Here is a 57,671-nt window from a genome sequence, read left to right on the forward strand (position 1 = left end):
GGGATGGCCCATCGCGGCGACCCGCGGAGCAATGCCGGAGTGAGGGCACACCGAGCCCAGGCGAGGTGCCGAGTGGTGGGGCAGAAAGCGTTTGGTTACTTTGCGCTGTTCAAAGTGACCCGCCGTAAGGGCGGAACCATAAGCAGCCATTACCGCAGCAATGGATATGTACACAAAGCAAGATCAAAAGATCTCAGCCTCGTTTCACTCGACAGCTCCTACAGAGCGCATATGGAAAAACGAGCCCAGAGGGGGCAAATGTGCCGCGCGGCTGGCCTGACTGCTCAAGAAGGCCTAGAATTCCCGCATCTGTTTAATTCCCAAGGTAGCCCTTTAATGTCCTTCGCTGAGCAACTAACCCGCCTGCAAGTCTTCCTCGACGCCGATGAACTGCATGACGAGGCGCTGGACTACGTGGCCGCCCACGGCTACCTCACGGCCCTGTCGATATGCTCCGAAACCGTACCGGACCGTGAATGGATCGATGCCCTGTTCGCCGAAGAGCCGCATTACGCCGACGACACCGAGCGTGAGGCCATCGAATCCACCCTGCTGGCACTCAAAGCCCACATCGCTCGCCAGCTGGCTTCCGATGAAGAATTCGAGCTGCCTTGCGAACTCGATCTTGGCGAAGACCCGGATGATTCCGACCTGCGCGGCTGGTGCATCGGCTTCATGGAAGGCGTGTTCCTGCGTGAAGCCGCCTGGTTTGAGACCGCTGAAGACGAAGTCAGCGAAATGCTGCTGCCGATCATGGTCGGTTCGGGCCTGTTCGACGAGCAACCGGAATTCTCCGATATCGCCGCCGATGCCAACCTGATGGACGACATGATCGTGCAGATCCCGGAAGCCCTGACCGCGCTGTACCTGCTGTGCAACGCGCCTGACGAAAAACCGGCCATCCTCAAGCCTCGTCACCACTAAGGTTCTGCCTATGGACAATCCCATAGGCAACCGCTCCCTGATGTTGCGCTACGGGCTGCTGGCCATCGGCTGGCTCAGCGTAGCGTTGGGGGTGATCGGGATCTTCCTGCCGGTATTGCCCACGACCCCCTTCCTGTTGCTGGCCGCTGCCTGTTTTGCCCGCAGTTCACCGCGCTTTTACCATTGGCTGGTGGAGCATCCGCGCCTTGGGCCGTGGATCCGCGGTTACCTTGACGGTGAGGGCATTCCGCTCAAGGGCAAGGTCTACGCCATCGGGCTGATGTGGTTGAGCATCGGGTTTTCCTGCTATCTGGTGCCGATGCCGTGGGCGCGGGGCTTCATGTTGACCAGTGCGGTGCTGGTGACTATTTACATCCTCAGACAGAAAACCCTGCGCAAGCCCTGATCGCCTCGTCACAGCATCCCTGTGACTCACTGCAACTGCATTGCCAACCGACGATCTGCCCTCTTCCCCTGCAAACACCGCCTAGACTCCATCCATCTGCACCCCGAGCAGCCCGACATGCCCCGTCGCCGGCGTAGTCCAGGATGGTCAACGCTCCGACTTCGGTTCGGCGGATGGCTGCTGCTGGCATTTTGGCTGATGCCGGGCCTCGGTGCGGTGTTCGCCAGCTGGGATTATGCGCAGGTCTTGCAGAACGCCCAGGCCCGATACGGCGCGCAGGGTCCCGCGCAAAGACGGATAGAGGCCTGGAGCCAATTGCTGCAAGGTCAACAGGATCAGCCCGAGCGCGAGCAACTCAATGCGGTCAATCGCTTCTTCAACCAGCAACTGACTTTCCAGGACGATACGCGCATCTGGCGCCAGATCGATTACTGGGCCACCCCCGTCGAATCCCTGGTCAAGGGCGCGGGCGACTGCGAGGACTACGCCCTGGCCAAGTATTTCAGCCTGCGCCATCTCGGCATTCCCAGCGACAAATTGCGCATCACCTACGTCAAAGCCCTGACCCAGAACCAGGCGCACATGGTACTGACCTTCTACAGCAGCCCCACGGCCGATCCGCTGGTGCTGGACAACCTGGTGGGCGAGATCTCCCCCGCTTCACGGCGCAAGGACCTGCTACCGGTCTACGCATTCAATGCCGAGGGGCTGTACCTGCCGGGGGCTAACGGGGGCAAGCGTTCCAGCGACTCGAAAAAGTTGTCGCGCTGGCAGGATGTGTTGAAAAAAATGCAGGTTGAAGGTTTCGCCGTGGGCGACGGCTAGTCGTCCTCGCAAGGTCTCGCAAGGAGCGTCTTATGTCACTGCGCAAACAATTGTTTCTCGCCATTTGCCTGTTCCTGCTGGTGGCGTTCAGCGGCAGCTTTTTTGTCAGCCTGGAAAGCTCCCGCGACCAGATGCTCGGCCAGTTGCGCTCGCACGCCCAGGACGCGGCGACGGCGCTGGGGTTGTCATTGACCGCGCAAGTAGACGATCCGGCAATGATGGAGTTGATGGTCAGCTCGATTTTCGACAGTGGCTACTTCACCAGCATCCGCGTGGTGAGCATTGCCGATGAGCAGGTGTTAGTGGAGCGCAGCGCCCAGGCCCGCGGCGAACGTGTGCCCGGCTGGTTCACCAGGCTGGTCGACCTGCGTCCCCAGGCAGGCGAAGCGTTGATCATGCGCGGCTGGGAGCAATTCGCCCGGATCGAAGTATTGAGCAACCCGCGATTTGCCCTGGCCAAGCTCTGGGACAGTACATTGGGCAGCCTGATCTGGTTGCTCATCTGCGGGCTGCTCAGCGCGGTGTTCGGCGGCTGGCTGCTGCGCCGGCAATTGCGCCCGCTGGACAAGATGGTCAAACAGGCCGAAGCCATCAGCAAGCGCGAATTTCGCAGCCTGACGAAATTGCCCCGCACCCCGGAATTGAAACGCGTGGTGCTGGCGATGAATCAGATGGTCGAAAAGCTCAAGGCGCTGTTCGCCGAAGAAGCCGCTCGCAGCGAAAAACTGCGCGCCGAATCCTACCTCGACGGCCTCACCGGGCTGGCCAACCGGCGGTTACTGGACGAGCAACTGGCGGATCATTTGCTGATGGCCGAGCAGAGCAGTGAGGGCCATTTGCTGATGCTGCGGATCAATGACCTGGCGGGGCTCAATCAGCGCATGGGCGGACAGCGCACTGATGCGTTGATTAGCGCAGTCGCCGAATTGCTCAAGCGTCTTTGCGGATTACCCGAGCGCCGTACCTGGCTGGCTGCGCGTAATCGTGGCGGAGAGTTCAGCTTGCTGACACCTGGATTGGGCCAGGCGGACGCCGCCCGCCTGGTCGCGGAAGTCAGTGCCACCCTGGAAAACCTGCGCCTGACCGGCGCCAGTGACAGCATGCCAGTGGCGCACCTGGGCATCGTCCCCTATCGCCCGGGAGAATCCGCCAATGCGGTGCTGCTGCGCCTGGATCAAGCCCTGACTCAGGCCCGGCAACACCCCGAGCGGCCGTGGACATACCTGGACGACGGTGACTGCGCGCCGAACCAGTCCCAGCACGACTGGCGAACCTGGATCGACGAAGCCCTGACGCAGGGGAGCATGCAGCTGTACTTTCAGCCGGTGGTGCAATGCGCCGACACCAGCCAGGTGCTTCACCACAAAGTGCTGGCACGCTTGCTCGACCCCAGCGGCGAGGCGATCGCCGCCGGACATTTCCTGCCCTGGATAGAGCGTCTGGGCTGGTCGGCGCGCATGGACCTGGCGATGCTCGAAGCGACCCTGGATTACCTTGTCGTCAATCGCTGGCCGCTGGCATTGAGCCTGTCTGGCAGCACCCTGCGCGATCCGGCGCAGTTGGCGAAGATACTCGACATGCTCGAATCGTTACCCGATCTGGCGCCGCTGCTGACGCTGGAAATCGACGAACGCCAACTGCCGCCCCCGCTGGAGTTGCAACGCTTGTGTCATAGCCTGCTCGACACCGGCTATCGCGTCGGGCTGCAGCATTTTGGCGGCAGCTTCAGCCAGATCGGCAACCTGACACAGCTGGGGTTGGCTTACTTGAAGATTGATGGTGCGTATATCCGGGGTATAGATCGCCAGGGCGACAAGCGCCTGTTCATTGATGCGATCTTCCGGGCAACCAACAGTATTGATTTGCCGTTGATTGCGGAGATGGTCGAGACCCAGGGAGAGTTTGCGACGATCAGGGAATTAGGGGTGTATGGGGTCATGGGCAGGTTCATCGGGCCGCCTGAGCCAATGTGACGGGGTAGCTGCCCTCCACGGTGGAAGCAAGACTTGCCCGCGATAGCGTCTTCAAGATCGCTATCGCGGGCAAGCCTTGCTCCTACAGGAGATCAGCCTCGCTCCTTCACCCTTCAGATCAAACCGTATCCACCTTCAACGAGTGATCATTCAACATCCCGTTGATGATGGTCGCCGTGTCATGCCCCCCGGCCACCACACCACCCGCCCCCGGCGTGACGCCGTAGTGGCTGGCGAGGTTGACACCGGCAAGGTCAATGGTCTGGTTCGGCGTGGCGCCGGCCATGGCGCTGACGTCGATACTGGTCAGGACCGAAGCGCCGCTGCCGACAACCTTGAAGTGCAGGTAATCATCCAGCGAAGCCGCCGTGCCGTTTTCACCTTGCAGCAGTTGCGACAGGTCGAGCTTGTCGGTGCCTGGGGTGAAATCGGTGACCAGGTCATGCCCGGAGTTGCCTTTGAGCCACTGGAAGGTATCCGCGCCAGCGCCGCCGGTGAGGGTGTTGTTGCCCAGGCCGCCGATGAGGAAGTCATCGCCGCCACCGCCGTTGAGGACGTCGTTGCCCAGGCCGCCAGTGATGATGTTGCTGTTGTTGTCGCCCATCAGGCTGTCATTGAAGTTGGAGCCGGTGAGGTTCTCGAGCCCGGTGAGGGTATCAGTGCCGGCGCCTCCGGTGTTTTGCGCAGTGAGCAGGCCCAGGTCGACGGTGACACCGCTGGTGGCATGGGCGTAGCTGACAGTATCGATACCAGCGCCGCCGTCCAGCAGATCGTTGCCTGCCCCGCTGAACAGCAGGTCGTTGCCGGCCCCCCCGTGCAGTTCGTTGTTACCGGTACCCGCCGTCAACACGTCGTTGCCATCGCCGGCGTTGAGCACGTTGTTGCCGGTGCCGGCCACCAGAACGTCGTCACCCGCGGTACCCGTGAGGGTGTGGCCGTCCTGGTAGCTGATGGTCACATTCGCCGTGTCGCTGCCACCATGGGTGTCGTTGGCGCTGTAGGCGCCGTTGAAGTCCGGGGTGACGTCATGGGCACCGGCGTAGTTGACCGTCATGGTCAGCTCGTAGTTTTCGGCATTGTTGGCACCGACGCCGCCGCCGGAATTGGTGATGTTGGTGACATGGATCTTGTACGTGCCATCGGCATCGGCCGTGATGGTAGCGCCATCGGCAAGGGTCATGAACGCACCGCCATTGAGCGAGTACTCCATGGCAATCCGACCGCCCGCCAGGTTGTGATCCAGATTAAGGGTCTCACCCTCCTTGAGTTTCACCGTGATGAGGTCTTCATCATTGGCATTGGAAGTGGTGACAGAGCCCAGATAACCGCTGATCACCAGCACCGCTGTCATCGCTGCGGTATTGGCCGCGAAGGACCCGCGCACATCCGCCAGGTTCTGGTTCGCTGCGGTGTTGTTGCTGCCCTTGAAGTTGATCGCGCCGGTGCCGACAAAGTCCGCGCCCCTGGCCACCCAGCCGGTGTTGAAAGTAGTCGGCGCTGCGGTGAGGGTATCGCCTTCGGGATCAGTGTCGTTGGCCAGCAACAATTCGCCAGGTACCACCACGCTGCCGGACAGCACGTTGGTGATGATGTGGTCGTCGACGGCCACGGGCGCGGCGTTCGGCACGACCTTGACCACCAGGGTCGAGCTCGCCAGGTCGCCGTCGTTGTCGCTGACGGTGAAGCCGATATTTTCGGTGATCACCACGTTCGTGGCTTTCTGCGAGGTGTAGTTGTACTCACCGCTGTCGAGGTTGATGACCAGCGTACCGCCGTTATTGGTGGCGATGCTAAGGGAGTTGTTTACCGTGTTGAAAGTGCCGTGGTTGTCCCCGCCGCTGGAAATCAGCGAACCCTGGTTGTTCAACGCTTTAGGGTCGTAAGTGTAGGTGGTGCCATCGACGACGATGGACTTGATGAAACCGCCATCGGCACCAAAGTTTCCGCCCTCCAGCAAGGCGCCCGTGACCGGGGCCCCCTGCACGGTGCCCGAGAGTACCGAGTTGAGCTGGTTGAGATCGGTCACCACCACAGCATTGGTGTTGGTGTGGGTGCTGCCGTCATAGGCCACCGGGTCGAGGTAGGCATTGCTGACGCCATTGCCCAGGCCGATTGCGTAGTTCTTGATGTTGTTAGCGTCGAGGAAGGCTTTGAGCGAAGCCTCGTCGGCCGCGTTGATGTCACCTTCGTTGGGTTTGCCGTCCGAGAAGAAATAGCCGACATTCTGCGCGCCGGTCAGTTTGCCGGCCGTGTTGAACGCGGTCTTCATGGTTGCCACGGCGGCATCGTAGTTGGTCCCGCCGCCCGCCGTCAGGCCGGAAATGATCGACTTGGCCGTTGCCACGTCAACCCAGATCGCGGTCTTGTCGGTGGCGTTGCTGCTGAAAGTGACGATCTGCACCTTCACGTCGCCAAGGTCGTCGTACTTGTCGAGCAAGGCACTGATCGCCTGCTTGGCCAGGGCCAGGCGCGACAGGCCAGGCACGCCGGACGCATCGGCCATACTGCCGGACACGTCGATCACCAACAGCAGGTTGGAATCGATTTCCACCGCCGCCACCGAACGCTCGGAAGCGACGGCCTTGGGTACGTCATCGACGATGTTCACCACGATGGTGCTGGTGGTGGTGTTGCCCAGGGCATCGGTGGCCTTGTAGGTGAAGCTTTCGCTCAGGCTGTTGGGCCCGTCGTTGGCGTTCGGCGAGGTTTTCGGCGCCGAGGTCAATGTGTAGGTGTAGGTGCCGTTGGGGTTGAGGAGCATTTGCCCGTAGGCCCCGGTGCCACTGCTGACCAGGGTGTAGGTGATTGCGCCGGTAGCCCCGGTGACCGAACCGACCAGTGTTCCCGTGGAAGTTTCGCCGGTATTGCCCGGATCGCTGCCGACCACGGTGCCGGCCGCGAGGTCGAGGCCATCCTTGCTCAGGTCGAGGGCTTTTTCGTAGACCGTCACGTCGGTGTCGGACACGGCCTTGATGCTACTGTTGGACACGTCGATGGTGAGGGTGGTGGTGCTTTCATCGCCATCGGCATCGCGCACGGTGTAGGTGAACACGTCAGTGGCGCCCGCTACGCCCACCGAGTCCGGCCGGCTGTGGTAGGTCGCGTTGCCGTTGGCATCCAGGGTCAGGTAACCGTAGGTGCCATTGATATTGGTGTTGAGGCCACCGCTGGCCGAGGTCGAGGTGTCGCTGCCGGCACGCACGCCGACCACTGCACCCGTAGCCGCCGGGCCATCGGAGCCGCCGATGTCATTGACCAGGACGTTGGTGCCGACCGTCCCGCCCTCTTGCACCTGCTTGAAGTCGGGATTGGCGCTCGGCAAATCATCGATGATGTTGACGTTGATCTGGCCCGACGCAGTACTGCCGTCGTTGTCGTGCGCCACCACGTCGAAATTCTCGACGATGGCGTTGGCGCCGTCAGCCGTTGGATGCGTTTCACTGCCCACCAGGGTGTAGCTGTAGTTGAGCACGCCCGTGACGGGATCAAAGCCGTTGATCGTCAGGAAGTTACCCAGCGGCGTCACCACGGTGTGCGGCAAGCCGACCACCTCGCCGTTGGCGACCACCGCGAAGCCACCCACGACCAGGGAGTTCAGGCCGTCGAGTGCCGTGACGGTGAAGGTCCCGGATTGGGTCAGCGCCGGCGCGTCCGGGTTGGTGCCCCAGTCGAGGTTCTTCTCGTAGACGGTGAGTTCGCCGCCGTTGACGTCCAGGCCGCCGATGATCACCGGGTCATCGTTGTTATGGATCTGCAGCACCAGGTTGGCGGTGCTGGTATCGCCGTCGGCATCGGTGATGGTGTAGGCGAACGTCTCAGTGCCTTTGCCGCGACCTTCCAGGGCCTTGAAGTCCGCGTCGTTGGTGTCCAGCGTATAGGTGTACGTGCCGTTGGCGTTCAGCACCAGGGTGCCGTAAGTGCCGGTAAATGTACCCGGCGTGACTGGGCCGGTGTTCGGGCCGGTCGCGACAAGGTCCGCGCCTTGCACGTCATTGGTCAGGACATTGCCGTCGAGGGTCAGGCGGGTTTCCGATGCATTGTCGGCGTTGCTGTCGTCCACAGCCTTTGGCACGTCATCGACTATGTTCACCACGATGGTGCTGGTGGTGATGTTGCCCAGGGAATCGGTGGCCTGGTAGGTGAAGGTTTCGCTCAGGGTATTGGGGCCATCGTTGGCGTGCGGGGTGGTGCTGGCCGGCGAAGTCAGGGTGTAGGTGTAGGTGCCGTCGGTATTGAGCTGAATCTGCCCATGGCTGCCCGTGGCGCTGCCGACCAGGGCGTAGGTGATCGCACCCACGGCGCCAGTGACCGAGCCCACCAGCGTGCCGGAAGCGGTTTCCCCGGTATTGCCCGGATCGCTGCCTGCGACTGTGCCTGCCGCCAGGTCCTGACCGTCCTTGCTCAGATCGAGGGCTTTTTCGTAGACCGTTACGTCGGTATCGGACACTGCCTTGAGGCAGCTGTTGTAGACGTCGATGGTGAGCGTGGTGGTGCTCTCATCGCCATCGGCATCGCGCACGGTGTAGGTGAATACATCGATCGCACCGGGCCCGCTGACGCTGTTCGGGTTGCTGTGATAGATGGCGTTGCCGTTGGCGTCCAGGGTCAGGTAACCGTAGGCGCCATTGATATTGGTGTTGAGGCCACCGCTGGCCGAGGTCGAGGTGTCGCTGCCGGCACGCACGCCGACCACTGCACCTGTAGCCGCCGGGCCGTCGGAGCCGCCGATGTCATTGACCAGGACGTTGGTGCCGACCGTCCCGCCCTCTTGCACATGCTTGAAGTCCGGATTGGCGCTCGGCAAATCATCGATGATGTTGACGTTGATCTGGCCCGACGCAGTACTGCCGTCGTTGTCGTGCGCCACCACGTCGAAATTCTCGACGATGGCGTTGGCGCCGTCGGCCGCTGGATGCGTTTCGCTGCCCACCAGGGTGTAGCTGTAGCTGAGCACGCCCGTGACGGGATCAAAGCCGTTGATCGTCAGGAAGTTACCCAACGGCGTTACCACGGTGTGCGGCAAGCCGACCACCTCGCCGTTGGCGACTACCGCGAAGCCACCCACGACCAGGGAGTTCAGGCCGTCGAGTGCCGTGACGGTGAAGGTACCGGACTGGGTCAGCGCCGGCGCGTCGGGGTTGGTGCCCCAGTCGAGGTTCTTCTCGTAGACGGTGAGTTCGCCGCCGTTGACGTCCAGGCCGCCGATGATCACCGGGTCATCGTTGTTATGGATCTGCAGCACCAGATTGGCGGTGCTGGTATCGCCGTCGGCGTCGGTGATGGTGTAGGCGAAGGTTTCAGTGCCTTTGCCGCGACCTTCAAGGGCCTTGAAGTCCGCGTCGTTGGTGTCCAGCGTGTAGGTGTAAGTGCCATTGGCGTTCAGCACCAGGGTGCCGTAGGTGCCTACGAATGTGCCTGAGGTGATCGGCCCGGCGCTTGGCCCGGTCGGTACCCGGTCAGCGCCCTGCACGTCATTGGTCAGCACGTTGCCGTTAAGGGTCAGCTGGCTTTCCGAGGCGGTGCCGGCATTGCTGTCATCCACCGCCCTGGGCAGGTCGTCGACGATGTTGACGTCGAGGCTGGCATTGGCGGTGGTGCCGTTGTCATCGACCACGGTCACTGCAAACTGCTCGGACAGGTTGTTCGCGCCGCCGGCGTTCGCATGGGCTTCGTTATCGGCCAGGGTGTAGCTGTAGCTGACAACGCCGGTTGCGCTGTCAAAGCCGGTGATGGTCAGGGTGCTGCCCAGCGGAGTGACGATCGACTGCGGGAAGCCGGCGCTCACACCACCGACCACCACGTTCAGGCCGCCGACACTGAGGGTCTGCACGCCGTCGAGCGCGGTGATGGTGAAGGTGCCGGTCTGGGTCAGCGCAGGGGCATCCGGAGCACTGCCGTCGCCGAGGTTTTTCTCGTAGACCGTCAGCTCGCCACCGTTGACGTTCAAACCGTCGATGGTCACTGGATCATCGTTGTTATGGATCTGCAGCACCAGGTTCGCGGTGCTGGTATCGCCGTCGGAATCGGTGATGGTGTAGGCGAAGGTTTCAGTGCCGTTACCACCGCCGTGCAGCGCCTTGAAGTCCGCGTCGCTGGTGTTCAGCGTGTAGGTGTAAGTGCCATTGGCGTTCAGCACCAGGGTGCCATAGACCCCAGTGAAGGTGCCGGGCGTGATCGGGCCGGCGTTCTCCCCGGTGGGTACCCGGTCAGCGCCTTGCACGTCGTTGGTCAGCACATTGCCATTGAGGGTCAGCAGGGTTTCCGAGGCGGTATTGGCGTTGCTGTCATCCACGGCTTTGGGCAGGTCGTCGACGATGTTGACGTCGAGACTGGCATTGGCGGTTGTGCCGTTGTCATCGACCACGGTGACTGCAAACTGCTCGGACAGGTTGTTCGCGCCGCCGGCGTTCGCATGGGCTTCGTTATCGGCCAGGGTGTAGCTGTAGCTGACAACGCCGGTTGCGCTGTCAAAGCCGGTGATGGTCAGGGTGCTGCCCAGCGGAGTGACGATCGACTGCGGGAAGCCGGCGCTCACACCACCGACCACCACGTTCAGGCCGCCGATGCTGAGGGTCTGCACGCCGTCGAGCGCGGTGATGGTGAAGGTGCCGGTCTGGGTCAGCGCAGGGGCATCCGGAGCGCTGCCGTCGCCGAGGTTTTTCTCGTAGACCGTCAGCTCGCCACCGTTGACGTTCAAACCGTCGATGGTCACTGGATCATCGTTGTTATGGATCTGCAGCACCAGGTTCGCGGTGCTGGTATCGCCGTCGGCATCGGTGATGGTGTAGGCGAAGGTTTCAGTGCCGTTGCCACCGCCGTGCAGCGCCTTGAAGTCCGCGTCGCTGGTGTTCAGCGTGTAGGTGTAAGTGCCATTGGCGTTCAGCACCAGGGTGCCATAGACCCCAGTGAAGGTGCCGGGCGTGATCGGGCCGGCGTTTTCCCCGGTGGGTACCCGGTCAGCGCCTTGCACGTCGTTGGTCAGCACATTGCCATTGAGGGTCAGCAGGGTTTCCGAGGCGGTATTGGCGTTGCTGTCATCCACGGCTTTGGGCAGGTCGTCGACGATGTTGACGTCGAGACTAGCATTGGCGGTTGTGCCGTTGTCATCGACCACGGTGACTGCAAACTGCTCCGACAGATTATTCGCACCATCGGCATTGGCATGGGTTTCGTTGTCGGCCAGGGTGTAGCTGTAGCTGACCACGCCGGTTGCGCTGTCGTAACCGGTGATGGTGAGCGTACTGCCCAGCGGGGTGGTAATTGATTGCGGCAAACCTGCGCTGACGCCACCGCTCACCACGCTGATCCCGCCAATGCTAAGGCTCTGCACACCGTCGAGGGCGGTGATGGTAAAGGTGCCGCTTTGGGTCAGTGCGCCAGCATCCGGCGCGCTGCCGTCGCCCAGGTTTTTCTCGTAGACGGACAGCTCGCCGCCTGACACGCCGAGCCCGCCGATATCGATCGGGTCATCGTTGTTGTGAATGTTCAGCACCAGCGTTGCGGTGCTGGTATCACCATCCGAATCGGTGAGGGTGTAGACGAAGCTTTCCGTGCCGCTGCCACCACCGTGCAGGGCTTTGAAGTCGGCGTCATTAGGGTTCAGCGTGTAGGTGTAAGTGCCGTTCGGATTGAGCACCAGGGTGCCGTAGGTGCCGGTGAACGTACCACCGATTACCGGTCCGCTATTAGGGCCGGTGGGAATGCGGTCAGCACCCTGGATATCGTTGGGCAGCACGCTACCGGTCAGGGTCAACAGGGTTTCCGAAGCGGTATTGGCGTTGCTGTCGTCGATCGCTGTTGGCGCATCGTCGGTGATGTTGATGTCCAGGGAACCGGTGGCCGTGTCGCCATTGGTGTCGCCCGCCACCACGGTGAATTGTTCGCTGAGGGAGTTCGCGCCATCACCCGCCGAATGGGTGTCGTTGCCATTGAGGGTGTAGCTGTAGCTCACCACGCCAGTGGCCGGGTCATAGCCGGTGATCGTCAGCGTGTTACCCAGCTGCGTGGTGATCGATTGCGGGAAGCCTGCCGCCACGCCACCGCTGAACACGCTGATCCCGCCCACGTTGAGGTTGAGCAGGCCATCGGCCGCAGTCACGGTGAAGGTGCCGTTCTGGGTCAGGGCCGAGGGGTTACTGGCCGTGCCGTCGGGAAGATTGGCCTCGTTGAGGGTCAGCTCGCCGCCCGAGGTATTCAGGCCGCCAAGGATGACGGGGTTGTTCACGACCAACGGTGGGACGACGACGGGGGGTGTGACGTTGTCCAGGTTATCGAGGCTGTTGTCGGGATCGTTAAAGATGCGCTCCAGGGGAAACTCTGGAATGCCGTTGAATCCTGCCGTCGGGAAACCCACAGTCGGATCGACCCGGCCTGCCACTTCTTCGAGCTGGACAAAACTGTGGCCGCCGCCCAGGGCTCCGGCAGCGGTGCTGCCCGTTGGCCCGGCCGCAGTGGCTTCACCGGTTTGCGTCGGGTCTTCGCCAGCGGCGATGGCTTTCTGCAGGCGTTCGACGTCGGTCAGCTGCGCCTCGCTGGGCGCCACGGCTTCCGGCGTCTGCACATGGGGCGCCTGGTGCGCGAGCAGTTGCGAGGTCATTTGCAGGCTGCTGCCACGTCCAAGCGTCAGTTCCTGGCCGTTCTGCAGCTTCACCGCCACCGCCCCTTCGGCCCCGGTGACCAATTGATCGCCGGCAAACAGCCGATCGCCCTCGACCAGCGCGCGTCGGGTGCCGTCACCCGCTACAGCAACCACCTGACCAATGACTTTAGTGACGATACCGATGAGCGTAGCCATGTGCATTTCCTCCGCTGCCAACCGTTGCCGGCAGCCTGTTTTTTGCGAAGATCGTGCTCATGGAAAAAAGCCAGTTACCGGGTGAATCGTCTACCGGGCTACGAGTTTTTTCCCGGATAATTCCGGGTCAACCGTGGCCCTGGCGACTTTCTCGCCAAGCCTGTCGCGTATGGGCAATCAGCGCCTGATTCAAATAAACCCAATACATTCAATGGCTTTGGGCTACTAATCGGCAAAAATGATCACCTGCCAGCGATGCGTTACAGTTCTGAACCGACCAAGTGACAAAAAAATGTCACCCAAAAACTGCCCCGCCTCCTTCCCCTCCAGCACTCCATCGTCCGTTATCGATAAATGGATGGAACTTTCGATTTGCCCTTGCAAGCTCCCTAGAGCTCGTAATACAAGGGTTCCACGAGTGAACAATGTGCTGGATTTTTCAGAGCGCATAAGTTTTTTTTGGCATAAGACTTATGAGAAAAATTTCTTAGCTTTGCTCTAGAATGTTCTTAGCTCTGTTGTTACAAGCTTGAAACGGTTTTCACTATAAATGCCGTCAAATATTTGGCGACTGATAAGCATCATTAGGAATCAGGGAGATACACCCATGCGCGTTTTAACCCCCCTCTGCAGCGCGATTTTGCTGGCCATGGCCTGCACTTCACAGGCCCAGGCCATGTCCTTGACCGAGGCCATCCAAAGCACTATTGCAACTCACCCGGAACTTGCCTCACGCGTGGACGCGCGGCTGTCCGCGGACGAAGAAGTCAAAATCGCCAAAGGGGGCTTCTATCCATCTGTCGATCTGAACGCTGCTTACGGCCGCGGCTACAGCGATAACACCAACACCCGTGCACAGGGCAATCACAACACGGAGGTCCTGACTTACACCCAGTCGGAACTGCGCCTGCGGCAGATGCTGTTTGACGGTTTCAACACCGCCAACGAAGTCGAACGCACCAAGGGTGTGGTCAATTCCCGGGCCTATTACGCCCAGGGCACTGCCCAGGACCTGGCCCTGCGGACCATCGAGGTCTACCTCGAAGTGCTCAAGCGTCGCGAACTGGTGACCCTGGCCAAGAACAACCTGCAAGCTCACCTGCGCGTCAACGACCAGATCGGCCTGCGCACCGAGCGCGGTATCGGCAGCACCGCCGACGCCGACCAGTCCACCGCTCGTCGGGCACTGGCGCAAAACAACCTGGACACCGCCGAAGTCGACCTGGCCGACGCCGAATCGAACTTCTACGCCGTGGTAGGTCGCCTGCCGGATGAACTGGAAACCCTGCCTTCGACCCGCGGTGAATTGCCCGCTACCCTGCAGGAAGCCCAGCAGAGCATGGTGGAGAACAACCCGTACCTGAAATCCGCCCAGGCAGACGTGCAGTCCGCCGAGAGCCAGTACGAAGTTGCCAAGTCGCCGTTCTTCCCACGCTTCGACGCTGAAGCGGCAGTGGGCGCGAACAACAACGTGCAGGGCGATGAAGGTCACGACAACGAGTGGCGGGTCGGTGTGGTGATGAACTACAACCTGTTCCGCGGCGGCAGCGACAAGGCCCGCCTGCAGTCCAACGCGCACCAGATCAACCAGGCCATGGACATCCGCAACAACGCCCTGCGCCAGCTCAACGAAAATATCCACCTGGCCTGGAACGCCATGCTCAACGCGAAGAAGCAGACGCCGACCGCGCGCGAGTACGCCGAAACGACCAAACGCGTACGTGCGGCCTACCAGGATCAGTTCGGCCTCGGCCAGCGCACCCTGCTGGACGTGCTCGACAGTGAGAACGAGCTCTACAACGCCAACCGTCGCTACACCGAAGTTCGCTACACCGAGGAATACTCGATGTACCGCATCCTCTCGAACATGGGCCTGTTGCTGAGCAAACAACGTGTGGTGCTGCCTGCCGATGCGATCGCCAAGACCGAAGTGAAGAATGAAGCCCGCTTGCCTGAACTGAGGTAAGTGCCGGTGTAGGAGCTGCCCCAGGCTCCTACACAGTATGTTGTGTTGATGTGGCAGCCCGTTCACCTGGAGCGATCAATTTGACCAGCATGGAAACCGGCAACACTGGTGTCGATCCGCGTCTTGGCTTCGACGACCCGCTTCTTGACGGGCTGTTGATCCTCTGCAAACTCCACGGCGCGACGGTCAGTCGCGCCAGCCTGAGTGCCGGGCTGCCCCTGAACAAACAACGCCTGAGCCTGGACCTGCTGCCCCGCGCAGCAGCCCGGGCCGGTTTGCAGGCGCGCGTGCTGCGCCGGGAACTGGCGGATATTTCCCCTCTCAACCTGCCCGTGATGCTGATACTCGGCAACGGCCGCACGGCCGTTCTGCGACGTCTGGGAGACGATGGCCGCCTGCTCATCCTGCCCAGCGAAGCCGACGGTGGCGAACAATGGGTCAGCCGTGAAGAGCTGACTGAAAATTACAGCGGCCAGGCATTGTTTGCCCGGCCACGCCATGAACTTGAAGACCTGCGCTCGCCCCTGGTACCCCGGGTGGAAGCCTGGTTTCGCGACACACTGAAACTGTCCAAATGGCTGTACAGCGACGCCATCCTGGCAAGCTTCCTGATCAACCTCCTGGGCCTGATGGTGCCGCTGTTCGTCATGCAGACCTACGACCGGGTCGTGCCGAACCAGGCCACATCGACCCTGTGGGTGCTGTCCATCGGCTTGCTGATCGGCACCGGTTTTGAACTGGTGCTGCGCGTGGTGCGCGCGCACTTGCTGGACACCGCCGGGAAGAAAACCGACGTGATTCTCTCGGCCACTCTGTTCGAGCGCATCACTGGCATGTCGATGAAGGCACGGCCGGCCACCATCGGCGGGTTTGCCCAGAGCATCCATGACTTCCAGGGCCTGCGTGAGTTTCTCACCGCCGTGACCCTCACCAGCCTGATCGACCTGCCATTCGCCGTGCTCATGCTGGTGGTGATCGGTCTGCTGGGCGGCTGGCTGGTGGTGATCCCGCTGCTGGCATTTCCGATCACCATCATCTTCGCGATGATCATCCAGGCACGCCTGCGCGACACCGTGCAAAAAAGCCTGACCCTGGGTGCGGAACGCCAGGCCCTGCTGATTGAAACCCTGGGCGGCCTGGAAACCCTCAAGGCCTGCAGCGCCGAAAGCGAGCGCCAGCACAAATGGGAAACCACCCACGGCGCCCTGACCCGCCTCGACAGCCACGCCCGCAATCTCTCGGCCCTGGCCACCAACGGCACCCTGTTCATCCAGCAATTTTCCGGCATGGCGACCATCGTCGCCGGGGTCTACAGCATCATTGCCGGCAACCTCAGCGTTGGTGCGCTGGTGGCGACCTACATGCTTGGCAGCCGGGTGCTGGCACCGCTCGGGCAGATTGCCGGCCTGATCACGCGTTACCAGCAAGCGCAGTTGACCATGAAAAGTACCGATGCGCTGATGGGGCTGCCCCAGGAGCGCGACGCCCGGCAACGGCCGCTGGAGCGCACGCAACTGCAAGGCGCCCTCGACGTCAGTGGCGTGACCTTTCACTACAACGGCCAGAGTGCCCCGGCGCTGCACAACGTCAGTTTCAGCATGAAACCCGGTGAGCGCATCGGCATTATCGGCCGCAGCGGCTCGGGCAAAAGCACCCTCGCCCGCCTGGTGATGGGTTTCTACACCCCGGAAGAAGGCCAGTTGCTACTCGACGGCCTGGACCTGCGGCAACTGGACGTCGCCGACTTGCGCCAGCAGATCGGCTACGTTGCCCATGACTTGCCGCTGCTGGCCGGCAGCCTGCGCGATAACCTGACCCTGGGCGCCCGCTATGTCAGTGATTCGCGAATGCTCGAAGTGGCAGAACTCACCGGCGTCACAGAGCTCGCCCGCCAACACCCGCAAGGCTTCGACCGGCCGGTAGGTGAACGCGGCCAGTTGCTGTCCGGCGGCCAGCGCCAGGCCGTGCTGCTGGCCCGGGCCTTGTTGCTCGACCCACCGATCATGCTGCTCGACGAGCCCACCAGCGCCATGGACAACAGCAGCGAAGACGTCCTGCGCCAGAAACTCCACGGCTGGGTCCAGGGCAAGACCCTGCTGCTGGTCACCCACCGGACCTCGATGCTCAGCCTGGTGGATCGGCTGGTGGTGCTGGACAACGGACGGATCGTCGCCGACGGTCCGAAAGAAGCGGTCATCGATGCACTGCGCAAGGGCCGCGTCGGCTCTGCAGCGGTCTAGGAGTTGCCCATGGCCCGATCATCATCCGACTCGCCCGACGCAAAGCCGCGCGGTTATTTCGGCAGTTTCAGGAAAAGCGCCGAGAGCGAGTTCATGCCGGAGACCGCCGGCGCGACGCTGCAGGATTCCCCGCGCTGGTCGCGGATCACCGTGTGGCTGGCGGCGGGGCTGATCGTCAGCGCCGTGGTCTGGGCCAAATTCGCCGTGCTCCAGGAAGTCACCATGGGCGAAGGCAAGGCGATTCCGTCAAGCAAGGTCCAGGTGATTCAGAACCTGGAAGGCGGCATCGTCACCGAGATCTTTGTCCGCGAGGGGCAGATGGTGAACAAGGGCGATACCTTGCTGCGCCTGGATGACACCCGCTTTCTATCGAACAAGGGTGAAAGCGAGGCCGATCGATATGCCTTGACCGCCCAGGTTGAACGCCTGTCCGCCGAGGCCGAAGGGCGGCCCTTCAAGTTGTCGGCCGAGGTGATCGCCAAGGCGCCGCAGGTGGCCGAGGACGAGCGCTCGCTCTACGAGCAACGGCAGCGTCGACTGGCCAGTGAACAGCGCACGCTCAGCGAACAGCTGCGGCAAAAAACCCAGGAACTGGCGGAGTTTCGCTCGAAACAAGGGCAATTCAGTTCGAGCCTGGCCCTACTGCAGCAAGAGATGAACATGTCAGCACCGCTGGTCGGCACCGGTGCCGTGTCCCCCGTAGAAATCCTGCGACTCAAGCGCAGCGCGGTGGAAATTCGCGGCTCGTTGAACGCCACGACCCTGGCCATTCCTCGGGCGGAATCGGCGATCGCTGAAATCAAGAGCAAGATTGACGAGTCCGAACAATCTTTCCGTTCGGACGCTGCCAAGGAGCTCAACGAGAAACGCACCGACCTTTCAAAAATTACCGCTTCGAGCATCGCCATCGATGACCGCGTCACCCGCACCACGGTGGTCTCGCCGGTTCACGGGATCATCAAGGTGCTGAAGGTCAACACCATCGGCGGCGTGGTCCAGCCCGGCAGCGACATGGTGGAAATCGTACCGTTGGAAGACAACCTGCTGATCGAGGCCAAGGTCCGTCCGCAGGACGTGGCGTTTCTGCATCCGGGGCAGCGGGCGATGGTCAAGTTCAGCGCCTACGACTACACCATTTATGGCGGCTTGAGCGCCAAGCTGGAGTTGATTGGCGCAGATACTATTACCGATGACAAGGGCAACAGCTTTTATCTGATCCAGGTGCGCACCGACAAGAACCACTTGGGTGGGGATGCGAAGCCGTTACTGATCATCCCGGGGATGGTGGCGACGGTGGACATCATCACCGGTGAGAAGAGTGTGCTGGACTACCTGCTCAAGCCGGTGCTGAAGGCGCGGACCGAGGCGATGCGCGAGCGGTAGGTTCTGGCCTGGAGTTGTGGTGATAGCTCTACCGTCTTCGCGGGCAAGCCCGCGAAGAGGCCGGCACGAGCAACGCCTAATTCGGCCCATGATTACGCAAAAAAACCTCCTCCCCCATCGCCGCGATCTGCCCCTCGATCAACGCCTCGAACGGCTTCAGCAATGGCTCAAAGGACATCGGCGCTTCCAGCACCTGCAACGCCTGCGCGATGGCCTCCACCGTCGATAAAGCCCCCGGCCCCGGCGCCTTGCGCAATCGATACCGCGACACTCCGCCCTGCGCCAGCGTCACCCGTGGCAATGTCGCCAGCAGCGGATTGAGGTGCAGCAGCTTGCGCGCCTTGCGCCAGGTACCGTCCGGCACCACCAGCAACAGCGGCTGATCATCTGCGCCATAGCCCTGCAGCGTCTGCGTATCCTCGCCCGGAAACAGCAGCCGCGCCTGGTACCCCGGTTGATTCAACAACGCCGGCAGATCCGCGAACACTTCGCCCACGATCAGCTCGGCATTGGTCAAGCCAAGCGCGGCCAAACGTGCGGTATTCAGCGCGTGGTTTACTTCACTCGGATGCTGCAGCACCAGCACCCGGGTACGGCTGTCGAGGCTCGGGATCAATAGGCACAGGCAATGGGCTTCTGGGCGCAGGCAGCGCGGGCAATGGATTCTGGACATTATTTCAAGCCTGATTGAGTTGCGCTTTGAGCAGATCGCGGAAGGTCTGGATCAGCGGTTCGCGGCTGCGGCCACGGCGCACGATCATGGAAAATGGCGCCTGATAACCAAAAGTCGCCGGCAGCAACACCCGCAAATCGCCCTTATCGGCCCAGGCCTGGGCGTAGTGTTCGGGCAAGTAACCGATGTAGGCGCCAGACAGCACCAGGATCAACTGCGCCTCCATGCTCTCCACGGTGGCGGCGCTGTGTTTGAAGCCGTGGCGCGCCAGTTCCGCCTGGCTCCAGTACCCCCGGCCGACCATGCGCTGCTGGGTAATGACCTGCTCGGGGATACGTCGTTCGGTGAACAGCGGGTGCCGGCTGCTGCAGTACAACCAGTGCTGCTCGCGGTACAGCGGCATGTACACCAGCCCGCTCATGCGCGTGGAAAATGCACCGATGGCCAGGTCCAGGCGATTGTCCTGCACGCCGAGTTGCAGCTCGTAGGGGCTCATGACCGACAAGTGCAGATGCACGGCCGGGTGCTCCTGGCTGTAGGCGCCGATGGCTTCGGCGAACGGCAGGGCCTTGTCGCTGACGGTGGAGTCGATAACCCCCAGGTTCAGCGTGCCGCGCAACTCGCCCTTGAGTGCGGCGGCATATTGCTCGAATCCTTCGAGCTCGGCCAGCAACCGCAAGGTTTCCTGGTGGAACAGCTCACCCTTGCTGGTCAGGCTGAAACCGCCACGCCCGCGATGGCAGAGCACCAGGCCGAGGGCGGCTTCGAGCTGACTCATGTAAGTGCTGATAGCCGAAGTCGAGAGGTTGAGCTCCTGCTGGGCAGTGGCAAACCCCTGATGGCGAACCACACTGACAAAAATGCGCAGCAGTTTCAGGTCGGGTAAAGCGTTGGCCATGGGAACTCCGGATTCGCGGCAGCTCCTGCCATCAGCCGTTAAATTTACCGCCGCCATTTTCCATTAGTTTAGAAAAATCTGAACTAAGTATTTGTGCGTAGCGATTCTTCCCCGCCACTACATTTCGCAGAATCGGCGCCTAATACAAAAAAATGATGAGGCCTGAACCCGTGGACAAGATTCTTCACCAACCACTGGGCGGCAACGAAATGCCGCGCTTCGGCGGCATCGCCACCATGATGCGACTTCCCCATGTGCCGACCGCTGCCGGTCTGGACGCTGCCTTCGTTGGCGTGCCCCTGGACATCGGTACCTCCCTGCGCCCTGGTACCCGTTTCGGGCCTCGGGAAATCCGCGCCGAATCGGTCATGATTCGCCCTTACAACATGGCGACCGGCGCCGCTCCGTTCGATTCGCTGTCGGTGGCGGACATCGGCGACGTGGCGATCAACACCTTCAACCTGCTCGATGCCGTACGGATCATCGAAGAATCCTACGACAACATCCTCGAACACGACGTGATCCCGCTGACCCTGGGCGGCGACCACACCATCACCCTGCCGATCCTGCGTGCCATCCATAAAAAGCACGGCAAAGTCGGCCTGGTGCACATCGACGCCCATGCCGATGTCAACGATCACATGTTCGGCGAAAAAATCGCCCACGGCACCACGTTCCGTCGCGCAGTCGAAGAAGGCCTGCTGGATCCGGACCGCGTAGTACAAATCGGCCTGCGCGCCCAGGGCTACACCGCCGACGACTTCAACTGGAGCCGCAACCAGGGCTTTCGCGTCGTGCAGGCCGAAGAGTGCTGGCACAAATCTCTTGCGCCGCTGATGGCTGAAGTGCGCGAGAAAGTGGGTGGCGGCCCGGTGTACCTGAGTTTTGACATCGACGGCATCGATCCGGCCTGGGCGCCAGGCACCGGCACCCCGGAAATTGGCGGACTGACGACCATTCAGGCGATCGAGATCGTGCGCGGCTGCCAAGGCCTCGACCTGGTCGGCTGCGATCTGGTAGAAGTCTCGCCCGCTTATGACACCACCGGTAATACCTCTCTGCTGGCCGCCAACCTGCTGTACGAAATGCTTTGCGTGCTGCCTGGCGTGGTTCATCGCTGAGGACGGGTCATGAACGAACGCGATCAAGTATTGCAAGCCGCCGCCGATCTGGTGTCGGCCTTTGCCGGTAACGATCGCGAAGCCTATTTCGGCGCCTTCAGCGCCGATGCCAGCTTCGTCTTCTACACCCTCGAACAGCCCCTGCTGTCGCGCGATGCCTATCAGGCGTTGTGGGACACCTGGCGCCGCGAGGATGGCTTCGAGGTGCTTTCGTGCACTTCAAGCAACGCTTTCGTCAGCCTGCAGGGTGACGTGGCGATTTTCATCCATGACGTGGCCACCGAGCTGCGCATGCAAGGGAAGCAACACTTCAGCCAGGAGCGCGAGACGATTGTTTTCAGAAAACACTCGTCTGGCCAAGAACAACAAGGCCATTGGCTGGCCTGCCACGAACATTTATCCGCGATGCCGGAAGGGCTGCCACCTCCTTAGCCAAACAGGTGACGCTCACACACGATGAGCGCGCCTTTATGATCGGAGCAGATCATGAATAACAACAACAACGAAAAAAGCCTTAGCAGCATCGAAACAAACGGGGTCGAACAGATCCCGGATCACGAACGCGATGCCCGTCCCGGCGATTTGTTTCGCCTGATCTTCGGCGGCGCCAACACTTTTGCGACCGCCGTGCTCGGCAGCTTTCCGGTGTTGTTTGGCCTGTCCTTCCAGGCCGGTGTATGGGCGATCGTGCTGGGCGTCGTGCTTGGCGCGCTGATCCTTGCACCCATGGGCCTGTTCGGCCCGATCAACGGCACCAACAACGCCGTGTCTTCCGGTGCGCACTTCGGCGTGCACGGGCGGATCGTCGGTTCGTTCCTGTCGTTGCTGACCGCCATCGCCTTCTTCTCACTGTCGGTGTGGAGCTCGGGTGATGCGCTGATCGGTGGCGCCAAACGCCTGATCGGCCTGCCGGAAACCGACCTGAGTCTGGGCCTGGCCTACGGATTGTTCGCCATCCTGGTGCTGACCGTGTGCATCTACGGTTTCCGCTTCATGCTGTGGGTCAATCGCATTGCGGTATGGGCGGCCAGCGCGCTGTTCCTGCTCGGCATCTTCGCGTTTGCCCCGACCTTCGACAGCCAGTTCGCCGGAACCGTGGCCCTGGGTCAGGCCGGCTTCTGGGCAGCCTTTATCGGCGCAGCGCTGGTGGCCATGAGCAACCCGATATCCTTCGGCGCGTTTCTCGGTGACTGGTCGCGGTACATCCCACGCGAAACCCCGAAAGGCCGGATCATGTTTGCAGTGATCGCGGCACAGCTTGCCACCCTGATCCCGTTCCTGTTCGGCCTGGCCACTGCCACCATCGTGGCGATCAAGGCGCCGGACTACATCGCGGCCAATAACTATGTAGGCGGTCTGCTGGCGGTCTCGCCTAGCTGGTTTTTCCTGCCGGTGTGCCTGATCGCGGTGATCGGCGGCATGTCCACAGGCACCACGTCCCTTTATGGCACCGGGCTGGACATGTCCAGTGTGTTTCCGCGAGTGCTGTCACGGGTCAAGGCCACGTTGCTGATCGGGGTGATGTCGATTGCCTTCATCTTCATCGGTCGCTTCGCCGCCAACCTGGTGCAAAGCGTATCGACCTTCGCCGTACTGATCATCACCTGCACCACGCCATGGATGGTGATCATGATTATCGGCCTGGTGGTGCGCCGTGGCTTCTACTGCCCGGATGACCTGCAGGTATTCACCCGAGGCGAAAAAGGTGGCCGCTACTGGTTCACCCACGGCTGGAACTGGCGCGGCCTGGGGGCCTGGATCCCGAGTGCGCTGGTGGGGCTGTGCTTCGTCAACCTGCCCGGCCAATTCGTTGGACCGCTGGGTAACCTGGCCGACGGCATCGACATTAGCCTGCCGGTCACCCTGGGCCTGGCGTCGGTGGTGTACCTGGTCCTGCTGAGCCTGTTCCCGGAGCCCAAGGCGGTGTTTGGCCCGGATGATTTACGCAGCGAAGGCATAGCGCCGCTTGATGCAAGACCTGTGGGAGCAAGGCTTGCCCGCGATTGAGGCGCCGCGATTTATAGCTGGACCGCGTCATCGTTTATCGCGGGCAAGCCTTGCTACCACAGGGCATGAGTTGCCTGCGGGGACCGAGCAGCACCACAGAACCATTTTTGTTTCACCATAAAAAAGACAATCGGAGACACGCCATCATGGCTTTGGATTTATTCGTCGTTCTCATATACGCCGCCGCAATGCTGGTCCTCGGCTACTTCGGCATGCGCAAGGCCAAGACCAACGAAGACTACCTGGTTGCCGGTCGCAATCTCGGCCCGACCCTGTACATGGGCACAATGGCCGCGACCGTCCTGGGTGGTGCGTCCACCGTCGGCACCGTGCGCCTGGGTTATGTCCACGGTATTTCCGGGTTCTGGCTTTGCGCGGCACTGGGCTGCGGGATCGTGGCGCTGAACCTGTTCCTCGCCAAGCCGCTGCTCAAGCTGAAGATCTACACCGTTACCCAGGTGCTGGAAAAACGCTACAACCCGATGGCCCGCTCCGCGAGTGCGGCGATCATGCTGGCGTACGCGCTGATGATCGGCGTGACCTCGATCCTGGCAATCGGCACGGTCCTGCAAGTGCTGTTCGACCTGCCCTTCTGGATCTCGGTGCTGCTGGGCGGCGGCGTGGTGGTGGTCTATTCGGCGATCGGCGGCATGTGGTCCCTGACCCTGACTGACATCGTCCAGTTCGTGATCAAGACCGTCGGCCTGATGTTCATCCTGCTTCCCATCTGCCTGTACCGCGTTGGCGGCTGGGATGAACTGGTGCTGAAACTGCCGGCGACCGCCTTCAGCTTCACCACCATCGGCTGGGACACCATCATCACCTACTTCATGATCTACTTCTTCGGGATCCTGATCGGCCAGGACATCTGGCAGCGCGTGTTCACCGTGAAGACCGCGAAGATTGCCCAGTACGCCGGTACTTTCGCAGGCTTCTACTGCATTCTCTACGGACTGGCCTGCGCCCTGATCGGCATGGCCGCCCACGTGTTGATCCCGGACCTGGACAACGTCAACAACGCCTTCGCCGCCATCGTCAAACTGTCGTTGCCGGACGGCATCCGTGGCCTGGTCATCGCTGCCGCACTGGCCGCCATGATGCCCACCGCCAGCGCCGGCCTCCTCGCGGCGTCCACCACACTGACCGAAGACCTGCTGCCAAAGCTGCGTGGCGGCAAACAGTCGAGCCTGGGCATCAACCGGCTGTTTACCCTGCTGACCGGCATCGCCGTGCTGGGTATCGCCCTGGTGGTGAACGACGTCATCAGCGCACTGACCCTCGCCTATAACCTGCTGGTGGGTGGCATGCTGATCCCGCTGATGGGGGCCATTTTCTGGAAACGCGCAACCACCGCCGGCGCCATTGCCAGCATGGGCCTGGGCTTTGCCACCGCACTGCTGTTCATGTTCAAGGATGGCCTGGATGCCAACACGCCGATCTACTACAGCCTGGCTGTCGGCCTGGTGAGCTTTGTGGTGGTGAGCCTGGCGTCCCGTCGCCCTTCAGTGGTGGCGAGCGCGATCTGATAGCGCACAACTGACTAAATGTTTTCTTCGACGGGTGTGGCGTCGGTTGCCACACCCGTTTTTTTTCGCCCGCCGAAAAGATCATGGCAGAACAGCGACAGCGCGGATTCGGAATCGGCCTGCTGTACTGGAAGAGTAAAACCAGGATGGACCGCGTTTACTGGCGGGAAGCTGGATGCTCAGAAACGCAAAAACGGCCAATGATCTGAGCCGTTTTGATTGAGATGGGGATACATCAGGTTGCTTGGCAGAGGATTGCGGGAGCTAGGATTACGGGTGCTCTGCTGGCGATGGGAAACCTGAGGGCGTCCGTGGGAGCAAAGCTTGCTAGCGATGGATCGAGCGGCGCATGCAGCCTGCCAGCCTGCCCGTGTGATCATTCGCGACCATCGCGAGCAAGCGAGCGCCTGCAACCACGATTAACGGCGGCGCGGCTGGCGTCGACGCTGTTCGTCGTCTGTACGGATAGGCACAGGTTGCAGAGGCGGTTCGATCAAACCGAGTGCGACACCCAGGTCGTGCAGCCAGTTTTGGATTTTCTCTTTCATGGTGCCCCCTTCAGGGTAGTGCCGAGCGACCGGAATTCTGAAGTCGCTTCGCACTGATAATAGTCCGAAGTCCTGCGCAATGCTCGGCAAAAGAAACAATGATCTGTTACTGAATTGATCCAAATCCCGCTCGGATAGTTCAAGCAAACGCCTGCTCCGCCTTCGAAAGCCCCGGGTAGACCGCCTGCTGCTGTTCTATCCATGCATTCAGATTGGCCCCGACCATGCCCTTGCGCCACATCAGCCAAGTAGTCGCACTGGCAAACGGTTCGGCCAACGGGTGCACGGCCACGCTTTCGCGCCCTGGCAAGCTGGCGAGCATGGATTCCGACATCAGCGCCACGCCAGAGCCTGCGATCACACAGGCGAGCATGCCCGGGTAACTCTCAATCTCCATGGCCCGCCCCATGGCTGCATGATCATGGGCGAACCAGGCCTCCAGGCGCATGCGGTAGGAACACCCCTGACGAAACGTGAACACCGAACGCCCCTGCACATCCAGCGCGCTGCGCACCGGCGGATGGTCAGCCTCGCTGATCAGCACCAGTCGTTCGTCGCACAGTGGCAAGCCGTCGAGGCCGGCGAGTTCCAGCGGGCCGTCTACCAATGCCGCATCCAGCCGACCGGTCAACAACCCTTCCAGCAGCTCACCGCTGGGACCGGACTGCACCTGCAGGTTCACCGCCGGGTAACTGCGGTGATAGCGCGCCAGCAACGCCGGAAGGTGAATGGCGGCCGTGCTGTACATGGTACCGAGCACAAAATCGCCCGCCGGCTGCCCGCCTTGCACGGCCGCCTGCGCCTCATCGTGCAGGCTGAACAGCTTGCCGGTGTAGTCCAGCAGAACTTTTCCTGCAGGCGACAGCTGCAAACGCTGACGTTCGCGCAGGAAAAGCTCTACACCGAGTTGCTCTTCCAATTGCTTGAGCCGCGTCGACAGGTTTGACGGCACCCGATGCAAACGCTCTGCGGCTCGGGTAATGGAACCCTCCTCGGCGACTGCCTGGAAGATGCGCAGTTGACTGAATTCCACGCCATTCTCCAAAAATGAATAAGTTACTCACTATTATTCATTTTTAAAGAAAGTCAATCAGTCCTAGCCTGACGGTCATTGATCTTCAGCAGGAGTCCACCATGAACCCCTTGATTCGTTTGTCTGCCAGCTTTATCGCCTTGATGATGGCCATGGGCATCGGCCGCTTCGCCTTGACCCCCCAACTCCCGCACCTGCTCAGCGAAGGTCAGATCGACCTGACTGCGGCGGGTTTGATCGCTGCAGCAAATTATCTGGGTTATTTCGTCGGCGCCGTGGACGCGATGTTTTCCCGCAGGCCTGCGCAGATCCGCAGTCGGTTGCAGGGTGGGCTGTGGCTATGTGTCCTGCTGACCCTGGCGTCGTTCTGGGCCCACGGTTTCTGGTCGCATCTGTTGCTGCGCTTTGGTACCGGTGTGGCCAGCGCCTGGGTGCTGGTGATGATCACCGCCTTGAGTCAGCCCCTCGCCGTCGCGGCCGGTCGTCCACGTCTGGGTGCCCTGGTATTTGCCGGACCGGGCCTGGGCATTTTCCTGACCGGGATGCTGGCGCTGGGCTCGAACCTGCTGGGGCAGACCTCGGCCACATTGTGGCTGGTATATGCCGCAGTCGGGCTGGTGATGTTGCTGGGGATCCTGCCATTCCTGCCCCGGCCAGCCGCAACAGCGGCTAGCGCACCCGTCGACGCAGGCACCGCACACCGCGGCATCGGCCGTCTGGGCCTGGTCTATGGATTGTACGGTTTGGGCTACATCATTCCCGCCACCTTCCTTTCACAGATGGCCAGCGCGCAATTTCAGGGCCAATGGCAGGCCGATTTGTTCTGGCCATGCTTCGGCCTGGCCGCTGCATCCGGTGTGGTGCTGGTGAGTTTGCGCCGACACAATCCGAACGCCACCCGGCACTGGCTGATGGCGACCTTGTGGCTGCAGGCGGCGGGCGTCTTTGCCTGCCTGCTGGGCAGTGGCACGGGCCTGGCGTTGGGTGTGCTGCTGTGCGGCGGACCGTTCCTGGCCTGCATGCAACTGGTGATGCAACGCTCGCGGGAACTGGCACCCCACGCCACTCAGCGCAACGCGGGGTTGCTGACCGCGTGCTTCGCAATAGGTCAGCTCGCAGGCCCGCTGCTGGCTGCGGCAAGCAGCCATTACAGCGGCAGTTTGCAGCCTGGGTTGATCGTTGCCGGCAGCGGCTTGCTGATCGCGGGTGCGCTGTCGGGCAGCGCCGACAATGCTGCACCGAGATTCAGCGCGGGCGACCGCACAACCATCGTTCAACGTTGAAGGGTCACAGCGCCTTGCGGGCAGCCCAGTAACCAACGGTGCAGGCGAGGCAAGTGGCAAAGGCGCCCCAGGCCATGTCCATGAATACCAACTGGGCCGACCAGCCTTTCAGCGTCGCCCAGTTGCTCAGGTCATACGTGCCATACGCCACCAGGCCCAGCAAGGCGCCCATGCACGCTGCGCGCTGCCAACTGGTGGCTGGCAATACCACGAACATCACGCAACCGAAGACATACAAAAGATAGAAAACCGCTGCCGGACCCAGCAGCGGTTTGTCGAGCATCAGCGAGCCAAGCAGTGCCTTGTACTTCGACGCCATCAACACGCCGAGCCAAAGGCCATCCAGGACCAGAAACGCCAGCAAGGTGCCCGCGTACGCAAATAACTCTTTTTTCATGGTCGTCCATCCCCCTGTTGATAAGCATGGGGCTGGTCGGCCATCAGCTTAGTTCAATACGATCTGCGTGAATGACGATCTGTCCGTTCTTGTACAACGCGCCGATCGCTTTCTTGAAGTTGCCTTTGCTGACGCCGAACATACTGCTGATCAGGGTCGGATCGCTCTTGTCGCTGATCGGCAAGGTACCGTTGTTGTCGCGCAACTTGGCAAGGATCTTCGAGTTCAGGCTGGTGGCCGCTTCTTCGCCAACCGGCTGCAGGCTCAGGCTGATCTTGCCGTCGGGACGAACCTCCTTGATGAAGCCCTTCTCTTCCTTGCCGGCGCGCATGAACTTAAAGATTTCGTTCTTGTGAATCAAGCCCCAATGCTTGTTGTTGATGATTGCCTTGAAACCCATATCGGTCGCTTCGGCTACCAGCAAGTCGACTTCCTGGCCGGCAGTGTAGCTGGCCGGGGTCTTGTCCAGGTAGCGATCCAGCCGTGCAGTGGCAGTGATCCGACGCGTGTGCTTGTCGAGATACACGTGCACCACGACATATTCGCCGGCGGTCATCTGGCGTTTTTCTTCGGAGTACGGCAGCAGCAGGTCTTTAGGCAGGCCCCAATCGAGAAATACGCCGATGCTGTTGACTTCAACAACTTTCAAACTGGCGAATTCACCGACTTGAACTTTCGGCGTTTCGGTCGTTGCGATGAGTTTGTCATCGCTGTCCAGATAAATGAAAACGTTAAGCCAATCTTCATCTTCGCTGGGAATATCTTTGGGAATATAACGATTAGGCAGCAGGATTTCGCCATCCGCGCCACCGTCCAGATATAAACCGAAGTTAGTGTGTTTAACCACTTGCAAACTGTTGTAACGCCCGATTAAAGCCATGTCCAATACCCTCATTGCGTGGGCGGCATTCTACCCGGTTTTGCGGCCAGCGTTCTGCGCCCGGCCCGGTGGCGCCGAAAAATTAGCTCAAAAGCTTGATTTTCATGGGTTTGGCTCACCGGCACCAGCCGCTCGTCCGACGAACCGACCCAGCTTCAGCGCCCATCGCCTGCACAAAAAACCTTTTCTCATCCACACGTCTGTAGTTAAAACAGCAGCTTAGGGCGACCGGGAGATTATTAATCCGGTTTAAATCCCACTGCCGCCAAGATTAAATTGGGGAGATATTTCCCAAGCAATTGTCAAGTATTTCCTGTATTATTCATGGCCAAGTTAATTTTCTATAGGTTAATGGCCGCCATGCGTCAAAAAGCATCCAACAGCAAAGCAAAGCCAGCTCCAGCCGTTGAAACCAGCGAATCGATCAACAACCAGATCGCTGCATTCCTCAAGTCCGGCGGCGAGATCCAGCAAATTGCCAAAGGCGTCAGCGGTCAGACGTTCGGCCCGTCCAAGCAGATCACGCTGGGCAAAAAGTAATACCGGCATCAACTGGTCCATAGGCGCTTTGAGCTTCGAAGCGCTTGGACTGAACCCTCCCGAAATACCCGCACAAACTCCCAATTCTCAAAAATCGACGAACGGCCTCCAGCGCCGGGTATTCGCCGGTATCCTTGCACACCTCTAGATCAAGCGTTTCAGCCGCTTTCAGGTTTCTGCTTCGCGCTGTTCATGGAGTGACGCATGTTCAAGCCCCCACTCATATTGCTCGGCACCCTGCTGTCGTGTTCGCTCGCCCATGCGCAGATCTTCCAGCGCGAGTTGGGCGACTTCGACCTGAAACTCGGCACCTCGCCCTCGCGCAGCATGGCTCAGGGCCTGGTCAAACCGGCCGCCGTCGGCTCATTCCATGGCGGCCTCGACCTGAGCCACGACAGCGGGTTCTACGTCGGCCAATGGTCACCCAGCATGGGCCTGAGTACAGGTAACAACCTGGAAGTCGATTCCTACATGGGCTTCAAGCAGCCTTTCGACCAGACGCTCGGTTACGAGGTCGGGATGATTCACTACAGCTACCCGAAAGTGGACACCCTCGACAGCCAGGAGCTGTTTGGCGGCCTGACGTTACTGGGCAGCCGCTTCGGCGCCGCGTTCAGCAACGACCCCGACAAGCAGAACAGCACCGTGTTTGCCGATCTTGGCGGCAACAAGCCGTTTGGAATTGGGGTTAGCATGAAGTACACCAGCCACCAGCTGAACGCGCCGGTCTCGGTCGACGGCGGCAATATCGGCAGTTTTACCGACTGGTCAGTGCAGCTTTCCCGCCCCTTCATGGGCATCGACCTGAACCTGATCTACAGCGATTCCAACCTCAGCGGCAGTGATTGCTCCGCCTATTCCGGACACAACAGTCAGTGCGACGGGCTGGTAACCCTCAAGGCCGAGCGCAGCTTCTACTGAGCGGCGGGGCGGTGTGCACCGATGATATGAACTGCAAGGCTGATCCTGCGATCACATAAGAATCTCCTCAAGTAGCCAGGCTTTTGCAAGGACTCGCCCATGTCGCGCTGGTTTAAATGTCTCGCCGTCATCCTCACCCTTAGCCTGGCCCTCGGCGCGTGCAGCCGCGTGGGCCTGGCCTATCGCAACCTCGACGTGATCATTCCCTGGACGCTCAGCGACTACCTGGACATGAATGGAGAGCAGAAAGGCTGGTTCAACGAACGCCTCAAGGAACACCTGAGCTGGCACTGCACGACACAACTGCCAGGGTATCTGGACTGGCTGGATCGCCTGCAGACCATGGTCGAAAACAATCAGGTAACCGACGAAGCGCTGCAAGCCCGGACCCAGGAAGCCAAGGAAGCCATCGCGCAGACTGCCCGGGAAATCACCCCCTCAGCCATCGTGCTGTTGCAGGGGTTGGACGACAAGCAAGTGGCGGAGATGAATGAAGCCTTTGCCAAGGATCAGCGCAAGCGTCAGGAGGAATACCTCAAGCCATCCCTGGACCAACAGATCAAGGACCGCACACGGCGCATGGAGAAACGCCTGGATGATTGGCTCGGGCCGTTGAGTTCGACCCAGAAGCAACGTGTAGTGGCCTGGTCCACGGCTCTGGGTGACCAGAACACCCAATGGATCGCCAACCGGGTCCACTGGCAGAAGCAATTCAGCGCGGCCGTGGCGCAGCGCCACAGTCCGGAGTTTGCGCAACGCATCGAGACGTTGCTGGTGAACAGGGAGAGTTTGTGGACGCCGGCTTATCGCCAGGCCTTCGCTGCAACCGAAGCACAGGCTCGATCGCTGTTTGTGGATTTGATGGCCGAAAGCACGCCAGCACAGCGCGAGCGGTTATTGAAGAAGATCGAGGGAGTGAGGAAAGACTTCAACGATTTGAAATGCCTGAAAGCGGCGCAGCAAAATTGAACAAATACCCGCTCAGATACCACGATTGCATGTGGGAACGAGCCTGCTCGCGATAGCGTCATCCCATCCAACATCAAAGTTGAATGTTATACCGCGTCGCGAGCAGGCTCGCTCCCACAGAGTTGAGCCACACGGGCATCGCGGGCCTTCAGGCAATCTGAGCTTTCGACGCGACCGTATCGAACGTGACTTCATCCAGCGCATCTTCCTGCTCGTCCAGCACCTGACGCGGGTGGTCATTGCCCGGAATGCTGCTGTCGATCAGGCTCAACAAACTCGAGCCTCGCGCCGTCAAGATGTAGTTGGACCCCGAGCCACCCTGCTCTTCTGGCCGAGGTTCGATGTAACCGCGCGCCAGCAATAGCTTTTCGTACTCTCCTGCCACGGCTTTAAGGTGATCAAGGTTTTCGGGTTCCCCGCCCTCTGCCGCCTTCGCCGCCGCGTATTTTTCGGCATAAGCACGTGGCGCGAAGCTTGTGTCATCGCTCTGCACTTCATGCAGCAAGCATTCAATCAAATCCCAGTTATAAGTCGTCATCCTGATTCAACCTCCAAGCCAGAGAGTGAGTTGGCCTTCATAGAGTGTGACCTGCACCGGTCCCAGCCGTTCAGCCTGGATTTTCAGCGGCACTGACCGGCGGTATGTCGAATTGGGCGAAGGCCGGACGACTAATGGGTGCCCGCTATCGCTGCCTGAAGGAGAACCCACCATGAACGTTCAGAACCATCCGGTCGTGAGCCGCGAAGAATGGCTCGCCGCGCGCCGGCAACACCTGGCCCATGAAAAAGCTTTTACCCGCGAGCGCGACAAACTCAGCGCCGAACGCCGCGCCTTGCCATGGGTGAAGATCGATAAGGACTACCACTTCCAGGGCCCAGGCGGCGAACTGAAACTGGCCGACCTGTTCGGCGGCCGCAGTCAGCTGATCATCTACCACTTCATGTTTGCCGAGGGTTGGGACGAAGGTTGCCCTGGATGCTCCTTCCTGAGCGATCACATCGACGGTGCCAACCTGCACCTGGCCCATCATGACGTCTCTGTGGTTGCGGTCTCCCACGCGCCTTATGCCCGGTTCCAGGACTTCCGGCAACGCATGGGCTGGAAGTTTGACTGGGTGTCATCTGAAGGTTGCGATTTTAACTACGACTTTGGCGTCTGCGCGCGGGCCGAGGATATTGCCGCCGGAAAAGCCACCTACAACTACGAAAAATCTGATGGTGCAGAAGAAGAACTGCCTGGCCTCAGCGTCTTTTATCGCAACGAAGCCGGGGATATTTTTCACACCTACTCCACCTATGCCCGGGGCCTCGACCTGTTGGTTGGGGCATACAATTACCTGGACCTCACGCCCAAGGGCCGTAATGAGGAAGAAATCATGGAGTGGGTGCGGCACCACGACCGCTATGAGGCGCAAGCACCGGCAAGCTGCTGCCATCGTTGAACGAAGGGCGCGCTGTGTTTCTGAACTTTTTGCGTACCAAAACGCTCAACCCGTTATACCGCCCTCACCGGAAACGAGGCTGCCCCATGAAGACATTGCTGAAAATCACCCTTGCCGCCACGCTTGCCTGCGCCCTGCCCGCCTGGGCCTGCACGCCTGAAGAAGCCACCGCCAAACGCGAACAGCTGGCCAAGGAAGTGACCCGGCTGACCGAGCAGAACCCGGCCAAGGCCAAGGAAATCAACGACGAGTTGCAGAAGATGGACCTGGGTACTGCCAGTGCCGATTTGCCGGACAAATGCCAGTTGATTGACCAGCGGCTCAAAGAGCTGAATTCAGCAGAGAAAAAAGCTGAAAGCTAAAGGCATAAAAAAACCCGGACGCTAATCCGGGTTTTTCATGTGGCGCTGGAACCGCTTATTACTCAGCGGCCGGCGCTTCCGGCTTGCGGCGTTTGAGCGGCGCCATGCCGTCCTTGCTCACCAGCGACAGTGCGTCGGTCTTCGGGCGGTTGGCGATCTTGCGCTTGGTCGGAGCCTTGGCGCCGGTTTTCTTCTTGTCGCCCTTGGCGTCGACCTTTTTCTTCTTCACGCCAACAGCCTTGCCCGAAGCCTTGACCTTCTTCGGTCCGCCGTAGGTGCCTTTGACTTCCTTGATGGTACGGCGCTCGAAGCTCTGCTTGAGGTAGCGCTCGACGCTCGACATCAGGTTCCAGTCGCCGTGGCAGATCAGCGAGATCGCCAGGCCATCGTTACCGGCACGCCCAGTACGACCGATGCGGTGCACGTATTCGTCGCCGCTGCGTGGCATGTCGAAGTTGATCACCAGGTCCAGGCCGTCGACATCCAGGCCGCGAGCGGCCACGTCGGTAGCCACCAGGATCTTCACGCCGCCCTGCTTCAAGCGGTCGATGGCCAGCTTACGGTCTTTCTGGTCCTTGTCGCCGTGCAACACGAACGCTTTGTAGTCTTGCGCCACCAGGCGACCGTAGATGCGGTCAGCCATGGCGCGGGTGTTAGTGAACACGATGGCCTTCTGGTAGGTCTCGTTGGCCAGCAGCCAGTTGACGATCTGTTCTTTGTGCTGGTTGTGGTCAGCGGTGATGATCTGCTGACGGGTGGTCGCGTTCAGGTCGCTGACGTTGTTGAGCTGCAGGTGCTCAGGGTTGTTCAGCACCGCAGCGACCATCTCCCGCAGGCCCGAACCACCGGTGGTCGCGGAGAACAGCATGGTCTGCTGGCGGTTGGTGCACTCTTTGACCAGACGCTGGACGTCCTCGGCAAAGCCCATGTCGAGCATACGGTCGGCTTCGTCGAGCACCAGCACTTCGACTTCTTTCAAGTCGAGGTTGCCGGCGTTCAGTTGCTCGATCATCCGGCCCGGCGTACCGATCAGGATGTCCGGCACCTTGCGCAACATGGCGGCCTGGACCTTGAAGTCCTCACCGCCAGTGATCAGGCCGGACTTGATGAACGTGAACTGGGCAAAGCGCTCGACTTCCTTGATGGTCTGCTGGGCCAGCTCGCGGGTCGGCAGCAGGATCAGGGTCTTGATGCTGACGCGGACTTTAGCCGGGCCGATCAGACGGTTGAGGATCGGCAAAACGAAAGCAGCGGTTTTGCCGCTACCGGTTTGCGCAGTCACCCGCAGGTCACGCCCTTGGAGCGCCAGCGGAATAGCCGCTGCTTGCACAGGCGTTGGCTCGACAAATTTAAGCTCGGCCACGGCTTTGAGCAGGCGTTCGTGCAGGGCGAATTGGGAAAACACGGGTGCTACCTCGAAGAAATACAAAAAAACAGCTGCATAGGTTACCGGTTTCGGGCGCCGAGGCCGAGTTTCTTTATACAAACGGCGCTAATCAGTGGTTTTTTTGTTGCCTTGTTTGTCTCCAGTCGCAATATGAAGCGTCTTAAATGCTCTAATCGACCCGTCGCGTCTTACAGAAGAACCGTTTTAGCTTATGGATATCAAACAGCTCTGGCTCAACGTCCAAGACCTCTGGGGTGCGCTCGATCAGCACCCGCTCCTGCACTCCAGCCTGGCGCTGGTGGTGTTGCTGGTGGTTGCCCTGGTCCTCGGACGAGTGGCACGCTACCTGATCCTGCACGCCGCCAAACTGCTCGGGCGTCAGCCCGCCATGCACTGGATGAATGACCTGCGGCACAACAAGGTCTTCCATCGCCTGGCCCAGATGACGCCGTCGCTGGTCATCCAGTTCGGCCTGCACCTGGTGCCCGAGCTGAGCAAGACCAGCCTGGTCTTCCTTGGCAACGTCGCACTGGCCTTCACCATTCTTTTCCTGCTGCTGGCCATCAGTGCCCTGCTCAGCGCCTTGCTGGACATCTATGCGCGCACCGAGCACGCCCGCACCCGGTCGATCAAAGGCTACGTGCAACTGACGAAAATGGTGCTGTACGTGTTTGGCGCCATCATCATCGTCGCCACCCTGATTGACCGTTCGCCGTTGTTGCTGCTGTCGGGTCTTGGCGCCATGTCGGCGGTGATCCTGTTGGTCTACAAGGACACCCTGCTATCGTTTGTCGCCAGCGTGCAACTGACCAGCAACGATATGCTGCGAGTAGGCGACTGGATCGAAATGCCGCAGGTGGGTGCCGATGGTGATGTGGTCGACATCACGCTGCACACGGTCAAGGTGCAGAATTTCGACAAGACCATCGTGTCGATCCCGACCTGGCGCCTGATGTCCGAGTCATTCAAGAACTGGCGCGGCATGCAGCAGTCCGGTGGACGACGGATCAAGCGCAGCCTGTACATCGACGCCAGTGGCGTGCGCTTTCTGCGCGATGACGAGGAGTTGAAGCTGTCCCAGGTGCATCTGCTGACTGACTACATCAGTCGCAAGCAGGCCGAACTCAAGGCCTGGAACGAAGCCCAGGGCAACGTCGCGGCGATGTCGGCCAACCGGCGGCGGATGACCAACATCGGCACGTTCCGCGCCTATGCCCTGGCGTATCTGAAAAGCCACCCGGAAGTCCAGCCGAACATGACCTGCATGGTTCGCCAGATGCAAACCACTGCCCAGGGCATTCCGCTGGAGATCTACTGTTTCACCCGCACCACGGTGTGGGCTGATTATGAAAGAATCCAGGGCGATATCTTCGATTATCTGCTGGCGGTGCTGCCGGAGTTTGGCTTGAGTCTTTATCAGCAGCCCAGTGGCGGGGATTTGCGCACGGGTTTGTTGCCGGCTGTGCTGGGCGCGAGCGCGGTTCCAGAACCGGAAAAACACGCGATGTAGGCGATGGCGCAGCCTGCGATCTTTTGATCTTCAACATCAGAAGATCGCAGGCTTCGGCAGCTCCTACGCCCGTTTCGGGTCTGGCCTGATACCCAGCCGGCTGATCCACACCGCCGCCAGAATCACCATGCCGCCAAAGAGCAGCCGTCCCAGCTCTTCATGCTGGTTCCAGATCAGCAGGTTGAGCAGCAGCCCCACTGGCACGTGCAGGTTGTTCATCACCGCCAGCGTCCCGCCGTTGACCATGCACGCGCCCTTGTTCCACCAGTACAAGCCGAGCGCGGTCGAGACCAGCCCGAGGAATATCAGCACCCCCCATTGCAGCGGCGCTTCGGGCAGGAAGTCGGCTTTGCCGAACAGCAGGAACGCGGGCAGTGCCACTGCAAATCCGCCCAGGTAGAAGTAACCGAAACGCCGATAGTGCGGCAGGTCGCTGGGGTGTTTGGCGACCAGGTGTTTGTAAAGCACTTGCCCGGCGGCGTAGGTGAAGTTCGCCAACTGCAGCAGCAGGAAGCCCATGAAGAAGTCCGGGTTGATGCGGTCGTAACGAATGACTGCGGCGCCAAGCACGGCTACCAGTGCGGCCACCAGGGCCCAGGGGTTGAAGCGGCGGTTCAGCGCGTCTTCGATCAAGGTCACGTGCAGTGGCGTGAGGATGGTGAACAGCAGCACTTCGGGCACGGTCAGGACCCTGAAGCTGAGGTACAGGCAGACATAGGTGACGCCGAACTGCAGGGCGCCGATCAGTAGCATGCCGCGCATGAATGCGGGCTCAACCGAGCGCCAGCGGGTCAGGGGGATAAAGACCAGGCCGGCGAGCATTACCCGTACCAGTACGGCGAAGTAGCTGTCGACGTGTCCGGCGAGGTATTCGCCGATCAGGCTGAAGGAAAACGCCTGGATCAGGGTGACGAAAAGTAGATAGCCCATGGGTCGCCTCGTTTTGAATGGCGGCGACGATAGCGGGTTTTGGGGGCTGTCGCAGTTTGAATTTGCACAAATTCATTATTTTGGGGAAGGCTGGCAGTAGTTCCGCCGTCACGGCTAAGGCCGTGTGGCATCCGCGATGCGAAGGTGGTGCAGCAGATACGCGAGCAGGTGGCCGGCATACGGGCCGATGTCTCTGAGAGTTGCAGAGGCGAAGTTGCGTTGTTCAGCCACTTGGTTTCCTCTGGATCACTAATGCCTGCGCATTCCAATCGTCGGCACTGTGAAGCTGAGTACCGCTGAAGAGGGAAAGGCAGTGCCTGAACATTAGTATTCGCGTGATGGCCTAATCTACAGACATCTCTATCTCTGGGCTGAGAGTACCGAGCCAGGCAACTAGACCCATGATGATGACCGCGAGCAACAACTCTAGAATCATGCTTCGCCGCAAGGCGTTAATAGCGACCGCGTGAGTGCCGATTTGAATGGATTGCTCCAGCAGCGGGCTCAGGTAAAAACGGTTCAAGGCCGCTAAAATGAGCATCCCGGCAAACAAAAAAACCTTCAAAGATAATAGTGCGCCATAGGTAGTGGTGGTCAACGTCTCCAATGTCTGCCCTACAACCAATAGGTAATTGGCTATGCCGGTCACGGTCAAGGTGAGGACAATGAGCGCTCCGGCAGATTCAAATCCAGTCAGGGCCCTAGCCAGCACTTGAATCTGCAAAGCTCCTGAGAGCTTATTTGATCGCAATAAAATCACGAATGCACTGAGCGCGCCCAACCAGCTCCCAGCACCCAGAAGATGAACGATATCGCTCGTGAAATGCAGATATCGACGAGTGCCTTCATCCATCGCACCATGTCCTGTCCAGGCCAAGGTACCCAGTGCTACAGCACCGCAGACCGTGACGCCCCAAAGGCTTATGGCAGGAGCTCGTCTGTTGAGTAAGGCCGCGATCACGGCCATCGTCAACGAGGCTATCCGAACCATCCATGTGAGCCCCGCATCAGTCCCCATCAGCATCATCTCGAGAATATGATGATGAAGCTCCATGAAGCTAGATACGCCGCTCATCGTCTTGGCCATTTGCAGCATGGCGGCAATCGACAATAAGACGCCGATAACGGCAGTGGCTGCCAATAGCGACTCAAAATTCAAAACAACTCCACCGCCTCGTTCTTTTCCTTTGAGACTGTAGATACCGAACAACGCCAAGCCAAAGAGCAACATCAAGTCGATGTACAGCGCGAAGCGTAGGATTATGTTGATTGAGTCATCCATGGATCATTGGACTTTGAAGGTCACGGAGCCTGTGATCGGGTGGGTGTCGGAAGAGACCGCCCTCCATTCAACTTTGTAGGTGCCTGGTGTAAGTGGTTTTGTGGGGCTGATAACCATCATTTTCGGATCAGTGCCGCCCGAAACGCTCGTTTTGACGCCCATGGGAGAGTGTGCAGACATACCCGGCATCTCAGTCATGACCAATTTCGCGCCGGAAAACTGGGTGGTGAGTTTCTCCGAGAAGTTCAGTTCAATTTTTTCTGGAGCCCGAACAGTAGAGCCCTCTGCTGGAGTGGAGGACAGCAGTTTGGGATGCGCCTGGGCGACTGCGCTCAACAACAGACCTGCGCTGAGTGCTGCGGCAACACTAAAGGCTTTAAGAAATGACATGCAAGGCTCCTGACGGACTGGGCCGTGGGGGTGTTTATTGTTTGAATAGGTTTTGGCTGTGCGTGAGAGGCTGGATTAGAACCACATTCGCACCCCCAGAACAAAACGTGCTTCGCTTTGGTCTTCATCTTCTTCACGGGCGTAATCCGCAGTTTTTCCGTAGGAACGGTTCCAGGTCACTCCAATGTAAGGGGCGAATTCGGGGCGAATTTCGTAACGCAGCCGCAGGCCGAGCTCGGTGTCCGAAAGTCCTGAACCGGTGGCCCGTTGAGGGTCGTTTTTGCCATAAAAGTTGATTTCAGCAGTGGGCTGCAGAATCAAACTGTTTGTTAACAAAATGTCGTAGTCACCCTTGAGTCGCAACGCCGTCTGACCGCCCTCTGCAAAGTAGGCGGTGGCTTGCGTTTCGAAGTTATAGAGCGCCATGCCCTGCAGGCCTAGTGCCGCCCACGTCTGAGGTGTACCGGGTTTGAAGTCTTGCCGCACGCCACTGACAACGTCCCACCAAGGACTGATGGCATGACCCCAGAGTGCCTGGAATTCAGCGCTTTCGGTCACGCCATTGGTTCTCTCGCCTTCGGTACGAAGCAAGAGACGATCAGCATCGCCTCCGATCCATCCGCTGGCCTCCCAGCTCAGGGTGCTTCCAGCGTCGGCGTCTTGCCATTCGAGTTGATCAATAAGGAGAAACGAGTTGATTGCATCGTCGTGCATCTGGTGGCCGGCCTGACTTTCAAACACCGCTGCGCGATCCGCGTTAGTAAGTGCAGGGATCGGTGTACGGCTTTCTTGGGACGCCACGGGCTTCATGCCTTGAAATTGAACGTCATCCATACCCTTCATTTGCGAGTGATCCATGCCTTGCATCGGCTCGGTTTGCGCATAAACCAGCGAAAATGGCGTAACCCCCACTCCAAGGATGGCCAGGCTGACGAAAACCGATTTAGCGAATTGTTCGAAGTTCATGTCAGGCTCCTACTCGTGCACACGGACTTCACGGAACATGCCCATTTCCATGTGGTACATCAGGTGGCAGTGGAACGCCCATCGCCCTAGCGCATCGGCGGTCACGCGGTAACTGCGTTTAGAGCCAGGCGGCATGTCGATGGTGTGTTTACGAACCATGAAGTCACCGTTTTCGTCCTCAAGATCACTCCACATGCCATGCAGGTGAATGGGATGCATCATCATGGTGTCGTTCACTAGAACCACTCGAATGCGCTCTCCATACTTGAGTCGAAGCGGCTCGGCATCAGCGAATTTGAGCCCGTCAAAAGACCACGAGAACTTTTCCATGTGCCCGGTCAGATGAAGTGTGATGGTGCGGCTTGGTTCCCGGCCATCGGGATCCTGGAAGGTGCTCTTCAGGTCTGCGTACGTCAGGACCCGGCGGCCGTTGTTTCTCAGCCCCATGCCTGGATCGTTGAGTTTCGGCGTGGGACTCATCGCCTGCATGTCGACCAGCGGATTGTTGGCTTCCGAGGCAGGATGGGGCTCCATCGAGTCCATCCCGTTCATGCCTTGCATCGAGTGGGCAGACATGCCTGACGAGTCTGGCGTCTGGCTGTTATCCATGCCCTGCATCGATGCACCGTCCATGCCTGTCATACCCTGCATGCTCTTATCGTCGCCAGGCGTCATTTGGCTGTGATCCATACCCTCCACGCCTTGCATCGAGGCCAGGGTCATGTCGTTCGTATCGCCATGATCCATGCCGGCCATATCACCCATGCCCATGTCGCTCATCGTGATCAATGGACGTGGATCCAGGGACGGGACAGGGGCCGAGAGCCCTTCCTGTACCGCCAGCGTACCTCTCGCGAAACCAGTGCGATCCATCGACTGGGCGAACAAGGTGTAGGCGTGTTCAGTCGGTTCGACAATCACATCAAAGGTTTCGGCCACGGCGATGCGAAACTCATCGACGCTCACCGGTTTCACGTACTGCCCGTCTGCCGCGACGACAGTCATCTTTAAACCGGGAATGCGCACGTCAAAGTAGCTCATCGCCGAGCCATTGATGAACCTCAGGCGCAGCCGTTCTCCGGGCCTGAAAATACCTGTCCAGTTGCTGTCAGGCGCCAGCCCGTTAAGCAAGTAGGTGTAGGTGGCGCCACTGACGTCGGCAAGGTCCGTGGGGTTCATCTTCATTTCAGCCCACATTTTTCGATCCGCGAGTGTGGCAGACCAACCGGTCTTGCTGACGTCATCAATGAAGTCGCCGACAGTGCGTTTGTGCAGGTTGTAGTAACTGGATTGTTTCTTGAGCTTTTTCATGACCCGCTCGGGGTCTTCATCAGTCCAGTCGGACAGCATCACCACATAGTCGCGATCGTAGGTGAAGGGTTCGGGGTCTTTTGCATCAATGACCAGAGGCCCATAGACACCAACTTGCTCCTGAAACCCGGAATGACTGTGATACCAGTACGTGCCGTTCTGTTTAACCTTGAATGAGTACACGTAAAGGCCACCTGGCTCAATTCCGTGGAAGCTCAGGCCTGGAACACCGTCCATATTCACCGGCAGAATGATGCCGTGCCAATGGATCGAGGTGTTTTCCTTGAGTCGGTTCCTGACCCGCAACGTTACCGTGTCGCCTTCGCGCCAGCGCAGCAAAGGTCCTGGGAGGCTGCCGTTGATTGTCATCGCAGTGCGCGGAGTGCCCGTAAAGTTCACTCCCATCTCACCTATGGAAAGATCAAAATCTGAACCTGCAAGCACATTCGGCTGGCCCCGACTGGTAATCGCCCACACCGGGCTGCGCCATAGCCCAAAGCCTGCGAGTACCCCGCCTGCCGCTAGTGCTTTCACGAAAGTGCGTCTTGATGTTCGGGAATGCATGGAGAGTGTCCTAAGTCAGAATCCGGGGGGGGAGATACGGATCCGCTGCCAAAGTGCGGTCAGGGCTTACTTCAGAGATTCGGTGCCAGCCATATTTCGAGCACGATGTCACATCGCCGGGCGACGCGTGATTACATTTCCGTCAGGTTGGCAACAGCAATCTGGCTGCGCTGCGATTGAGCAGCACCCAAAGATTTCCTGTTGTGATAAGCCGTGCCTGGTTGGCCCTGACGTGGTCATCAATTGCCCAGAGAATCGGCGCCTGCCGGTACCCGTCAGGGTCTGACCCATCACCTGATACGGCTGCCAGGATTTCGGCTCCACAATGTTAGGGAGGTGTTAGCGGAATATCGGGCGGCAGTTTTACCCTCGGCATATGGGCAAAGGTAAAACCGCCGTTGGATTGCCTATAGGCTTGTATGCGTCACTTGCTCATCGGCATCTTCATCATGCTCGATTGCTGATCCATCATTTTCATCATCATGTTCATCATTCCGCTCTCCATACCGTCGCTATTGCCCGCCATGCCCATGCCATGACAGTTCTTATGCATCATGGCCATGCTGTCCTTCATCGTCTTCATGCTCTCCTGCATCGCGGCGTGTCGCTCGGCCGGGGTCTTGGCCGCAGCAGCATTGTCGTGTGCAACCTGCATTTTTTGCATTTGCTTGCTCATCACATTGTTTTGCATCGACGTACCTGCTTCGCTTGTCTGGGCCGGTGTGGTCGACGTCGACTCCGGGTGATGCTCATCGACTGCAGAGGCGACGAATGGGCTGCTCAGGAGCAGGGTGGCGAGGACAAACTTAAATGAGACGTGCATGGCGAACTCCAAAGGTTGAGGACAACTCAGGTAACACGAGGCCGCACCGGGGTGGCGCAGTCAGACAGTGCGCCGAAAATTGGCGCGCAGAAGGTCGGGTCAATCGTTAAAGCGGACGAAAATCAGGCGAGTAGGCCGCCTGGCTGGCATAGGTCGCCGCAAGACAAGAAAGGCAAAAGCGCAAGGGTTGGAGGGATAAAGAATGAGTAACGCAGGGATCAGGAACAGAAACATCCAGCTGGACAGTTCAAATATTTGAAGATGGAGCGAAGGGCTTACAGCTATCACCGCATCAGCGCAATGCTGAAGGCAAGCTGGCGCATGGGCGTCGTAGCTTTCGTGATTGTGCACGGTGCTCATCAAGGCCTGTGCTGTCGCTGGAGTTTGGCTGGGCTGTGCCAGGCACCCCAGGCTCGCTGCCAAATCAAACGCTATCGCCCATAGCACGATCGTTAGGCCTATAAACGCTGGGTGACGATGGCGAAACCAGAACATGGAGAATCTCCGGTACTGATTAGCGGGTTTTGATTTTTCAACTTACAGCACATGGAGGCGCCAAGGTTGATCCACATCAACTTGTGTAGCCGAGGCTTGGTGGTGCATTTTCTCGAATCGCGCGAGCACATTGGCCCAAATCGTCTGGTAATCCTGGCTGAAGTTTCAGGGGGTTTTACTTAAGACCTTTAAAGGGATAGCCGTAAGGGGCAAAACCAATGGCCGCCGTTGCCGCAGAAATGGATAAGTACGCAAGCCAAGATCAAAAGATCGCCGCCTCGTTCCACGGGACAGCTTCTACCAGCGCGTACGGGATATCAAAAGAGCCGTCACCACACGAAAAATCACAGGCAAAAAAAAGCCCGATCTCGCTAAAGCGTTCAATCGGGCGGCAGCACTCAGGAGCAGAAGTGCAAAGGGAGGTTCGATGCGCGTAAAAGCCTTGAAGGGGTCACGCCAGGTCACTAGAACATCCAGCGATTATCTGACGATTAACATATCAAGCAACCTGGGCCAGCTTGGCTTTCGCCTGATTCAGGCCCTTCTCCTGGAAGTCACCCCCCAGGTTCATGCCTTCGGCATGGATGAAGGTCACATCGTTGATGCCGATGAACCCCATCACCTGGCGCAGGTACGGTTCCTGGTGATCCGCCGGGCCGCCGGCGTATATACCGCCGCGTGCGGTCAGCACGTAGGCGCGCTTGCCGCTGAGCAGGCCCTGGGGGCCGGTCTCGGTGTATTTGAACGTCACGCCGGCACGCAGCACATGGTCCAGCCAGGCTTTAAGGGTGCTTGGAATGGCGAAGTTGTACATCGGCGCAGCCATCACCAGAACGTCGGCGGCCAGTAATTCGTCGGTCAGCTGGTTGGAACGCTCCAGCGCGGCATGTTCGCTGTCATTGCGCTGGTCAGCCGGCTTCATCCAGCCACCCAGCAACGTGCTGTCCAGGTGCGGCACCGGATTCACGGCGAGGTCACGGACGGTGATCTGGTCGGCCGGGTGCGCGGCTTGCCACTGGCTGATAAAGGTTTGGGTCAGTTGGCGGGAAACCGAATCTTGCTGACGAGCGCTGCTTTCAATGATCAGGACGCGTGACATGGTTTGTAGGCTCCATCTGAGAATGCTGTAAGGCGATGGAGTGAAGGTTAAACAGAACCATATCGATGAAAAAGCGCAAATAACTGCTACAACCCATCAATAAAGTCGTTTATAACCTCAGGGCATGCGCCTGGGGTCGTGAGCCTGACCCCGATAACGCTGTATCTGTTTCAGCAGTTTCTACAGACGAATCGCCATCGCGAGCAGGCTCGCTCCCAAAGGAGTTTCCCAAACGATGTTATTTGGGGGAGCAAGTCAGCTCAATGCGCATCTTGATAATGGTACGGGTGAATTTGGCGGTGGCGAAGCTGTGTTTCCCGGCGGGCACCTCGATCTTGCGAGTGCGCGGCGCTTCCGGGCCATTGGTGAAGACCACCTTGCAGGTTGCATCGACAGTGCCGTAGTTGTTGACCTGGATGGAGGCGATGTCGCTATCGGTATCAGTGGCATCGTAGTCGATGCTCATGCCATTGAGCTGCTTGGTGACGTCGATCGGATAGGCAAACGCAGTGAGTGGCAACATCGCCAGCACCAGATAACAGAATTTTTTCATTCGGCAGTCTCCAATAAGTGCTGCCAGCTTAGGACAACAGGAGCCCAACATGAAAGCGCCCCGCGTGACCCTTGATCAATGGCGAACGTTGCAGGCCGTGGTCGATCACGGCGGTTTTGCCCAGGCCGCCGAGGCGCTGCATCGCTCGCAATCGTCTGTCAGCTACACCGTGGCGCGTATGCAGGACCAGCTCGGCGTGCCGCTGCTGCGTATTGATGGTCGCAAGGCCGTGCTGACGGAGGCCGGCGGCGTGCTGCTGCGCCGCTCCCGGCAGTTGGTTAAACAGGCCAGCCAGCTGGAAGACCTGGCCCACCACATGGAACAGGGCTGGGAAGCGGAAGTGCGCCTGGTGGTGGATGCCGCCTACCCAAGTGCCCGCTTGGTGCGCGCCCTGAGCGCGTTCATGCCGCAAAGTCGCGGCTGTCGGGTGCGGCTGCGCGAAGAGGTGCTGTCCGGCGTCGAGGAAGTATTGCTGGAAGGGGTTGCCGACCTGGCCATCACCGGTTTAAGCATTCCCGGCTACCTGGGGGCGGAATTGAGCGACGTCGAATTTGTCGCCGTGGCCCACCCCGATCATTCGTTGCATCGCCTGAACCGTGAATTGAGCTTTCAGGACCTGGAAAGCCAGATGCAGGTGGTGATTCGCGATTCCGGCCGCCAGCAGCCGCGGGATGTCGGCTGGCTGGGGGCTGAGCAGCGCTGGACGGTAGGCAGCCTGGCCACCGCCGCCACTTTTGTCAGCAGCGGCCTGGGTTTTGCCTGGTTGCCCCGACACATGATCGAACGCGAATTGAAGGAAGGCTCGCTCAAGCTGCTACCGTTGGATCAGGGTGGCAGTCGTAATCCGAGCTTCTACCTGTATTCGAACAAGGACAAACCCCTGGGCCCGGCGACGCAGATCCTCATCGACCTGCTGCGTACCTTCGACACCGCGCCGCTGGATGCGCCCTTCGCGGCCCCTGAACAAGCCTGACATGGAGTGACTGCATGGCCTATTTCGAACATGAAGGTTGCAACCTGCACTATGAGGAATATGGCCACGGCACCCCGTTGCTGCTGGTCCATGGCCTCGGCTCGAGCACCCTGGACTGGGAAATGCAGATCCCGGCGCTATCAGCCCGCTACCGGGTGATTGTCCCGGACATCCGCGGCCACGGCCGTTCCGAAAAACCCCGGGAGCGCTACAGCATCGCCGGGTTCAGCGCCGACCTGGTCGCCCTGATCGAGCATTTGAATCTTGGCCCCGTGCATTATGTCGGCCTGTCGATGGGCGGCATGATCGGTTTCCAGTTGGCCGTGGACCAGCCGCAGCTGCTCAAAAGCCTGTGCATCGTCAACAGCGCACCAGAGGTCAAGCTGCGCAGCCGCGACGATTACTGGCAGTGGTTCAAGCGCTGGAGCCTGATGCGCGCGTTGAGCCTGGGCACCATCGGCAAAGCCCTGGGCGCCAAACTGTTTCCCAAGCCGGAGCAGGCAAACCTGCGTGAGAAGATGGCCCTGCGCTGGGCAACAAACGACAAACATGCTTATCTCGCCAGCTTCGATGCCATCGTCGGCTGGGGCGTTCAGGAACGACTTTCCAGAGTCTCCTGTCCAACGCTGATCATCAGCGCCGACCGTGACTACACCCCGGTCGCGTTGAAAGAAAACTATGTAAAACTGCTGCCTGATGCGCGGCTGGTTGTGATTGCCGATTCGCGCCACGCCACCCCGCTTGACCAGCCCGAACATTTCAATCAAACCCTGCTCGAGTTTCTCACCGCAGTCGACACCACCACACTCAGGATCACTGACCCATGCTGAAAAAAATCGCCCTCGCCGCCGGCACCGTTCTGTTTGCCGCCAACCTGATGGCCGCCACGCCTGCCAAGGCCCCGCACGTGCTGCTGGAAACCACCAATGGCCAGATCGAGATCGAACTGGACCCGGTCAAGGCGCCGATCAGTACCAAGAACTTTCTTGAGTACGTCGACAGCAGCTTCTACAACAACACGATTTTCCACCGCGTGATCCCCGGCTTCATGGTCCAGGGCGGCGGGTTCACTCAACAGATGCAGCAGAAAGACACCAAGGCGTCCATCAAGAACGAGCACAAGAACGGCCTGGTCAACGTGCGCGGCACCCTTTCCATGGCCCGTACCTCGGCACCGGATTCGGCCACCAGCCAGTTCTTCATCAACGTCAAGGACAACGATTTCCTCGACCAGGGCGACGGCTATGCGGTGTTCGGGAAAGTCGTCAAGGGCATGGACGTGGTCGACATCATCGTCAACTCGCCAACCACCATGCGCGGCGGCATGAAAGACGTGCCTGCCGATCCTGTGTTCATCAAGTCGGCCAAGCGCATCGACTAAGCTGCAGGAAAGTACCGGGCGGCGCTCCTCAGGGCGCCGTTCGCACTGTCAAAGGAGAGCCCGTGCGCGGGCGGAGAACCGATGCTTTATCGCCGTTTTGAACAACTGATCGACATTTTTCGCGATGCTCCGACGGCGGCTCCGCCAGATCGGGTTCTCCCCTTCTACACCTATTACCTCAAGCAGGTCTGGCCGAGTTTCGCCGCCCTGTTGATTGTCGGCCTGATCGGTGCGCTGATCGAAGTGGCGCTGTTCAGTTATCTGAGCCGCATCATCGACCTGACCCAAGGCACACCCAACGTCAATTTTTTCCAGGAGCACGGCATCGAGCTGGCCTGGATGGCGGTGGTCGCCCTGGTCTTGCGGCCGATTTTCGTCGGCCTGCATGACCTGCTGGTGCACCAGACCCTCAGCCCTGGCATGACCAGCCTGATCCGCTGGCAGAACCACAGCTATGTGCTCAAGCAGAGCCTGAATTTCTTCCAGAACGACTTCGCCGGCCGCATTGCCCAGCGCATCATGCAGACCGGCAACTCCCTGCGCGATTCCGCCGTGCAAGCGGTGGATGCGCTGTGGCATGTGCTGATCTATGCGATCAGTTCCCTGGTGCTGTTCGCCGAAGCCGACTGGCGCCTGATGATTCCCTTGCTGACGTGGATCGCGGCCTACATTGGCGCGCTCTGCTACTTCGTGCCGCGGGTCAAAGAACGCTCGGTGGTGTCCTCTGATGCCCGTTCCAAACTGATGGGGCGCATCGTTGACGGCTATACCAACATCACCACGCTGAAGCTGTTCGCCCACACCAACTTCGAACAGCAATACGCCAAGGAGGCCATCGAGGAACAGACGGTAAAAGCCCAGCTCGCAGGGCGCGTGGTCACCAGCATGGACGTGGTCATCACCAGCATGAACGGCCTGCTGATCGTCGGCACCACCGGCCTGGCGCTGTGGTTGTGGACCCAGTCGCTGATCTCGGTGGGCGCCATTGCCCTCGCGACCGGCCTGGTGATCCGAATCGTCAACATGTCCGGCTGGATCATGTGGGTGGTCAACGGCATCTTTGAAAATATCGGCATGGTCCAGGACGGTCTGCAGACCATCGCGCAACCGGTCAGCGTCACCGACCGCGACCAGGCCAAGCGGCTGACCGTGCCCCATGGCGAGGTGCGGTTCGAGCACGTCGATTTTCACTACGGCAAGAAAAGCGGGATCATCGGCGACCTCAGCCTGACCATCAAGCCGGGGGAAAAGATCGGCCTGATCGGGCCATCCGGCGCCGGCAAGTCGACCCTGGTCAACCTGCTGTTGCGCCTGTATGACGTGCAAGGCGGGCGCATCCTCATCGACGGCCAGAACATCGCCGAAGTCGGCCAGGAAAGCCTGCGCGAGTGCATCGGCATGATCACCCAGGACACTTCGCTGCTGCACCGTTCGATTCGTGACAACCTGCTCTACGGCAAACCTGACGCCACCGATGCTGAACTCTGGGAAGCGGCGCGCAAGGCCCGCGCCGATGAGTTCATCCCGCTGCTGTCGGACTCTGAAGGTCGTACCGGCTTTGATGCCCATGTGGGTGAACGCGGGGTGAAACTCTCCGGCGGCCAGCGCCAGCGGATCGCCATTGCCCGGGTGCTGCTCAAGGACGCACCGATCCTGATCATGGACGAAGCCACCTCGGCCCTGGACTCGGAAGTCGAAGCCGCGATCCAGGAAAGCCTGGAAACCCTGATGCAGGGCAAGACCGTGATCGCCATCGCTCATAGGCTTTCGACCATCGCACGTATGGACCGTCTGGTGGTCCTGGAAAACGGCAGGATCGCCGAAACCGGCAGCCATTCCGAACTGCTCGCCCATGGCGGATTGTATGCGCGGTTGTGGCAGCACCAGACGGGTGGGTTCGTCGGGATCGACTGAGTTGAATGCCACCATCCCCCTGTGGGAGCGAGCCTGCTCGCGATAGCGGTTTTAGGTTCAGCATTTACATTGACTGAAACTCCGCCATCGCGAGCAGGCTCGCTCCCACAGGGCCCCCTCTACCCTGTTAAACCGCCACAGGCCCCAGACCACGGGCGCTGGCAGTTTTTCCCAGATTGGCATTCCACAAAAACCCTGCTGTACTCAGCCAAGGTTCTGGAGACGAACCTGTCGTAAATCTGCAGGATGCATCACGCGATGCAGTCTCGATAGCAAGCCTATCAAGGACGCTCTCATGTCTCTGTTCAAACGTTCAGTTACTGAGTTGTTCGGTACATTCTGGCTGGTGTTGGGGGGTTGCGGCAGTGCGGTCCTGGCCGCGTCTTCTCCGCTTGGAATCGGGGTACTGGGTGTGGCCCTGGCGTTTGGCCTCACGGTACTGACCATGGCCTTTGCCATTGGCCATATCTCCGGTTGTCATCTGAACCCGGCCGTTTCGGTCGGTTTATGCGTCGGCGGTCGATTCCCTGCCCGGGAATTGCCGGCCTACATCATCGCCCAGGTGGTCGGCGCCATTATTGCTGCGGGGTTGATCTACTACATCGCCAGCGGCAAGGAAGGGTTCGATCTGTCGACGGGGCTGGCCTCCAACGGCTACGGCGAACACTCTCCCGGCAAGTACTCGATGGCGGCAGGCTTCGTCTGCGAACTGGTGATGACGGCGATGTTCGTGCTGATCATCCTCGGTGCCACCGACAAGCGCGCGCCGGCAGGACTGGCACCGATCGCCATCGGCCTGGCCCTGACGCTGATCCACCTGATCTCGATCCCCGTGACCAATACCTCGGTCAACCCGGCCCGCAGCACCGGCCCGGCACTGCTGGTGGGCGGCTGGGCGATCGCACAGCTGTGGATGTTCTGGGTCGCGCCGTTGCTCGGCGCGGTGGTCGGCGGGGTGACATACCGCTGGCTGGGCAAGGAAGACAGCTGAGACCGGGAGCGAGGATCATTCCTGTCGATAAGGCAGGGCGGTCCTCGCTTCCTCGGCGTAAGCCAGCACGCCCAGACGCTCCTGTTGCAGGAAGTCTTTGACCGCAGCCTTCAGCCCGGGATGGCGCAAGTAGTGCCATGAATGAGTGATCACCGGTTCAAAGCCGCGGATCAGCTTGTGCTCGCCCTGGGCGCCAGCGTCGAAGCGCTGAAAACCATTGGCGATGGCGTAATCCATGCCCTGGTAGAAACAGGTCTCAAAGTGCAGGCGGTCAAATTCCGCCAGGCAGCCCCAGTAGCGCCCGTAAAAACTGCCGCCGCCCACCAGGCTGAAAGCCATTGCCACCGGGCGTGCACCTTGTTTGGCCAGGACCACCCGAATTGACTCGGGCATGCGCTCGGCCAGCAAGCTGAAAAACGCCCGCGTCAGGTAAGGCGCCTGGCGCCGCACCGCGTACGTGTTGGCGTAGCAGGCATAGACAAAATCCCACTGCGCTTCGCTCAGTTGCCGCCCTTCCAGCCACTCGAACTCGATGCCCTGCCCCGCGACCTGCTCGCGTTCCTTGCGCATCTGTTTGCGCTTGCGTGAACTGAGGGCGTCGAGGAAATCCTGGAAGTCCCGGTAACCGCGATTCTGCCAGTGGTACTGACAGCCGATTCGCTGCAGCCAGCCCGGTTGCTGGGCCAGAGCGGCGTCGGTAAAGGGATCGGTAAAGTTGATGTGGGCGCTGGAAAGGCCTTCGATTTCCAGGTAACCCGGCAGGCTCTGCAGCAATTCAAAGCCGTCCTCCACGCTGGCCGCCAGCAGTCGCGGCCCGCTGACCGGGCTGAACGGCACCGCTGTCAACAGCTTGGGGTAATAGTCGATGCCCGCCCGTGCGCAGGCATCCGCCCAGGCGTGATCGAACACGTATTCGCCGTAGGAGTGCCACTTGCGGTAACAGGGGAGCGCGGCGATTAGCCGGTCGCCCTCTAAGTGCAACAGATGCTCGGCTTGCCAACCCGAATGCGGGCCGATGCTGGCGCTGTCTTCCAGGGCACTGAGAAAGGCATGGCGCAAAAACGGCTGGGCCTCCGGAACCAGGGCATCCCAGGTGCGCGGGGCAATGTCGGACAGATTTTCCAGTCGCTGCAGGGGCATAAATTCCTCTTCACCTGAATGCGTGAAAGCTTCGCGAGTATCGCTTATCGCGGCGCAACCTACACGACCTATCCGACCGCAGTGCTCTGGACGGGGCCTTGCAGTTGAATTCGTATCGTCATCGCATCGCCATCACTTTGCCACTGCTCTGTCATAAACGATCGCGATACTGGCGCCTGTTTTTAGAGCGTCGGGTTCTACCCGGCCACTGTTTTCCGTCCATCAAAGGTCGGTTGTGTCCTGGATGGCTCAGTCATCCACTCTCATCTTCGGAGATTGATATGCGTCTTGCTTCCACGAAAACTGCGGCGGCCCTGTGTGGCGGTCTGTTGCTGGCCATGAGCGTCCCGGCCAGTGCCGCAGTCGACGCCAAACTGCTCGACATGCTCAAGGCAAACGGCTCGATTACCACCGCCCAATACAGTGAACTGCAAGCCGAGCTGGCCAGGGATCAGAAAGACCAGCAGATTGCCCGTCAGGCTCAGCAAGAGACCAACGAGCAGATCGCGGCCACCGCGAAGAAAACAGACGCACTGAGTACTTTCGACCAAAAACTGGCCTGGGCGGCCAAGACCCAGTTCAAGGGTGATGTGCGGTTCCGCCAGGAAACCATCAAGAACGATGGCGTTCCCAACAACCGCGACTCCGATCGTCAGCGTGTTCGTGCCCGCCTGGGTGCCTACACCGAGATCAACCCGCAAGTCGACACCGGTATCCGTATCGCTACCGGTAACAACGACGACGCGCGCTCCACCAACCAGAGCCTGGACAACTACTTCGACAAGAAATCGATCTGGCTGGATCAGGGTTACGTCGACTACCACCCCGATGCGATCAAGAACCTGCACATCGTTGGCGGCAAGATGCCGCAGCAATGGGTAAGCATGGGCGACATCATCTGGGATAGCGATATCAGCCCCGAAGGCCTGGCCGTCACTTACAAATACCCGTTGGGCGCGAGCACCGAACTGTTCGGCAGCGCCGGTCACTACACCCTCAAGGACAACGTCGACGGTGAAGGCGTGCAATTCAAGCACGACCTGCGCCTTTACGCAGGCCAGTTGGGCGCGCGTTTTGCCCTCACCGACAACCTGAAGCTGACCCTGGGCGGCAGCATCTACGGCTACGACAACGACGACGACATCACCGCCGGCGGCACCAGCATCCCATCGGTACTGGCCACCAACGGCAACACCCCGAACGAGCAGTTCAAACTGTACGAAGGCTTTGGTCAGCTGGACATCGGCGGCCTGCCGATGCCGCTGTCGCTGTACGGTCAGGTGGTCAATAACCAGGATGCCAGCAACGACCAGGACATGGGCTGGCTGGCGGGTGTAAAGACCAAGGTCTACGGCTTCGGCCTGGACTACAACTATCGCGATGTACAGCGTAACTCCGTGGTTGGCGCCTTCACCGACTCTGACTTCGCCAACGGTTTCACCGGTTCGCGCGGCAGCAAGTTGAAAGTGAGCTACGAGCTGGACAAGAACTTCTCCCTCGGCGCGACTTACCTGATGGCGAAATCCGACTATACCAACGCCACTTTGCGCGACTCGAAAATCAACACCCTGCAACTGGATGCTGAAGCCAAGTTCTGATAACCCCGCTGTCCGGCTCGGGCAGGGAGGCCTGAGTCGCGTTTATAAACCCGCTTTGTGCTATCGGTCCCCATCATCCGTCCGATAGTGCATAGCGGGTTTTTTGCGCTCGCGCATTCCCCTGCCCCACTGTAGGAGCGAGCTTGCTCGCGATGGTAGTGAGGACGCCGCGGGGTGCCAGGCTCCCCGCGGTATCGTTGACGACCATCGCGAGCAAGCTCGCTCCTACAGGTGTGGGCGTTTAGCGCTTGCGCAGTATCACGCTGCCAATCGAGTAACCCGCACCGAACGAGCTGAGCACTGCCAGCGAGCCCGCCGCCAGGTCATCCTGGTTCTTGTGAAACGCAATCACCGAACCCGCCGAGCTGGTGTTGGCATAGGTGTCCAGAATCACCGGTGCTTCCTCTTCCGTCGCCTCACGGCCCAGCAGCTTCTTCACGATCAGGTGGTTCATGCTGAGGTTGGCCTGGTGCAGCCAGAAGCGCTTCACGTCAGCCACGTTCAACTGGTTTTCTTCCAGGTGAGTGGCGATCAGTTCGGCCACCATCGGGCAGACATCGCGGAATACCTTGCGGCCTTCCTGCACGAACAGTTTGTCCCTGGCACCAATGCCCTCTTCCGCCGCGCGGTTGAGGAAGCCGAAGTTGTTGCGGATGTTGTTGGAGAACTTGGTCAGCAGCTTGGTGCTAACAACGTCAAACTGGTATTGGGAAGTCGCGAGGTCGGCACGCTCGATGATCACCGCTGTGGCAGCGTCACCAAAGATGAAGTGGCTGTCACGATCACGGAAATTGAGGTGGCCGGTGCAAACTTCCGGGTTAACCATCAGGATGGCCCGAGCCTGGCCCAGTTGTATGCTGTTGGCTGCCGCCTGGATGCCGAAGGTCGCCGAAGAACAAGCCACGTTCATGTCAAAGCCGAACCCCTGGATACCCAGCGCTTCCTGGACTTCGATGGCAATGGCCGGGTAGGCACGTTGCAGGTTGGAACAGGCTACGATCACGCCGTCGATGTCTGCAGCGGTCTTGCCGGCGCGTTGCAGGGCCTGCTCGGCAGCTCCCATGGCCATCTTGCACAGCACCGACCATTCGTCATTCGAACGCTCCGGCAGGCGCGGCGCCATGCGCTGCGGATCGAGGATGCCATCCTTGTCCATGACAAACCGGCTCTTGATGCCGGAGGCTTTTTCGATAAATGCGGCACTGGACTCGGTCAAGGCTTCGACTTCGCCGCGGGCGATGGCTTCGGCGTTGTCGGCGTTGAACAGCGCGACGTAAGCATTGAAAGACTGCACCAGCTCTTCGTTGGAAATGCTGTTGGCCGGGGTGTACAGGCCGGTGCCACTGATGACGACATTATGCATGGTCGTTTCTCTAATCTGTTCAGGCAGAAAGCATTGGCACCGACGTACCAACACACAAAGGGTTCATTCCCGTCCGTGGAACGCAAACCTGGCATCGCTTTATTCCGGTCCGCCTGTAGCCGCGAAGGCTCAAAACCGCAGGGCCGGCGTTTATAGGCGCGAAGTTTGCCATAAACACCGAGTTTTCGCCCTATATTGCACGACCGAACGATTTTACGCGGCCCCAACGTAGGAGCTGCCGCAGGCTGCGATCTTTTGATTTTTTGTCGCGACACAGGAAGATCAAAAGATCGCCTTCGGCGGCCCCATGCAGGAGCTGCCGGGGCTACGGCTCGACCTGGGACCACTGCTTGCTCATGCGCTTGTCCGAGATCGGCACCTTGGTGCCCAACTGCTGGGCAAACAGCGAAACCCGGTATTCCTCCAGCCACCAGCGATACAACTCCAGCTGCGGATCGCGCTTGCCTTCCTGGGCGTGCTTGTTCGCCCGGGTCTGGTACTGAGCCCACAGGCCGGACAGTTCACCACTCCAGACCCGATCCTTCTGCACCTGGGCGCCTAGTTTCTCGAAGCGCTGCTCGATGGCTTTCAGATAACGCGGCAACTCCTTGAGCCACTGCATCGGTGTCTCACGCACAAAGCCCGGATACACCAGGTTGCCGAGCTGTTGCTTGATGTCGTTCAGGGCCACGGCTTGCGCCAGGTCGATCTTGCCCTTGAAGCGCTTCTGCAGACCATGCCAGAGCTTGAGAATGTCCAGGGTCAACCGCGCCAGGCGCTCGGCGTGTTCGGTCCAGGCTCCGCGTTTGCGCTCGGCCAATGCCGCGAGTGCGGCGCCATCGCGGGGCAGCGGGTCTTCGCCCTCGAGAATGCAACTGTCGAGGCTGGCCAACAGGATGTCTTCCACCAGACTGTCGATGCGCCCCATGTCGCGGTACATCAACCCCAGCTCGGTCAGCCCCGGCAACTTGCCACGGAGGAATTTGGCCGGCTCCGCCAGTTGCTGCATCAGCAGGCGCTGCAGAGCGCGACGATGCTGGAACTCGGCTTCGGCCGGGGTCGAGAAACGCCCTTCCTTGACCGTGCCGGCCTCCTCCACCAACGCCGGGTACACCGTCATCGACAGGCCGGCGATCTTCTGTTGGGTTTTCTCCGCCACTGCGGCAAACACCTTCGCCTCTACCGGCTGCTGACTTTTGGCGGTTTGCGGTACGGCCAGCGCGGCCTGGCTGGCCTCGGCAAAACGCGCAGTCAGCTCGGCCAGATCACGACCCTCGCCGAGGAACTTGCCCTGGCCATCGACGATTTCCAGGTTCATGCGCAGATGACTGTCGACCTGCTGCGCCGCTTCGGCCCACGCTTCGTCACTGACCCGCGCGCCAGTCATGCGCAGCAATTCGCGACCCAGTGCCTGGGGCAACGAGCCCTCGGCGAAGGTCATGCGCTGCAGGGCGGCCTTGACGAAGTCCGGCACCGGTACAAAGTTCTTGCGCAGGGCCTTGGGCAGGTTGCGCACCAGGGCGATGCACTTGGCCTCGATCACGCCAGGCACCAGCCATTCCAGACGCTCCGGTGGCAGCATCGGCAACAAGGGTGCCGGCACCCGCAGGGTCACGCCGTCCCGGGGATGGTTCGGTTCGAAATGGTAACTGAGGGCCAGTTCCAGATCGCCAATGTGCAGGGTGTCCGGGTAATGGAGTGCGGTGACTTCGCTGGCCTCCCGGGCCAGCACGTCTTCCTCGCGCATGATCAGCAACTGCGGATCTTTCTGGCTGTTGACGCGATACCAGCTGTCGAAAGTCGCGGTCTGGTGAATCTCCGCCGGCAACCGCGCATCGTAGAACGCAAACAGGGTTTCTTCGTCGGCCAGAATGTCGCGACGACGGGCCTTGGCTTCCAGCTCGTCGAGCTGTTCCAGCAACTGCGCATTGGCCGACAGGCATTTGGCTTTGGACTGGATCTCACCGCGCACCAGGCCTTCGCGGATGAACAGCTCGCGCGACACCACCGGATCGATCGGACCATAGTGCACCGGTCGGCGACCGACCACGATCAGCCCGAACAGGGTGATTTGCTCGAAAGCCACCACCTGTCCGCGCTTTTTCTCCCAATGCGGTTCGAAGTGGTTTTTCTTGATCAGGTGCCCGGCCAGCGGCTCGATCCAGTCGGAGTCGATCTTGGCGACCATGCGCGCATAGAGCTTGGTGGTTTCCACCAGTTCGGCGGTCATCAGCCATTGCGGACGTTTCTTGCCCAGGCCCGACGATGGATGAATCCAGAACCGTCGCTGCCGCGCGCCAAGGTAATCGCCTTCGTCGGTCTTCTGCCCGATCTGGCTGAGCAATCCGGACAGCACGGCCTTGTGCAGTTTCGGGTAATCGGCCGGCTCTTTATTGAGGCTCAACTGCATGTCGCGGCAGATCAGGCTCAGCTGGCGATGGGAGTCGCGCCATTCGCGCAGGCGCAGGTAATTCAGAAAGTTCTTGCGGCACCAGTTACGCAAGGGGCTCGCGGTCAGCGCCTGGCGCTGCTCCTCGAAACCACGCCACAGATTGACCAGCCCGGCGAAATCCGAGTCCACGTCTTTCCACTGCGCGTGGGCCTGATCGGCAGCCTGCTGGCGTTCGGGTGGACGCTCGCGCGGGTCCTGGATCGACATGGCACTGGCGACGATCAGCACTTCCTGCAGGCTGCCCAGCTTGGCCGCTTCCAGCAGCATGCGGCCCATGCGCGGGTCTACGGGCAGCCGCGCCAGCTGGCGACCGAGCGGTGTCAGCTGGCTGTTGCGATCGACCGCAGAGAGCTCTTGCAGCAGGTTAAAACCGTCGCTGATGGCCTTGCCATCGGGCGGTTCGATAAACGGAAAGTCGGTGATCTCGCCCAGGCGCAGGTGCAGCATCTGCAGGATCACGGCCGCGAGGTTGGTACGCAGGATTTCCGGGTCGGTGAACTCCGGGCGCCCGATGAAATCCTCTTCGCTGTACAGGCGGATGCAAATGCCTGGTTCGACGCGACCGCAACGGCCTTTACGCTGGTTGGCGCTGGCCTGGGAAATGGCTTCGATGGGCAGGCGCTGGACCTTGGCCCGATAGCTGTAGCGGCTGATGCGCGCGGTGCCGCTGTCGATCACGTAGCGGATGCCGGGCACGGTCAGCGAGGTTTCCGCGACGTTGGTAGCCAGCACCACCCGGCGCCCGGGGTGCGACTGGAAAATGCGCTGCTGTTCGGCCGGTGACAGCCGTGCATACAGCGGCAGGATTTCAGTGTGCTTGAGCTGGGCCTTGCGCAGCATGTCAGCGGCGTCGCGGATTTCCCGCTCGCCGGGCAGGAACACCAGCACATCCCCGGGACTTTTACGCTCGCTGCGCTCGAACGCGGCGACTTCGTCGAGGGCGGCGAGGATCGCCTGATCCACGGTCAAGTCATCTTCGACGCGATTGCCCTCTTCGTCCTGCTCCAGGGTCAGCGGGCGGTACCAGGTTTCCACCGGGAAGGTGCGACCCGAGACTTCAACGATCGGCGCATCATCGAAATGCTTGGAGAAGCGCTCCAGATCGATGGTGGCCGACGTGATGATGACCTTAAGGTCCGGACGGCGGGGCAGCAGGGTTTTGAGGTAACCCAGCAGGAAGTCGATGTTGAGGCTGCGTTCGTGGGCTTCGTCGACGATGATCGTGTCGTAGCGTTCGAGGTAGCGATCGTTCTGGGTTTCCGCCAGCAGGATGCCATCGGTCATCAGCTTGATGAGCGTATTGGAATCGCTTTGATCTTCGAACCGCACCTGATAACCGACCAGCGCCCCCAGCGGCGTGCCCAGTTCTTCAGCCACCCGGCTCGCCACGCTGCGCGCAGCGATCCGACGGGGTTGCGTATGGCCGATCAGCCCATGC

At 60.1% G+C, this 57,671-nt stretch carries 43 protein-coding genes and 1 pseudogene (1 of these 44 running past the window's edge); 24 read left to right on the top strand and 20 right to left on the bottom strand.

Going from position 1 to position 57,671, the window contains the following annotated elements; all coding sequences use genetic code 11:
* Positions 1–336 precede the first annotated feature (336 nt).
* From UB23_RS07315 to lapD, 4 genes are all read left to right on the top strand, one after another.
* Entirely contained in the window at positions 337–924 is a 588-nt protein-coding gene (locus UB23_RS07315) for a UPF0149 family protein (RefSeq protein WP_045058676.1), read from the top strand.
* A 10-nt stretch (positions 925–934) separates the two neighbouring features.
* Positions 935–1,330, top strand: coding sequence for a YbaN family protein (locus UB23_RS07320; RefSeq protein WP_045058677.1), 396 nt, complete (start codon positions 935–937; stop codon positions 1,328–1,330).
* 117 nt (positions 1,331–1,447) lie between these two features.
* Positions 1,448–2,155 carry a cysteine protease LapG gene (gene lapG / locus UB23_RS07325; RefSeq protein ID WP_045058678.1) on the top strand — a complete coding sequence of 236 codons (708 nt, stop codon included), beginning with the start codon at positions 1,448–1,450 and terminating at the stop codon, positions 2,153–2,155.
* Between the two features lie 32 nt (positions 2,156–2,187).
* A complete protein-coding gene (lapD, locus tag UB23_RS07330; protein WP_045058679.1) occupies positions 2,188–4,128 on the top strand; it encodes a cyclic di-GMP receptor LapD in 1,941 nt (646 codons plus the stop codon).
* Between the two features lie 118 nt (positions 4,129–4,246).
* On the opposite strand, the gene UB23_RS07335 is transcribed toward lapD, so the two are convergent.
* Positions 4,247–12,922, bottom strand: coding sequence for a retention module-containing protein (locus UB23_RS07335; RefSeq protein ID WP_045058680.1), 8,676 nt, complete (start codon positions 12,920–12,922; stop codon positions 4,247–4,249).
* 607 nt (positions 12,923–13,529) lie between these two features.
* Here UB23_RS07335 and UB23_RS07340 point away from each other — a divergent pair.
* The 3 genes from UB23_RS07340 (at position 13,530) to UB23_RS07350 (ending at position 18,511) form a co-directional block, all read left to right on the top strand.
* A complete protein-coding gene (locus tag UB23_RS07340) occupies positions 13,530–14,888 on the top strand; it encodes a TolC family outer membrane protein (RefSeq protein WP_045058681.1) in 1,359 nt (452 codons plus the stop codon).
* 80 nt (positions 14,889–14,968) lie between these two features.
* Complete coding sequence (locus UB23_RS07345) at positions 14,969–17,128, top strand: type I secretion system permease/ATPase (RefSeq protein WP_045058682.1); 2,160 nt, start codon at positions 14,969–14,971, stop codon at positions 17,126–17,128.
* 9 nt (positions 17,129–17,137) lie between these two features.
* The gene (locus UB23_RS07350) at positions 17,138–18,511 is read left to right on the top strand and encodes an HlyD family type I secretion periplasmic adaptor subunit (RefSeq protein ID WP_045058683.1); all 1,374 of its coding nucleotides are present in this window, start codon (positions 17,138–17,140) and stop codon (positions 18,509–18,511) included.
* Between the two features lie 76 nt (positions 18,512–18,587).
* Here UB23_RS07350 and UB23_RS07355 read toward each other — a convergent pair whose 3' ends face one another.
* Together UB23_RS07355 and UB23_RS07360 are read right to left on the bottom strand one after the other, a co-directional pair.
* Positions 18,588–19,184: a tRNA-uridine aminocarboxypropyltransferase gene (locus tag UB23_RS07355; RefSeq protein WP_045058684.1), complete on the bottom strand. Its 597-nt coding sequence runs from the start codon at positions 19,182–19,184 to the stop codon at positions 18,588–18,590.
* 4 nt (positions 19,185–19,188) lie between these two features.
* Positions 19,189–20,082: a LysR family transcriptional regulator gene (locus tag UB23_RS07360; protein WP_045058685.1), complete on the bottom strand. Its 894-nt coding sequence runs from the start codon at positions 20,080–20,082 to the stop codon at positions 19,189–19,191.
* A gap of 170 nt (positions 20,083–20,252) precedes the next feature.
* Between UB23_RS07360 and speB the strand changes: the two genes are divergently transcribed.
* The 4 genes from speB (at position 20,253) to UB23_RS07380 (ending at position 24,736) form a co-directional block, all read left to right on the top strand.
* Complete coding sequence (gene speB, locus UB23_RS07365; RefSeq protein WP_045058686.1) at positions 20,253–21,203, top strand: agmatinase; 951 nt, start codon at positions 20,253–20,255, stop codon at positions 21,201–21,203.
* Between the two features lie 9 nt (positions 21,204–21,212).
* Positions 21,213–21,635 (top strand): YybH family protein, encoded by a 423-nt coding sequence (locus UB23_RS07370; RefSeq protein WP_045058687.1) that lies wholly within the window; start codon positions 21,213–21,215, stop codon positions 21,633–21,635.
* Positions 21,636–21,689: 54 nt separating this feature from the next.
* The gene (locus UB23_RS07375; protein ID WP_045058688.1) at positions 21,690–23,210 is read left to right on the top strand and encodes a purine-cytosine permease family protein; all 1,521 of its coding nucleotides are present in this window, start codon (positions 21,690–21,692) and stop codon (positions 23,208–23,210) included.
* A gap of 146 nt (positions 23,211–23,356) precedes the next feature.
* Positions 23,357–24,736, top strand: coding sequence for a sodium:solute symporter (locus UB23_RS07380; RefSeq protein ID WP_045058689.1), 1,380 nt, complete (start codon positions 23,357–23,359; stop codon positions 24,734–24,736).
* A 419-nt stretch (positions 24,737–25,155) separates the two neighbouring features.
* Here UB23_RS07380 and UB23_RS30495 read toward each other — a convergent pair whose 3' ends face one another.
* Both UB23_RS30495 and ptrR read right to left on the bottom strand, forming a co-directional pair.
* On the bottom strand, positions 25,156–25,284 hold the full coding sequence (locus UB23_RS30495) for a PA1414 family protein (RefSeq protein ID WP_003184145.1): 129 nt from the start codon (positions 25,282–25,284) through the stop codon (positions 25,156–25,158).
* 139 nt (positions 25,285–25,423) lie between these two features.
* Positions 25,424–26,317 carry a putrescine utilization regulator PtrR gene (ptrR, locus tag UB23_RS07385; protein ID WP_045058690.1) on the bottom strand — a complete coding sequence of 298 codons (894 nt, stop codon included), beginning with the start codon at positions 26,315–26,317 and terminating at the stop codon, positions 25,424–25,426.
* Positions 26,318–26,418: 101 nt separating this feature from the next.
* Between ptrR and UB23_RS07390 the strand changes: the two genes are divergently transcribed.
* The gene (locus UB23_RS07390) at positions 26,419–27,600 is read left to right on the top strand and encodes an MFS transporter (protein ID WP_045058691.1); all 1,182 of its coding nucleotides are present in this window, start codon (positions 26,419–26,421) and stop codon (positions 27,598–27,600) included.
* A 4-nt stretch (positions 27,601–27,604) separates the two neighbouring features.
* On the opposite strand, the gene UB23_RS07395 is transcribed toward UB23_RS07390, so the two are convergent.
* Together UB23_RS07395 and UB23_RS07400 are read right to left on the bottom strand one after the other, a co-directional pair.
* On the bottom strand, positions 27,605–27,997 hold the full coding sequence (locus UB23_RS07395; RefSeq protein WP_045058692.1) for a DUF2177 family protein: 393 nt from the start codon (positions 27,995–27,997) through the stop codon (positions 27,605–27,607).
* Between the two features lie 43 nt (positions 27,998–28,040).
* Positions 28,041–28,877, bottom strand: a complete 837-nt coding sequence (locus UB23_RS07400) for a CvfB family protein (protein ID WP_045058693.1) — start codon at positions 28,875–28,877, stop codon at positions 28,041–28,043.
* 351 nt (positions 28,878–29,228) lie between these two features.
* Between UB23_RS07400 and UB23_RS07405 the strand changes: the two genes are divergently transcribed.
* The 3 genes from UB23_RS07405 to UB23_RS07415 all read left to right on the top strand — a co-directional run bounded on the left by UB23_RS07405 (position 29,229) and on the right by UB23_RS07415 (position 31,307).
* On the top strand, positions 29,229–29,417 hold the full coding sequence (locus UB23_RS07405) for a hypothetical protein (RefSeq protein ID WP_177328536.1): 189 nt from the start codon (positions 29,229–29,231) through the stop codon (positions 29,415–29,417).
* Between the two features lie 204 nt (positions 29,418–29,621).
* A complete protein-coding gene (locus tag UB23_RS07410) occupies positions 29,622–30,338 on the top strand; it encodes a TorF family putative porin (protein WP_045058694.1) in 717 nt (238 codons plus the stop codon).
* A gap of 99 nt (positions 30,339–30,437) precedes the next feature.
* Positions 30,438–31,307 carry a DUF6279 family lipoprotein gene (locus UB23_RS07415; protein ID WP_045058695.1) on the top strand — a complete coding sequence of 290 codons (870 nt, stop codon included), beginning with the start codon at positions 30,438–30,440 and terminating at the stop codon, positions 31,305–31,307.
* 148 nt (positions 31,308–31,455) lie between these two features.
* Here the strand turns inward: UB23_RS07415 and UB23_RS07420 are convergent, their stop codons facing one another.
* The gene (locus UB23_RS07420) at positions 31,456–31,845 is read right to left on the bottom strand and encodes a hypothetical protein (protein WP_045058696.1); all 390 of its coding nucleotides are present in this window, start codon (positions 31,843–31,845) and stop codon (positions 31,456–31,458) included.
* Between the two features lie 172 nt (positions 31,846–32,017).
* Between UB23_RS07420 and UB23_RS07425 the strand changes: the two genes are divergently transcribed.
* Together UB23_RS07425 and UB23_RS07430 are read left to right on the top strand one after the other, a co-directional pair.
* Complete coding sequence (locus tag UB23_RS07425; RefSeq protein WP_045058697.1) at positions 32,018–32,749, top strand: DUF899 domain-containing protein; 732 nt, start codon at positions 32,018–32,020, stop codon at positions 32,747–32,749.
* Positions 32,750–32,835: 86 nt separating this feature from the next.
* Positions 32,836–33,111, top strand: a complete 276-nt coding sequence (locus UB23_RS07430; RefSeq protein WP_045058698.1) for a hypothetical protein — start codon at positions 32,836–32,838, stop codon at positions 33,109–33,111.
* A 58-nt stretch (positions 33,112–33,169) separates the two neighbouring features.
* Here UB23_RS07430 and UB23_RS07435 read toward each other — a convergent pair whose 3' ends face one another.
* Entirely contained in the window at positions 33,170–34,516 is a 1,347-nt protein-coding gene (locus UB23_RS07435; RefSeq protein WP_045058699.1) for a DEAD/DEAH box helicase, read from the bottom strand.
* A 193-nt stretch (positions 34,517–34,709) separates the two neighbouring features.
* Here UB23_RS07435 and UB23_RS07440 point away from each other — a divergent pair, with 193 nt between their 5' ends.
* Positions 34,710–36,008 (top strand): mechanosensitive ion channel family protein, encoded by a 1,299-nt coding sequence (locus UB23_RS07440; RefSeq protein WP_045058700.1) that lies wholly within the window; start codon positions 34,710–34,712, stop codon positions 36,006–36,008.
* Positions 36,009–36,071: 63 nt separating this feature from the next.
* On the opposite strand, the gene UB23_RS07445 is transcribed toward UB23_RS07440, so the two are convergent.
* From UB23_RS07445 to UB23_RS07485, 8 genes are all read right to left on the bottom strand, one after another.
* On the bottom strand, positions 36,072–36,938 hold the full coding sequence (locus tag UB23_RS07445; protein WP_045058701.1) for a carboxylate/amino acid/amine transporter: 867 nt from the start codon (positions 36,936–36,938) through the stop codon (positions 36,072–36,074).
* Between the two features lie 343 nt (positions 36,939–37,281).
* Positions 37,282–38,220, bottom strand: a complete 939-nt coding sequence (gene copD / locus UB23_RS07450) for a copper homeostasis membrane protein CopD (RefSeq protein ID WP_045058702.1) — start codon at positions 38,218–38,220, stop codon at positions 37,282–37,284.
* A 3-nt stretch (positions 38,221–38,223) separates the two neighbouring features.
* Entirely contained in the window at positions 38,224–38,610 is a 387-nt protein-coding gene (gene copC / locus UB23_RS07455) for a copper homeostasis periplasmic binding protein CopC (RefSeq protein WP_045058703.1), read from the bottom strand.
* Positions 38,611–38,685: 75 nt separating this feature from the next.
* Entirely contained in the window at positions 38,686–39,576 is an 891-nt protein-coding gene (locus tag UB23_RS07460; RefSeq protein WP_045058704.1) for a copper resistance protein B, read from the bottom strand.
* A 9-nt stretch (positions 39,577–39,585) separates the two neighbouring features.
* The gene (locus UB23_RS07465; protein WP_045058705.1) at positions 39,586–41,451 is read right to left on the bottom strand and encodes a copper resistance system multicopper oxidase; all 1,866 of its coding nucleotides are present in this window, start codon (positions 41,449–41,451) and stop codon (positions 39,586–39,588) included.
* Positions 41,452–41,875: 424 nt separating this feature from the next.
* On the bottom strand, positions 41,876–42,274 hold the full coding sequence (locus tag UB23_RS07470; RefSeq protein ID WP_045058706.1) for a hypothetical protein: 399 nt from the start codon (positions 42,272–42,274) through the stop codon (positions 41,876–41,878).
* Positions 42,275–43,268: 994 nt separating this feature from the next.
* The gene (locus tag UB23_RS07480; RefSeq protein WP_045058708.1) at positions 43,269–43,868 is read right to left on the bottom strand and encodes an FMN-dependent NADH-azoreductase; all 600 of its coding nucleotides are present in this window, start codon (positions 43,866–43,868) and stop codon (positions 43,269–43,271) included.
* Positions 43,869–44,106: 238 nt separating this feature from the next.
* The gene (locus UB23_RS07485; RefSeq protein ID WP_045058709.1) at positions 44,107–44,421 is read right to left on the bottom strand and encodes a hypothetical protein; all 315 of its coding nucleotides are present in this window, start codon (positions 44,419–44,421) and stop codon (positions 44,107–44,109) included.
* A gap of 49 nt (positions 44,422–44,470) precedes the next feature.
* On the opposite strand from UB23_RS07485, the gene UB23_RS07490 reads away from it, so the two are divergent.
* From UB23_RS07490 to aqpZ, 5 genes and pseudogenes are all read left to right on the top strand, one after another.
* Positions 44,471–45,394, top strand: a complete 924-nt coding sequence (locus UB23_RS07490) for a LysR family transcriptional regulator (protein ID WP_045058710.1) — start codon at positions 44,471–44,473, stop codon at positions 45,392–45,394.
* Between the two features lie 14 nt (positions 45,395–45,408).
* Positions 45,409–46,214, top strand: a pseudogene (locus UB23_RS07495) (alpha/beta fold hydrolase).
* 3 nt (positions 46,215–46,217) lie between these two features.
* Entirely contained in the window at positions 46,218–46,775 is a 558-nt protein-coding gene (locus UB23_RS07500) for a peptidylprolyl isomerase (protein ID WP_045058712.1), read from the top strand.
* Positions 46,776–46,856: 81 nt separating this feature from the next.
* A complete protein-coding gene (locus UB23_RS07505) occupies positions 46,857–48,689 on the top strand; it encodes an ABC transporter ATP-binding protein (protein ID WP_045058713.1) in 1,833 nt (610 codons plus the stop codon).
* Between the two features lie 295 nt (positions 48,690–48,984).
* Complete coding sequence (gene aqpZ, locus UB23_RS07510; protein WP_045058714.1) at positions 48,985–49,680, top strand: aquaporin Z; 696 nt, start codon at positions 48,985–48,987, stop codon at positions 49,678–49,680.
* A gap of 15 nt (positions 49,681–49,695) precedes the next feature.
* Here aqpZ and UB23_RS07515 read toward each other — a convergent pair whose 3' ends face one another.
* Positions 49,696–50,820 carry a GNAT family N-acetyltransferase gene (locus tag UB23_RS07515; RefSeq protein ID WP_045058715.1) on the bottom strand — a complete coding sequence of 375 codons (1,125 nt, stop codon included), beginning with the start codon at positions 50,818–50,820 and terminating at the stop codon, positions 49,696–49,698.
* A 281-nt stretch (positions 50,821–51,101) separates the two neighbouring features.
* Here UB23_RS07515 and UB23_RS07520 point away from each other — a divergent pair, with 281 nt between their 5' ends.
* Positions 51,102–52,418, top strand: a complete 1,317-nt coding sequence (locus UB23_RS07520) for a putative porin (RefSeq protein WP_045058716.1) — start codon at positions 51,102–51,104, stop codon at positions 52,416–52,418.
* A gap of 241 nt (positions 52,419–52,659) precedes the next feature.
* Here UB23_RS07520 and UB23_RS07525 read toward each other — a convergent pair whose 3' ends face one another.
* Together UB23_RS07525 and hrpA are read right to left on the bottom strand one after the other, a co-directional pair.
* The gene (locus UB23_RS07525; protein WP_045058717.1) at positions 52,660–53,781 is read right to left on the bottom strand and encodes a beta-ketoacyl-ACP synthase III; all 1,122 of its coding nucleotides are present in this window, start codon (positions 53,779–53,781) and stop codon (positions 52,660–52,662) included.
* Between the two features lie 325 nt (positions 53,782–54,106).
* Positions 54,107–57,671: the 3' portion of an ATP-dependent RNA helicase HrpA gene (gene hrpA / locus UB23_RS07530; RefSeq protein WP_045058718.1), read on the bottom strand. It continues 347 nt past the right edge of the window; only the last 3,565 of its 3,912 coding nucleotides appear in the window; its start codon lies off the right edge, out of view; it ends in the stop codon at positions 54,107–54,109.

The organism is Pseudomonas sp. ES3-33 (assembly GCF_000952175.1).
Classification (GTDB): domain Bacteria; phylum Pseudomonadota; class Gammaproteobacteria; order Pseudomonadales; family Pseudomonadaceae; genus Aquipseudomonas; species Aquipseudomonas gregormendelii.

What these genes read in the sequence shown, in the direction of transcription:
- UB23_RS07405 (WP_177328536.1), top strand. Translation starts at nt 29,229, where the DNA reads ATGGCCGCCATGCGTCAAAAAGCATCCAACAGCAAAGCAAAGCCAGCT.
- UB23_RS07505 (WP_045058713.1), top strand. Translation starts at nt 46,857, where the DNA reads ATGCTTTATCGCCGTTTTGAACAACTGATCGACATTTTTCGCGATGCT.
- UB23_RS07440 (WP_045058700.1), top strand. Translation starts at nt 34,710, where the DNA reads ATGGATATCAAACAGCTCTGGCTCAACGTCCAAGACCTCTGGGGTGCG.
- UB23_RS07415 (WP_045058695.1), top strand. Translation starts at nt 30,438, where the DNA reads ATGTCGCGCTGGTTTAAATGTCTCGCCGTCATCCTCACCCTTAGCCTG.
- copD (WP_045058702.1), bottom strand. Translation starts at nt 38,220, where the DNA reads ATGGATGACTCAATCAACATAATCCTACGCTTCGCGCTGTACATCGAC.
- UB23_RS07410 (WP_045058694.1), top strand. Translation starts at nt 29,622, where the DNA reads ATGTTCAAGCCCCCACTCATATTGCTCGGCACCCTGCTGTCGTGTTCG.
- copC (WP_045058703.1), bottom strand. Translation starts at nt 38,610, where the DNA reads ATGTCATTTCTTAAAGCCTTTAGTGTTGCCGCAGCACTCAGCGCAGGT.
- UB23_RS07420 (WP_045058696.1), bottom strand. Translation starts at nt 31,845, where the DNA reads ATGACGACTTATAACTGGGATTTGATTGAATGCTTGCTGCATGAAGTG.
- UB23_RS07395 (WP_045058692.1), bottom strand. Translation starts at nt 27,997, where the DNA reads ATGAAAAAAGAGTTATTTGCGTACGCGGGCACCTTGCTGGCGTTTCTG.
- UB23_RS07340 (WP_045058681.1), top strand. Translation starts at nt 13,530, where the DNA reads ATGCGCGTTTTAACCCCCCTCTGCAGCGCGATTTTGCTGGCCATGGCC.
- lapD (WP_045058679.1), top strand. Translation starts at nt 2,188, where the DNA reads ATGTCACTGCGCAAACAATTGTTTCTCGCCATTTGCCTGTTCCTGCTG.
- UB23_RS30495 (WP_003184145.1), bottom strand. Translation starts at nt 25,284, where the DNA reads ATGAAAGAGAAAATCCAAAACTGGCTGCACGACCTGGGTGTCGCACTC.
- UB23_RS07320 (WP_045058677.1), top strand. Translation starts at nt 935, where the DNA reads ATGGACAATCCCATAGGCAACCGCTCCCTGATGTTGCGCTACGGGCTG.
- UB23_RS07470 (WP_045058706.1), bottom strand. Translation starts at nt 42,274, where the DNA reads ATGCACGTCTCATTTAAGTTTGTCCTCGCCACCCTGCTCCTGAGCAGC.
- UB23_RS07485 (WP_045058709.1), bottom strand. Translation starts at nt 44,421, where the DNA reads ATGAAAAAATTCTGTTATCTGGTGCTGGCGATGTTGCCACTCACTGCG.
- UB23_RS07400 (WP_045058693.1), bottom strand. Translation starts at nt 28,877, where the DNA reads ATGGCTTTAATCGGGCGTTACAACAGTTTGCAAGTGGTTAAACACACT.
- UB23_RS07445 (WP_045058701.1), bottom strand. Translation starts at nt 36,938, where the DNA reads ATGGGCTATCTACTTTTCGTCACCCTGATCCAGGCGTTTTCCTTCAGC.
- UB23_RS07370 (WP_045058687.1), top strand. Translation starts at nt 21,213, where the DNA reads ATGAACGAACGCGATCAAGTATTGCAAGCCGCCGCCGATCTGGTGTCG.
- UB23_RS07520 (WP_045058716.1), top strand. Translation starts at nt 51,102, where the DNA reads ATGCGTCTTGCTTCCACGAAAACTGCGGCGGCCCTGTGTGGCGGTCTG.
- UB23_RS07515 (WP_045058715.1), bottom strand. Translation starts at nt 50,820, where the DNA reads ATGCCCCTGCAGCGACTGGAAAATCTGTCCGACATTGCCCCGCGCACC.
- UB23_RS07390 (WP_045058691.1), top strand. Translation starts at nt 26,419, where the DNA reads ATGAACCCCTTGATTCGTTTGTCTGCCAGCTTTATCGCCTTGATGATG.
- UB23_RS07425 (WP_045058697.1), top strand. Translation starts at nt 32,018, where the DNA reads ATGAACGTTCAGAACCATCCGGTCGTGAGCCGCGAAGAATGGCTCGCC.
- UB23_RS07430 (WP_045058698.1), top strand. Translation starts at nt 32,836, where the DNA reads ATGAAGACATTGCTGAAAATCACCCTTGCCGCCACGCTTGCCTGCGCC.
- aqpZ (WP_045058714.1), top strand. Translation starts at nt 48,985, where the DNA reads ATGTCTCTGTTCAAACGTTCAGTTACTGAGTTGTTCGGTACATTCTGG.
- UB23_RS07350 (WP_045058683.1), top strand. Translation starts at nt 17,138, where the DNA reads ATGGCCCGATCATCATCCGACTCGCCCGACGCAAAGCCGCGCGGTTAT.
- UB23_RS07335 (WP_045058680.1), bottom strand. Translation starts at nt 12,922, where the DNA reads ATGGCTACGCTCATCGGTATCGTCACTAAAGTCATTGGTCAGGTGGTT.
- UB23_RS07375 (WP_045058688.1), top strand. Translation starts at nt 21,690, where the DNA reads ATGAATAACAACAACAACGAAAAAAGCCTTAGCAGCATCGAAACAAAC.
- UB23_RS07380 (WP_045058689.1), top strand. Translation starts at nt 23,357, where the DNA reads ATGGCTTTGGATTTATTCGTCGTTCTCATATACGCCGCCGCAATGCTG.
- UB23_RS07480 (WP_045058708.1), bottom strand. Translation starts at nt 43,868, where the DNA reads ATGTCACGCGTCCTGATCATTGAAAGCAGCGCTCGTCAGCAAGATTCG.
- UB23_RS07360 (WP_045058685.1), bottom strand. Translation starts at nt 20,082, where the DNA reads ATGGCCAACGCTTTACCCGACCTGAAACTGCTGCGCATTTTTGTCAGT.
- UB23_RS07490 (WP_045058710.1), top strand. Translation starts at nt 44,471, where the DNA reads ATGAAAGCGCCCCGCGTGACCCTTGATCAATGGCGAACGTTGCAGGCC.
- UB23_RS07525 (WP_045058717.1), bottom strand. Translation starts at nt 53,781, where the DNA reads ATGCATAATGTCGTCATCAGTGGCACCGGCCTGTACACCCCGGCCAAC.
- lapG (WP_045058678.1), top strand. Translation starts at nt 1,448, where the DNA reads ATGCCCCGTCGCCGGCGTAGTCCAGGATGGTCAACGCTCCGACTTCGG.
- UB23_RS07355 (WP_045058684.1), bottom strand. Translation starts at nt 19,184, where the DNA reads ATGTCCAGAATCCATTGCCCGCGCTGCCTGCGCCCAGAAGCCCATTGC.
- UB23_RS07500 (WP_045058712.1), top strand. Translation starts at nt 46,218, where the DNA reads ATGCTGAAAAAAATCGCCCTCGCCGCCGGCACCGTTCTGTTTGCCGCC.
- UB23_RS07460 (WP_045058704.1), bottom strand. Translation starts at nt 39,576, where the DNA reads ATGAACTTCGAACAATTCGCTAAATCGGTTTTCGTCAGCCTGGCCATC.
- UB23_RS07465 (WP_045058705.1), bottom strand. Translation starts at nt 41,451, where the DNA reads ATGCATTCCCGAACATCAAGACGCACTTTCGTGAAAGCACTAGCGGCA.
- UB23_RS07315 (WP_045058676.1), top strand. Translation starts at nt 337, where the DNA reads ATGTCCTTCGCTGAGCAACTAACCCGCCTGCAAGTCTTCCTCGACGCC.